Source organism: Pseudomonas sp. PHC1 (genome assembly GCF_046487845.1).
GTDB lineage: Bacteria > Pseudomonadota > Gammaproteobacteria > Pseudomonadales > Pseudomonadaceae > Aquipseudomonas > Aquipseudomonas sputi.
Map to the genome: position 1 here is coordinate 55,120 of NZ_JBJXHJ010000021.1, position 55,247 is coordinate 110,366.

Annotated in this window: 53 protein-coding genes and 4 pseudogenes (2 of these 57 only partly in view); 32 read left to right on the plus strand and 25 right to left on the minus strand. The window is 61.1% G+C overall.

Features of this window, described 5'->3' with window-relative positions; all coding sequences use genetic code 11:
- The 4 genes from ACKJSM_RS22535 to ACKJSM_RS22550 all read right to left on the minus strand — a co-directional run.
- Window positions 1-142: the 5' portion of a hypothetical protein gene (locus tag ACKJSM_RS22535; RefSeq protein WP_410238902.1), read on the minus strand. Its footprint begins 311 nt before the window's first position; the window shows 142 of its 453 coding nt (coding positions 1-142); the start codon lies at window positions 140-142; its stop codon lies off the left edge, out of view.
- A 5-nt stretch (window positions 143-147) separates the two neighbouring features.
- Entirely contained in the window at window positions 148-8,706 is an 8,559-nt protein-coding gene (locus tag ACKJSM_RS22540) for a DUF637 domain-containing protein (RefSeq protein WP_410238904.1), read from the minus strand.
- A gap of 25 nt (window positions 8,707-8,731) precedes the next feature.
- Window positions 8,732-10,438 carry a ShlB/FhaC/HecB family hemolysin secretion/activation protein gene (locus ACKJSM_RS22545; RefSeq protein WP_410238905.1) on the minus strand — a complete coding sequence of 569 codons (1,707 nt, stop codon included), beginning with the start codon at window positions 10,436-10,438 and terminating at the stop codon, window positions 8,732-8,734.
- Between the two features lie 236 nt (window positions 10,439-10,674).
- Window positions 10,675-11,124, minus strand: a complete 450-nt coding sequence (locus ACKJSM_RS22550; protein WP_410238906.1) for a winged helix-turn-helix transcriptional regulator — start codon at window positions 11,122-11,124, stop codon at window positions 10,675-10,677.
- A 181-nt stretch (window positions 11,125-11,305) separates the two neighbouring features.
- On the opposite strand from ACKJSM_RS22550, the gene ACKJSM_RS22555 reads away from it, so the two are divergent.
- The 6 genes and pseudogenes from ACKJSM_RS22555 to ACKJSM_RS22580 form a co-directional block, all read left to right on the plus strand.
- The gene (locus ACKJSM_RS22555) at window positions 11,306-12,124 is read left to right on the plus strand and encodes an alpha/beta fold hydrolase (protein WP_410238908.1); all 819 of its coding nucleotides are present in this window, start codon (window positions 11,306-11,308) and stop codon (window positions 12,122-12,124) included.
- A 260-nt stretch (window positions 12,125-12,384) separates the two neighbouring features.
- Window positions 12,385-13,692: a flavin-containing monooxygenase gene (locus ACKJSM_RS22560; RefSeq protein WP_410238909.1), complete on the plus strand. Its 1,308-nt coding sequence runs from the start codon at window positions 12,385-12,387 to the stop codon at window positions 13,690-13,692.
- 58 nt (window positions 13,693-13,750) lie between these two features.
- Window positions 13,751-14,167, plus strand: a complete 417-nt coding sequence (locus tag ACKJSM_RS22565; RefSeq protein WP_007950460.1) for a RidA family protein — start codon at window positions 13,751-13,753, stop codon at window positions 14,165-14,167.
- A gap of 27 nt (window positions 14,168-14,194) precedes the next feature.
- Window positions 14,195-14,872 carry a DUF1028 domain-containing protein gene (locus tag ACKJSM_RS22570; RefSeq protein WP_410238910.1) on the plus strand — a complete coding sequence of 226 codons (678 nt, stop codon included), beginning with the start codon at window positions 14,195-14,197 and terminating at the stop codon, window positions 14,870-14,872.
- Entirely contained in the window at window positions 14,869-16,017 is a 1,149-nt protein-coding gene (argE, locus tag ACKJSM_RS22575) for an acetylornithine deacetylase (RefSeq protein ID WP_410238911.1), read from the plus strand. Before ACKJSM_RS22570 ends, argE begins: the two co-directional genes overlap by 4 nt.
- Window positions 16,018-16,240: 223 nt before the next feature.
- Window positions 16,241-16,440 (plus strand): annotated as a pseudogene (locus ACKJSM_RS22580) (cytosine permease); the annotation flags it as partial.
- A 62-nt stretch (window positions 16,441-16,502) separates the two neighbouring features.
- Here the strand turns inward: ACKJSM_RS22580 and ACKJSM_RS22585 are convergent.
- Window positions 16,503-17,000, minus strand: coding sequence for a winged helix-turn-helix transcriptional regulator (locus tag ACKJSM_RS22585; RefSeq protein ID WP_236182148.1), 498 nt, complete (start codon window positions 16,998-17,000; stop codon window positions 16,503-16,505).
- A gap of 99 nt (window positions 17,001-17,099) precedes the next feature.
- Between ACKJSM_RS22585 and ACKJSM_RS22590 the strand changes: the two genes are divergently transcribed.
- Both ACKJSM_RS22590 and ACKJSM_RS22595 read left to right on the plus strand, forming a co-directional pair.
- A complete protein-coding gene (locus tag ACKJSM_RS22590) occupies window positions 17,100-17,738 on the plus strand; it encodes an isochorismatase family cysteine hydrolase (protein WP_236182147.1) in 639 nt (212 codons plus the stop codon).
- Complete coding sequence (locus ACKJSM_RS22595) at window positions 17,735-19,300, plus strand: aldehyde dehydrogenase (NADP(+)) (protein ID WP_410238913.1); 1,566 nt, start codon at window positions 17,735-17,737, stop codon at window positions 19,298-19,300. Before ACKJSM_RS22590 ends, ACKJSM_RS22595 begins: the two co-directional genes overlap by 4 nt.
- 88 nt (window positions 19,301-19,388) lie before the next feature.
- Here the strand turns inward: ACKJSM_RS22595 and ptrR are convergent, their stop codons facing one another.
- Window positions 19,389-20,270: a putrescine utilization regulator PtrR gene (gene ptrR, locus ACKJSM_RS22600; protein ID WP_039767672.1), complete on the minus strand. Its 882-nt coding sequence runs from the start codon at window positions 20,268-20,270 to the stop codon at window positions 19,389-19,391.
- A 103-nt stretch (window positions 20,271-20,373) separates the two neighbouring features.
- Here ptrR and ACKJSM_RS22605 point away from each other — a divergent pair, with 103 nt between their 5' ends.
- Entirely contained in the window at window positions 20,374-21,765 is a 1,392-nt protein-coding gene (locus ACKJSM_RS22605; RefSeq protein ID WP_410238914.1) for an aldehyde dehydrogenase family protein, read from the plus strand.
- 165 nt (window positions 21,766-21,930) lie between these two features.
- Here ACKJSM_RS22605 and ACKJSM_RS22610 read toward each other — a convergent pair whose 3' ends face one another.
- Complete coding sequence (locus ACKJSM_RS22610; RefSeq protein ID WP_410238916.1) at window positions 21,931-23,100, minus strand: DUF1624 domain-containing protein; 1,170 nt, start codon at window positions 23,098-23,100, stop codon at window positions 21,931-21,933.
- Between the two features lie 115 nt (window positions 23,101-23,215).
- Complete coding sequence (locus ACKJSM_RS22615; RefSeq protein ID WP_410238918.1) at window positions 23,216-26,245, minus strand: FAD-binding and (Fe-S)-binding domain-containing protein; 3,030 nt, start codon at window positions 26,243-26,245, stop codon at window positions 23,216-23,218.
- 159 nt (window positions 26,246-26,404) lie between these two features.
- Here ACKJSM_RS22615 and ACKJSM_RS22620 point away from each other — a divergent pair, with 159 nt between their 5' ends.
- Window positions 26,405-27,289: a LysR substrate-binding domain-containing protein gene (locus tag ACKJSM_RS22620; RefSeq protein ID WP_236182142.1), complete on the plus strand. Its 885-nt coding sequence runs from the start codon at window positions 26,405-26,407 to the stop codon at window positions 27,287-27,289.
- On the opposite strand, the pseudogene ACKJSM_RS22625 reads toward ACKJSM_RS22620, so the two are convergent.
- A pseudogene (locus ACKJSM_RS22625) lies at window positions 27,287-27,448 on the minus strand (enolase C-terminal domain-like protein); the annotation flags it as partial. The gene ACKJSM_RS22620 and the pseudogene ACKJSM_RS22625 overlap by 3 nt on opposite strands.
- A gap of 36 nt (window positions 27,449-27,484) precedes the next feature.
- On the opposite strand from ACKJSM_RS22625, the pseudogene ACKJSM_RS22630 reads away from it, so the two are divergent.
- Window positions 27,485-27,742, plus strand: a pseudogene (locus tag ACKJSM_RS22630) (LysR family transcriptional regulator); the annotation flags it as partial.
- Between the two features lie 142 nt (window positions 27,743-27,884).
- Here ACKJSM_RS22630 and ACKJSM_RS22635 read toward each other — a convergent pair.
- Window positions 27,885-28,490, minus strand: coding sequence for a DUF6338 family protein (locus ACKJSM_RS22635; RefSeq protein ID WP_410238919.1), 606 nt, complete (start codon window positions 28,488-28,490; stop codon window positions 27,885-27,887).
- 241 nt (window positions 28,491-28,731) lie between these two features.
- On the opposite strand from ACKJSM_RS22635, the gene ACKJSM_RS22640 reads away from it, so the two are divergent.
- Window positions 28,732-29,010 carry a Rho-binding antiterminator gene (locus tag ACKJSM_RS22640; protein ID WP_236177779.1) on the plus strand — a complete coding sequence of 93 codons (279 nt, stop codon included), beginning with the start codon at window positions 28,732-28,734 and terminating at the stop codon, window positions 29,008-29,010.
- A 53-nt stretch (window positions 29,011-29,063) separates the two neighbouring features.
- Here the strand turns inward: ACKJSM_RS22640 and ACKJSM_RS22645 are convergent.
- Window positions 29,064-29,543: pseudogene (locus ACKJSM_RS22645) on the minus strand (FAD-dependent oxidoreductase); the annotation flags it as partial.
- Between ACKJSM_RS22645 and ACKJSM_RS22650 the strand changes: the two are divergent.
- Complete coding sequence (locus ACKJSM_RS22650) at window positions 29,537-29,998, plus strand: RrF2 family transcriptional regulator (protein WP_410238921.1); 462 nt, start codon at window positions 29,537-29,539, stop codon at window positions 29,996-29,998. The pseudogene ACKJSM_RS22645 and the gene ACKJSM_RS22650 overlap by 7 nt on opposite strands.
- A 64-nt stretch (window positions 29,999-30,062) precedes the next feature.
- On the opposite strand, the gene ACKJSM_RS22655 is transcribed toward ACKJSM_RS22650, so the two are convergent.
- On the minus strand, window positions 30,063-30,398 hold the full coding sequence (locus ACKJSM_RS22655; protein WP_236177777.1) for a hypothetical protein: 336 nt from the start codon (window positions 30,396-30,398) through the stop codon (window positions 30,063-30,065).
- 165 nt (window positions 30,399-30,563) lie between these two features.
- Here ACKJSM_RS22655 and ACKJSM_RS22660 point away from each other — a divergent pair, with 165 nt between their 5' ends.
- Entirely contained in the window at window positions 30,564-30,803 is a 240-nt protein-coding gene (locus ACKJSM_RS22660) for a hypothetical protein (RefSeq protein WP_007950501.1), read from the plus strand.
- A 59-nt stretch (window positions 30,804-30,862) separates the two neighbouring features.
- On the opposite strand, the gene ACKJSM_RS22665 is transcribed toward ACKJSM_RS22660, so the two are convergent.
- Window positions 30,863-31,051 carry a DUF2188 domain-containing protein gene (locus tag ACKJSM_RS22665; RefSeq protein ID WP_339487844.1) on the minus strand — a complete coding sequence of 63 codons (189 nt, stop codon included), beginning with the start codon at window positions 31,049-31,051 and terminating at the stop codon, window positions 30,863-30,865.
- A gap of 197 nt (window positions 31,052-31,248) precedes the next feature.
- Between ACKJSM_RS22665 and ACKJSM_RS22670 the strand changes: the two genes are divergently transcribed.
- Entirely contained in the window at window positions 31,249-31,611 is a 363-nt protein-coding gene (locus ACKJSM_RS22670) for an NUDIX hydrolase (RefSeq protein ID WP_339487846.1), read from the plus strand.
- A 3-nt stretch (window positions 31,612-31,614) separates the two neighbouring features.
- Here ACKJSM_RS22670 and ACKJSM_RS22675 read toward each other — a convergent pair whose 3' ends face one another.
- Window positions 31,615-31,857: a DUF1652 domain-containing protein gene (locus ACKJSM_RS22675; protein ID WP_236177774.1), complete on the minus strand. Its 243-nt coding sequence runs from the start codon at window positions 31,855-31,857 to the stop codon at window positions 31,615-31,617.
- Between the two features lie 122 nt (window positions 31,858-31,979).
- Window positions 31,980-32,879: a polysaccharide deacetylase family protein gene (locus ACKJSM_RS22680; RefSeq protein ID WP_410238923.1), complete on the minus strand. Its 900-nt coding sequence runs from the start codon at window positions 32,877-32,879 to the stop codon at window positions 31,980-31,982.
- 357 nt (window positions 32,880-33,236) lie between these two features.
- On the opposite strand from ACKJSM_RS22680, the gene ACKJSM_RS22685 reads away from it, so the two are divergent.
- A complete protein-coding gene (locus ACKJSM_RS22685) occupies window positions 33,237-33,917 on the plus strand; it encodes an SOS response-associated peptidase (RefSeq protein ID WP_236177772.1) in 681 nt (226 codons plus the stop codon).
- Window positions 33,918-34,184: 267 nt separating this feature from the next.
- The gene (locus ACKJSM_RS22690) at window positions 34,185-34,457 is read left to right on the plus strand and encodes a hypothetical protein (protein ID WP_236177771.1); all 273 of its coding nucleotides are present in this window, start codon (window positions 34,185-34,187) and stop codon (window positions 34,455-34,457) included.
- Window positions 34,458-34,502: 45 nt separating this feature from the next.
- On the opposite strand, the gene ACKJSM_RS22695 is transcribed toward ACKJSM_RS22690, so the two are convergent.
- The 3 genes from ACKJSM_RS22695 to ACKJSM_RS22705 are packed head-to-tail and all read right to left on the minus strand — an operon-like array spanning window position 34,503 to window position 35,705.
- Window positions 34,503-34,655, minus strand: coding sequence for a hypothetical protein (locus tag ACKJSM_RS22695; RefSeq protein ID WP_410238925.1), 153 nt, complete (start codon window positions 34,653-34,655; stop codon window positions 34,503-34,505).
- A gap of 40 nt (window positions 34,656-34,695) precedes the next feature.
- Entirely contained in the window at window positions 34,696-35,010 is a 315-nt protein-coding gene (locus ACKJSM_RS22700; RefSeq protein WP_236177769.1) for an AzlD domain-containing protein, read from the minus strand.
- Window positions 35,007-35,705, minus strand: a complete 699-nt coding sequence (locus ACKJSM_RS22705) for an AzlC family ABC transporter permease (RefSeq protein ID WP_236177768.1) — start codon at window positions 35,703-35,705, stop codon at window positions 35,007-35,009. The genes ACKJSM_RS22700 and ACKJSM_RS22705 overlap by 4 nt, the downstream gene beginning before the upstream one ends.
- A gap of 151 nt (window positions 35,706-35,856) precedes the next feature.
- On the opposite strand from ACKJSM_RS22705, the gene ACKJSM_RS22710 reads away from it, so the two are divergent.
- A complete protein-coding gene (locus ACKJSM_RS22710; RefSeq protein WP_236177767.1) occupies window positions 35,857-36,243 on the plus strand; it encodes a DUF2784 domain-containing protein in 387 nt (128 codons plus the stop codon).
- Here ACKJSM_RS22710 and ACKJSM_RS22715 read toward each other — a convergent pair.
- On the minus strand, window positions 36,240-36,761 hold the full coding sequence (locus tag ACKJSM_RS22715) for a DUF3087 domain-containing protein (protein ID WP_410238928.1): 522 nt from the start codon (window positions 36,759-36,761) through the stop codon (window positions 36,240-36,242). The two genes, ACKJSM_RS22710 and ACKJSM_RS22715, sit on opposite strands and share 4 nt — an antisense overlap.
- Before the next feature lie 210 nt (window positions 36,762-36,971).
- Here ACKJSM_RS22715 and ppnN point away from each other — a divergent pair, with 210 nt between their 5' ends.
- The 5 genes from ppnN to ACKJSM_RS22740 all read left to right on the plus strand — a co-directional run bounded on the left by ppnN (window position 36,972) and on the right by ACKJSM_RS22740 (window position 40,886).
- The gene (gene ppnN, locus ACKJSM_RS22720) at window positions 36,972-38,345 is read left to right on the plus strand and encodes a nucleotide 5'-monophosphate nucleosidase PpnN (protein WP_410238929.1); all 1,374 of its coding nucleotides are present in this window, start codon (window positions 36,972-36,974) and stop codon (window positions 38,343-38,345) included.
- A gap of 61 nt (window positions 38,346-38,406) precedes the next feature.
- The gene (locus ACKJSM_RS22725) at window positions 38,407-39,144 is read left to right on the plus strand and encodes a response regulator (RefSeq protein WP_039766999.1); all 738 of its coding nucleotides are present in this window, start codon (window positions 38,407-38,409) and stop codon (window positions 39,142-39,144) included.
- A 152-nt stretch (window positions 39,145-39,296) separates the two neighbouring features.
- Window positions 39,297-39,629, plus strand: a complete 333-nt coding sequence (locus ACKJSM_RS22730; RefSeq protein ID WP_410238931.1) for a hypothetical protein — start codon at window positions 39,297-39,299, stop codon at window positions 39,627-39,629.
- 162 nt (window positions 39,630-39,791) lie between these two features.
- The gene (locus ACKJSM_RS22735; RefSeq protein ID WP_236177762.1) at window positions 39,792-40,526 is read left to right on the plus strand and encodes a substrate-binding periplasmic protein; all 735 of its coding nucleotides are present in this window, start codon (window positions 39,792-39,794) and stop codon (window positions 40,524-40,526) included.
- A gap of 108 nt (window positions 40,527-40,634) precedes the next feature.
- Window positions 40,635-40,886, plus strand: coding sequence for a hypothetical protein (locus tag ACKJSM_RS22740; RefSeq protein ID WP_410238933.1), 252 nt, complete (start codon window positions 40,635-40,637; stop codon window positions 40,884-40,886).
- A 64-nt stretch (window positions 40,887-40,950) separates the two neighbouring features.
- Here the strand turns inward: ACKJSM_RS22740 and ACKJSM_RS22745 are convergent, their stop codons facing one another.
- Window positions 40,951-42,366 carry an FAD/NAD(P)-binding protein gene (locus ACKJSM_RS22745; RefSeq protein ID WP_410238935.1) on the minus strand — a complete coding sequence of 472 codons (1,416 nt, stop codon included), beginning with the start codon at window positions 42,364-42,366 and terminating at the stop codon, window positions 40,951-40,953.
- Window positions 42,367-42,570: 204 nt separating this feature from the next.
- A complete protein-coding gene (locus tag ACKJSM_RS22750; protein ID WP_236177759.1) occupies window positions 42,571-43,134 on the minus strand; it encodes a helix-turn-helix domain-containing protein in 564 nt (187 codons plus the stop codon).
- Window positions 43,135-43,219: 85 nt separating this feature from the next.
- On the opposite strand from ACKJSM_RS22750, the gene ACKJSM_RS22755 reads away from it, so the two are divergent.
- The 7 genes from ACKJSM_RS22755 to ACKJSM_RS22785 all read left to right on the plus strand — a co-directional run bounded on the left by ACKJSM_RS22755 (window position 43,220) and on the right by ACKJSM_RS22785 (window position 50,304).
- The gene (locus ACKJSM_RS22755) at window positions 43,220-44,158 is read left to right on the plus strand and encodes a DMT family transporter (RefSeq protein WP_410238936.1); all 939 of its coding nucleotides are present in this window, start codon (window positions 43,220-43,222) and stop codon (window positions 44,156-44,158) included.
- A gap of 106 nt (window positions 44,159-44,264) precedes the next feature.
- The gene (locus tag ACKJSM_RS22760; protein ID WP_410238938.1) at window positions 44,265-47,165 is read left to right on the plus strand and encodes a monovalent cation/H+ antiporter subunit A; all 2,901 of its coding nucleotides are present in this window, start codon (window positions 44,265-44,267) and stop codon (window positions 47,163-47,165) included.
- Window positions 47,165-47,509 carry a Na+/H+ antiporter subunit C gene (locus tag ACKJSM_RS22765; RefSeq protein ID WP_003192163.1) on the plus strand — a complete coding sequence of 115 codons (345 nt, stop codon included), beginning with the start codon at window positions 47,165-47,167 and terminating at the stop codon, window positions 47,507-47,509. Before ACKJSM_RS22760 ends, ACKJSM_RS22765 begins: the two co-directional genes overlap by 1 nt.
- Complete coding sequence (locus ACKJSM_RS22770; protein ID WP_339487874.1) at window positions 47,506-49,185, plus strand: monovalent cation/H+ antiporter subunit D; 1,680 nt, start codon at window positions 47,506-47,508, stop codon at window positions 49,183-49,185. Before ACKJSM_RS22765 ends, ACKJSM_RS22770 begins: the two co-directional genes overlap by 4 nt.
- Entirely contained in the window at window positions 49,182-49,670 is a 489-nt protein-coding gene (locus ACKJSM_RS22775) for a Na+/H+ antiporter subunit E (protein WP_236177755.1), read from the plus strand. Before ACKJSM_RS22770 ends, ACKJSM_RS22775 begins: the two co-directional genes overlap by 4 nt.
- On the plus strand, window positions 49,667-49,945 hold the full coding sequence (locus tag ACKJSM_RS22780; RefSeq protein WP_011334688.1) for a K+/H+ antiporter subunit F: 279 nt from the start codon (window positions 49,667-49,669) through the stop codon (window positions 49,943-49,945). The genes ACKJSM_RS22775 and ACKJSM_RS22780 overlap by 4 nt, the downstream gene beginning before the upstream one ends.
- Window positions 49,942-50,304: a Na+/H+ antiporter subunit G gene (locus ACKJSM_RS22785; RefSeq protein ID WP_236177754.1), complete on the plus strand. Its 363-nt coding sequence runs from the start codon at window positions 49,942-49,944 to the stop codon at window positions 50,302-50,304. The genes ACKJSM_RS22780 and ACKJSM_RS22785 overlap by 4 nt, the downstream gene beginning before the upstream one ends.
- Here ACKJSM_RS22785 and ACKJSM_RS22790 read toward each other — a convergent pair.
- On the minus strand, window positions 50,301-50,741 hold the full coding sequence (locus ACKJSM_RS22790) for a DUF3995 domain-containing protein (protein ID WP_236177753.1): 441 nt from the start codon (window positions 50,739-50,741) through the stop codon (window positions 50,301-50,303). The genes ACKJSM_RS22785 and ACKJSM_RS22790 overlap by 4 nt on opposite strands.
- Window positions 50,742-50,835: 94 nt before the next feature.
- Here ACKJSM_RS22790 and ACKJSM_RS22795 point away from each other — a divergent pair, with 94 nt between their 5' ends.
- Together ACKJSM_RS22795 and ACKJSM_RS22800 are read left to right on the plus strand one after the other, a co-directional pair.
- A complete protein-coding gene (locus tag ACKJSM_RS22795) occupies window positions 50,836-51,222 on the plus strand; it encodes a DUF2946 domain-containing protein (protein WP_410238940.1) in 387 nt (128 codons plus the stop codon).
- Window positions 51,223-51,315: 93 nt separating this feature from the next.
- Window positions 51,316-53,448, plus strand: a complete 2,133-nt coding sequence (locus ACKJSM_RS22800; protein WP_410238942.1) for a TonB-dependent receptor — start codon at window positions 51,316-51,318, stop codon at window positions 53,446-53,448.
- A gap of 37 nt (window positions 53,449-53,485) precedes the next feature.
- On the opposite strand, the gene ACKJSM_RS22805 is transcribed toward ACKJSM_RS22800, so the two are convergent.
- The 3 genes from ACKJSM_RS22805 to ACKJSM_RS22815 form a co-directional block, all read right to left on the minus strand.
- Window positions 53,486-54,499 carry an ABC transporter substrate-binding protein gene (locus tag ACKJSM_RS22805; protein WP_410238943.1) on the minus strand — a complete coding sequence of 338 codons (1,014 nt, stop codon included), beginning with the start codon at window positions 54,497-54,499 and terminating at the stop codon, window positions 53,486-53,488.
- 128 nt (window positions 54,500-54,627) lie between these two features.
- Window positions 54,628-54,825, minus strand: coding sequence for a hypothetical protein (locus ACKJSM_RS22810; protein ID WP_410238945.1), 198 nt, complete (start codon window positions 54,823-54,825; stop codon window positions 54,628-54,630).
- On the minus strand, window positions 54,822-55,247 hold the 3' portion of the coding sequence (locus ACKJSM_RS22815) for a hypothetical protein (RefSeq protein WP_236177748.1). 45 nt of this gene lie beyond the right edge of the window; only the last 426 of its 471 coding nucleotides appear in the window; its start codon lies off the right edge, out of view; its stop codon occupies window positions 54,822-54,824. Before ACKJSM_RS22815 ends, ACKJSM_RS22810 begins: the two co-directional genes overlap by 4 nt.

The window sequence follows — 55,247 nt, forward strand, 5'->3', positions numbered from 1 at the left end:
ATATTTCTTCGTAGGCTGAAATTGATTGCCTTACAAAATCCGGAACAAAACCGCGCCCACCTGTCGCGAAATGCAATACCGTTCCGTCCAGGCTCGACGCAAACCAGTCCAGATCATGGAGCTCCAAAAATTCCTGATCCATCTCCATCATTCTTCTCCGAACATGTTGATGCAGTTTTGACAACGAGGAATTACCTCACCGGTTCTAGGCCTGATTGCGGATGTAAACTTTATATCCTTAAGCTTTAGATGCGGATTATTCAGAAGCAACTCGTTTGCTGCTCTGAACTCTGCGCAACGTCCCAACGTATTTCCGCAAGCTGTTTTCACACCCAAACCACCCAAACGCTCTGCATATGCCTTGAGTTCTGGTGCGATTATATCCGGTACCGGACCATTCGAAGAAGCCACAACTTTCCCTGTCCAAGGATCTACAGCCCCAATGGCTGTCGCGGGCTTAAACTTACCAGTGAATGACCCAATAAAAATATCCAGCTGACTTCGAGCGTCATCGAGAAGCTTTGTTATCGGGGCAAAGAACTGATTGCCTGAGTCTGCGGCATCACTTTGGAACGTTGTATTCGGTCGCCCTATAGTGCCAGTACCTGCTGCTCCTCCTGACGATGTCACCCCAGGCGTGGCAACAGTTTTTGTATCGGCAACTACACCTGGCAGGTGAGTCTCAGTCCGGCCTATAACGCCAGTACCTGCAGTCTCACCTACCAAGGTGGTCTCGGTCCGACTAACAACACTGGTTCCCGCAGCCTCACCTACTAAGGCTGTCTCGGTCCGACCAACGGCATTTGCTGCAGTACCCAAACCTGCTGTGAGCACCGTCCCAGCAATTTCCGCATGATCACCCAACATCGTTTTGTGGGCAGAATTCAGTTCGTCTGTGTGGTTTGAATCCTGGAAATCCTGGACGATCCCACGCTCTTCGGCATTTAAAGCTCCGTTAGCGTCATAGTCCTCCAGCGCCAGCGTCCCACCTTCAGCAGCGGTCGTTTGGCCATTGCACTCGGCGAATCCCTCGCACTTGAACAATTCATTACCGCTGGTTTTTGCGCTTAATTTGGCATATTCATCTTTCACCTTTTGTCGGCAGGCAGCTGGATCTTGAGCGGTCCTACACCCCTTGAGGTCCTTGACGAGGTCGTCGACCTGCTGGTGATTCAGGAAGTTGTACTGAGTCGCGTTGTTCGTAATCCAAGACGCGACCTCCAATGACTCTTGGTCCGTATTGCCCAGCGCAGTAGCCGACAACACCCCAACAATCTGCGACCCCATCAGCAATAATTCAGGATTACCCTTGAACCACTTGTTCATCTCAACAACAAGCGCTTCGTTCGCACCAGCCGCCAATGCGCCTGTCGCGAAATCCCCGCCAGTCATTTCGGACAATAACCCGCCCACTGCCGCGTGAATGATGACTTTGCTGGCGGAACCATCACCAACAACGCCTTGGGTAAGATCCCCTACCAGGTTGAAACTGAACGCCGCTACCGTATTGAAAAGGGCGGTTTTCAACACGTCAGCGACGCTTGCATCGCCTCCCACTGCCTTGGTGATCAGCGCGGAGGTACCGCCTTGAATTATCTGGCTTCCCGCGAATCTGCCGACGCCTTCCCATGTCGCCAATGACGGCCCAAGCAACTTTCCGGTGTTAGGTTCGTATTTCAAACCCGTCAACTTCGTCAGATACTCAGACATCAATCCGGCTGTCACGCCGGAAATGACGTAGCCCTTCAATGCATCGGGTGAAGTGACGTCCGCAAAAACAGCCCCGAGATTTCCGCCATTGTTGATGAAGCTGGTTGTTGCATTCGTGGCTGCTCCCGCCGCGACTGCGGCAAGGCCAGCAGCCCAGGCTGTCCCCATACTCGCACTCAGTGCGGTGAACGCAGCGGGGCCGACAAAGGCTGCCATGATGATTGCGATGATCATCTGCGAGGCCGGACCAAGACCCGAGTTGCTGTATTTGAACGACTCGTGAACCTCCTTCACAAGCCGCCAGTCGACATCCCCCCGCGCTTCAGCATCCTTCAACCACGCCAACTGTGGATCGGCCTTGACCATGGTGTCGATGGTCTGGCTTACCGACTCCTGGTTCACATCCTTGATATCAATCTTCAGCCCATCAACCGCCTTCAACACGATGTTGCCTTTGGCAATCATCTGAGTCTGGCGCAGGGTTTCGTCGGTGTTACCGCGGCCCTTGGCCGATACCCACGCGGCGTTGTTGTTGGTTTTGGTATGGCTCTCGTCATGCAGATCCTTCACCCCTTCAAAGGTGATGGAGCCGCCACTGTCCAGGATGATGTCCTTGCCGCTGTCGAGCTTCGCCACCTGATAGGTCTGGTCGCCCTTGCTGACCAGCGAGAGATTGCCGCCGGTCTTGATCTCGGTGCCGACGTGGGTGATCTGGGTGACTTCGTCGCGCTGCAGTTTCAGGTTGCCGAAGCCGCCCTTCTCCTTCATGTCATAGAGCGTGTAATCCTTGTTCTGCGCGGCCAGCAGATTCAGGTCGTTGCCGGCGTAGATATAGGCTTCATTGCCCGCGCTGATCTTGCTCGCCACCAGCGTCGTGTCGCGACCGGAGCTGGTTTTGACATCGCCACCGGCAATGAACTCGGCAGCCTTCTGGACGGTGTGGTTGTCTTCTTCGTGAACGCGTTTCTTGCCGTCCTTGCTGTGGGTTTCGACGTTGTGTTCGTCACCCGCCGAGGACAGGTAGATGTCGCGTTTGGCGTCGGCGATCAGGTTGCCCTTGGCCTCGGCGGTGCTGGCGATGACATTGAGGTCACGGCCGGCGTCGAGCTTCAGGTTGCCGCCGCTTTTCACGCTGGAGCCGAGGTTTTCCACGGTGGTGGTGATGACCGAGCGATGGCCGCCATCGAACGACTCGTGCAGTTCACTTTCGTTGCGCGTCGCCAACAGGTTGATGTCGCGAGTGGCGCTCAGGGTGGCGTCGCCGCCGCTGCTGATGGATGACGAGTTGACGAGGTCGTTGCCCGACTTGATCGTCAGCGTGTCGCGTGCGCTGATGTTGCCACCGTCGTCCACCAGGGTGCGCATGCCATTACCGTCACGTACGGCGACGGCGGTGCGATCGTTGACGATGTCGCCCTTGAGGCTGGTGAGGCTGACCTGGGTACCGCGAATCTCGCCGGCCAATGCGTTGCGAATGCTGTCGGAGGCCATGAGCGTGATGCGCTCGTTGGCTTCGACCAGGCCGCCCTGATAGAGGCTGCCCTTTACGTCGACAGACAGATCCTTGGTCGCCTGCAACGTGCCGACGTTGACCAGATCATTGCCCGCGATCAGTTCCAGGTCGCGCCCTTGAATCAGACTGCCGCCACGCACGTTGCGTGACTCGGCCTGGGCCAGATAGAGCACCGGCACCAGCACTTTCTGACCGTCGACAACGCGTTCTTCCATCCAGACGATGTCGTGGGTCAATGCCGCCACTTGCTCGGACGTCAGGCTCACGCCCACGGACAGGTTCAGCTCATTTTTGCTGGCGAGCGCGTTATCCATCAGATAACGGAACTGCTCGTAATCGTTGTTCAGGCCACCGGCGAGGAAGCGCTGACCGGTCTGGGCCATCACTGCGTCGCTGATCAGTCGCGTCTCGTAGCGGCCATCGCCCAGGCGGCGAGCCGCTTCATCGGCGCTGAAACTGAGTTTGCCCAGCAGGTAATCGGAACTCATGAACGGCGCGGACTGCGTCAGCTCCGGGTTGGTTTCGATCAGGTAACGGCTCTGCGGATTCGAGCTCTGCACGAACAGGCCGTACGGGCCTTTCGGCAGACGGAATGTCGAGGACGCCGTCGGATCCACAGCGGCAAACGGCACGCCTTTGAAGTCGACAGGCACGAAGCTGATCTGCTTCACACCATCGGCATCCACGCGCTCGATCCGGGTGACGTCTTTTGGCGCCTGGGCGCTGGCGTCGGTGCTGTGCTTGCCCAGGTTGATGTTGATGCCGCCGACCGAAGTCGTCTGATCGCTGGAGAGCTTGCCGGTCAGTTGATCGTAGGTGTTGTCGTAGAGCGTGCCGTTCTGGATGCTGTTGGCGACGTCCAGTTTGACCTTGCCACCGGCCTGGAGCACGGACGAATAGACGTTGTTGCCGTTTTCATCCCAAGTGGTGACATCACTGGTCTGCGCGAAACGCGAGTCGCTGGAGCGGCTGACCAGTTCGTTGAAGCGCTCCTCGTCGAAGTTGCCAGCGGCGACCGCCGCGTTGAAGGCCGGGATGTCGATGAATTCCATCTTGTCCCAGAGGCTGTTGTCGATGTGCCCGGGAGTACCGATTTTCACCACCCGATGGCCCGAGCGCGAGACTGCACCCTGGTTCAACAGATTGTCGGCAGTTACGGTCAGATCGCCATTCGCCGCCAGTAGGCTGTAACGGTTTTCAACGTTATTGGCCTGGATGGTGAGGTTCTTACCGGCGACAAATCGCGCCGCACGCGAGTCCTTCAAGACCTTATCGTTGAACTCGGTGTTGATGGTGATATAACCGCGTTTCCAGCCATCGCCGCCGCCACAGTGCTGAGCGCAGACCCAGCTCAGGCTGCCGGACGACTGCCCCGAGGTGATTTCGAATTCGGCCTTGGCGTTTTCAAACGAAACGGCGTTGATGTCGATGTCACCTTCGCCTTCGAGGGTGCCCGACAGATTGCTGAACGACGAGGCCCGACCACCACCGACGGCGTCGAAGGTCAGCTTGCCGCGGCTGTAGATATCGCCATAGAAGTTGCTCAGGCTGTTGCCGTGCAACTCCATCGTGCCGCCGCTGAACAACAGCGTGTCAGGGCCGTTGCTGATGCCGTTGGTGGCATTGAACAGCAGGTTGCCTTGTGCGCCCAGCGTGCCTTTGTTGTCGATCCGCGCAGCGGAGACCGTGAGGTTCTGGTTGGCAATCAGTCGACCCAGGTTGTCGAGGGTACCGCGCAGTGTCAGCTCGGTGTCGCCACCGCTGACCAGACGGCCATCGCGCTGAATCAGGTCGTTGGCGCCGATAACCAGTTTCTGTTGGGCGGACACCCGTCCGCTGTTGATCAGGTTGCCACCCAGGCTCAGCGTAAGGTCACCGTCGCTGGCCAGTTCGCCGGCGTTTTCCAGGCTTGCGACATTCAGTTTGAGCGACGAGGCACTGGCGATACGATCCCCGGCGTTGAGGGTCAACCCCTGCGTGCTGGTATAGGTCAGGCCACCATTCAGTTGCCAGGTGCCCACGCCATTGACCGAAGCGATATCCCAAACGCCTTTGCCCAGGCCGGTGAGGCTGCCTTGAGAGCCGGTCAGGTTGCTCAGGTCCAGATCGAACAGCCCTTGAGCGGCGTGACGAACATTGCCGCTGAGGTTGTTGAGCTGGGCACCGGCAAGTTCCAGATCCTGGCTGCCGATCTCGATGACGCCGTTCTGGTTGTTCAGGTTGCCGGTCAGTTTGATCTGGCTGGAGGCGCCGCCCAGTGCGCGAATCTGCCCGCCAGCGCTGTTGTTCAGTTGGCCGCCGACCAGTTTCAGGTCAGTCGCCGACTCGATCAGTCCGCCCTGATTGAGAATCTGACTGACCGCTTCGAGGCCCAGTCGATTGCCGCTGATTTCACCGGCTGTGTTGTCCAGGCTGGACCCATCGAAAACGACTTGGTCTTTACCGAAGAGCTTGCCGGCGCGGTTGGTCAGACGTGTCACCGTCAACTTCAAATCACCCAGCAGGCTGGAGATCAAACCGGCCTTGCCGTTGACTGCGCTGTTGTCGAGGTCGGCGCTGGTGATGTCGAGCGTGTCGGCCTGCAGCGTGCCACCCTGGTTCTGCAGGTTGCCGGTGCCCAGCGCGAGTTCTGCGTGGCTGCCATTGGCGAGGATCGCGCCCTGCTGATTCAGCACGGTGCTGCCGACGATTTTCAGACCATCGCTACCTGCAATGATCTGGCCCGCATCACGGTTGTCGATGGACGTACTGGTGATGTCCAGACGCTGCCCGCGCAATGTGCCGCCACGATTGTCGAGCTCGACCAGTTGTTCAAGCCGCAGACGCTGCTCCGCGGCGTCGACCACGCCCGTGACGTTTTTGAAGACCCCGGCGATTTTCAGCGTAATGTCACCGCCCGTGCCGACGATGCCGCCCTTGTCACTGTTGTTCAGTTGGGTCGCGGTGACTTCGATGGTTTTACCGAGCAGGACACCGGCACTGTTGTCGACGGTGTCGCTTTCGATGTACAGGTCGGCGTCGCTCTGGATCCGGCCCTTTTGATTGAGCAGTTGCGATTGACCGGCGACGGCTTGCTTGAGAATCAACCGGGCGCCGTCAACACCCGCTGCCAACAGACCGCCCTCGCCGTTATCGAGGCTGGCGGCTTGCAGGTCGAGCCGATCGCCGATCACCCGCCCACCACGGTTATCGATGTGGCCATTGCGAGCGACCAACAGCAATTGTTGCGCAGCCACCACGCCTTTGCGGTTGTCGACACTGCCGGCGTGAACATCCACGTCACCCTGGCTGGCCTGCAATCGACCCAAGGCATTGTTCAGGTGCTTGTTGACGACCAGCGAGAGCTTGCCGGTTTCGGCACTGATCGCGCCTTTGTCATTGCTGGTGAGATTGTCCAGCGTCGCATCGACAACACCGCCGAGCAGTTGGCCGTTGGTGTTGTCCAGATCGCGTGCGGTCAGGTTCAGGGTCGTGTTGCCCTGAATCAGGCCCTGAGTGTTGTCCAGGTCTTCGCTGGCCAGCACGCTGTCATCGGATGAAATCGTGCCTTGGGTGTTGTCGAGTTTGCCGCGACTGGTCAGCCCCAGTGTTTTACCGGTCAGGCTGGCATTGCGGTTGTCGATGCGCTGGGCAGCGACGTTCAAATGCTTCGATGCCTGCACCTTGCCGTCGTGGTTGTCGAGATCCTGATCCAGCGTCAGATCAACATTGCCGTTTTCGGCACTGATGACACCCTTGCCGCTGTTGTCCAGCCGAGTGGCGGTGATCCGAATCGAATCGGCGGCCAACGTACCGCCCTGATTGAGCAGCTCGGCGCCCGAAACGACGAGGTCGGTCTTTGCCTGGATCTTGCCTTTACCATTGTCCAGACGTTCGTGGGCAACGACTTTGGTATTGCTCTGGCTGGCAGCAATCAGGCCACCAGCGTTATTGAGTTGTCGGGTATCGATATCCAGACGTCCGGCGATGATTTTGCCGTCGTCGTTGTGCAGCGCCCGCGCATTGATTTTCAGACTGCCGCCGGCGATTTCAAGCCGGCCTTTGCGGTTGTCCAGATTGTCGACGGAGAGAGTCGCCGCCTGGCCGTCAGCGAAGCGGATCAAGCCGCTGAGGTTGACGATGGCCGGGACGTTGAACGCCAGGCTGGTTTCGCCGTAGATCCGCGCACCGGTACCTTGGTTGACCAGGCGAGTGGCGCTGAGCGCGACGTTTTTGGCCTGGACGATACCGTTCTGGTTCTCGAACACACCGGCGGCACTGGCACTCAGCGAGCGGCTGGCCAAGACACTGCCACGGTTGCTCACAGCGCCGCTGTTGAGGGTGACATCGCCATTGCTGTTACGGCTGTTGTCCGCATTCACCCCGGCTTCGATCACGCCAGCGTTGACCAGTTTGCCACCACTGGTGAGGCGAACGCTGTCCCGGGCGGCAAGGCTTTGCTGGTTGACCAGATCCTGTGCGGTCTGCACAGCCAGTTGCGTACCCGCGTAAATCGCCTGTTGGGCTTCAAGACTGTTGGCTTTGATGTCGACCGCATTGCTGGCCGTGACTTTGGCCAGGGTCAATTGGCCATTGGCGTCGATCTGGATATCCCCGGCGCTGGCCGCCAGTTCGCCTGCCAGCTTCACGCCGACACCGGCCTCGGTCCCGACCAGTTTGATTGCTCCGGCATACATCCCGCCGAGTGCCGAAGAGTCGATCGCCAGTTGCGGCTTGGTGCTGCCGTCATCGGCACGTGCGGTGGCGCTGAGCGTTTGGGCGTTTACATCGTTGCGACCAGTGGTGATGTTCAGATGTTTGGCGTGGATCTGCGCGTTGATCTGCGCACTGCGGGTGATGATTTCAAAGCTGTCGACAGCGCTGGCATCCAGACCTTTGCCATCGATGGAAACGCTACCCTGATCGACCTGGAAACGATCAAGCCGCCCCGTGCCATCGAGTACTGGTTTACCGGTGGTCAAGGTCACACGCGGCGTATTGATGAAGCCGCACCCGTTGCAACTGATGCCGTACGGGTTGGCCACGATCACCCGCGCTGACTGCCCCGCCACTTCGGTGTAACCGCGCAACTGACTCGGACTGCCGCCGTTGACTTCGTTGAGGATCGTCTGCGCCGCCGCGCCACGCAGATTCGGGTTACCCAGAATGATCCCGCCCATCTGCGTCAACTGAGTACGACTGGTCGCGTTGTTGAGGATCAGGCCCTGGGCGTCCACGTTGTAATCGTGGAACTGGTTGTGCGACAGCCCCGCGCCGTTGGGCGTGGCGATGTTGATAACCGGCACGCCGTTGCCTGCCCGATCGAGCGTGGTGCCAGGCGCACTGACCACGATTGCGTCTGCCTGCGCCCACATCGGCTGCCAGAACATGACGTTGGCCAGCAGGAATGCCAGGCCGCGTTTGGGCATACCCCAGAAGTGTTCGCGGTTTTTTACGGCAGCAGAAGGCTGACTGGCCAGGAAGGCCAGGTGGCGGAAGTCCATATCAGAATCTCGGGGCAGACAAAAATTAAATGAAGAAATCCAGGCGGAAGTAGATCGGCGCTTCGCGCTCGGTCAGCGCGTCAGGGCGTTCCAGGGAATGGGCAAAGGTCACGCTGGCGGCAACGTGTTCGCCACGCGCAAACAGCTCCAGCGAGTTGCTCGACATGCGCCCGTGTTGCTCGCCGTTGTAGCGGTCGCCACGGATCACGCCCTGGTCGTAGCCGAGGCTGGTGCCGTATTCGGCGAACACCGGACGCAGCCATTGCGCCGTTACCGGACGTGCCCAGCGCAAATCGTTGCGCCAATAACCGCCGCTGTCGCCGGACAGCGATTGATCCTTGTAGCCACGGACCGACGACAGCCCGCCGAGGCTGGTGCGTTGCGGACTGAACAACACGTCTTCGCTGCGCTGGCCGGTCATCAGGCTGCTGAAGGTGAAGGACTCGCCCCACACTTTGAACGGCTGCAGATAGCTCAGGGTCGCGGTGTATTTGCGGTAGCGCGCGTCGGGCTCGCCGGGGCCCGGGTCGTGACTGCCCTGGGCATCGAACGCACCGATGCCTTCCTGCATGCCGGCATCGAAGTTGACGAAGGCGCTGCCGATCCGCCGTCCGTGGTTGAAGCCGAACTGCGCTTCGCTGATGCGGTTGCTGCTCAACTTGAGCTTGCTGTCTTCGATGAAGTTATTGGTGCGCAGATACGACAGGCCGGCGTTGAGGGAGGTCTTGCTGACCGAGTCGCGACGGATCACCCGCTCGGCGCGCAACTGATGATTTTCGCTGTCGCCGGTCTGCTTGAAGTTGTAGCCGTTGGCGGCGATCTGTGAGCGGTACTCGCTCTGGCTGTAGGTGTAGCTGAAGTTCCACCAGCCCCACGGCAGGTTGTAGTTGAGCATGGCGTTGTTGGAGGTGTGCTGGTGATCGGTCATCGCATCGTGACCGCCGCGCAGGCTCAACTGGTCGGCCAGACCCAAGGGGCTGTCCCAATCGAAGGTGGTGCCCCACTGCTGTTCACCGGTGCTGCGTTGGCCGTCGTTGCTGCGCGACAACCCGACACGCCAGGGCTTTTGCGGGGTGTTGTTGACCAGCACATCACTGCCACCGACGTTCTTGCCCGGCGAGAGCTCCATCTTGGCCTGGTTGGACGGCAGGCGATTTAGCTGATCGACCATCTGCTCGATCTCGCGCAGATTGACCAGTTCACCGGCCTTGCCGGGAAACGCCATCGACAGCTCACGCTCGGAAAGCTTGCTGTTCTCGGCACCTTTCAGGCTTTCGAGCTTGCCTTCGACCACCAGCACTTTCAGGTGCCCGGCGGACAGATCCTGTTGTGGCAGGTAAGCACGGCTGGTGACCAGCCCCTTCTCGATGTAGTGATCGGTGATGACCTTCAGCACTTCATTGAGTTGGGGCACGCCGAGGCACTGGCCGATGTAGGGCTTGAGCAAACGGTTCTTGTCACTCTCCGACAGGCTGTCGGCACCTTTGAGTTCGATGTCGTTGATCTGAAAGCAGCGCGTGTCGGTGGGAGCTTGCGGTTGCGCCGGTTTGGCTTCTTTGCCGGGCAGATCCTTGAGTTCTTCGAGCCGCCGCTGTTGCTCTTCGAGCAGGCGGTTCTGGCGTTCGCGGATCAGGTCGGTTTCACCCGGGGTGGGTGCTGCAAGTGCGGTTTGGAGCGGAGAAAGGCACAGCAAAGCCAGGCACAACCTCGCCACGAGGGCGGGTGAGGACATGTTCGATCCCTCGAGACGGAAAGCGATATCAGAATAGTGGCGCCATGTTAAAGTGCCACTATTCTGACGTCAATTTAAGGATTCACCGAAATAGTGTGGCCGACGAGCGGCATCGGTGAAATCGTCCGACTCCACAGAGATGCAGGATGTTTCGTAGATCAACCAAGGAAAAACGGTCATCAAATCAGAAAACGTTCCGAAAAACGAAACATCCGACAGACCCCGCCGACTTCACCTCAGTGCTCAACAGCCCGTTTCGTCGCTACATCGTCCGGTGCCAGAACTCGACCATCGGCTGACCGCAACTCAAGCTTGCGAATAGGCTGCCCCTTCTGCGCATCGACCATCACCGACCCCGGCTCGCCCGGCTCGAACATGAATTCACCACCCCACTGCGACAACGCAACGATCACGGTTTGCAACGCCCGGCCCTTTTCCGTCAGCACGTACTCCTTGTAAGCGCTGCCATCGGACGCCGGTTCCATCCGCAGGATCCCACGCTCTACCAGCCCTTTGAGCCGGGTGCTCAGCATGTTCTTGGCGATGTCCAGGCTCTTCTCGAAATCGCTGAAGCGACTGATGCCTTCCAGCGCGTCGCGAATGATCAGCAACGACCACCAGTCACCGATCAGGTCGAGTGTCCGGGCGATCGGGCAGGCATTGCCCGCAAGGCTTTTGCGCTTCATTTCGGGTGTCTCCGGCAAAACGGCAGGTTCGATTCGGTTGCATCTTACAACCCGTATCGCAAAACCGATAACGCCATGCGCCACGAACTTAGCACCTGCGTACAAGTGGTCAACGCGCTTTGTCGCGATAGTGAACGCTGCCTTCACGGCATTCACGCAGGTCCACACCCAAGGAGTTTTCATGAGCACGTTCAAGACCCAAGACGGCACCGAGATCTATTTCAAGGACTGGGGCAGCGGCAAGCCCGTGTTGTTCAGCCACGGCTGGCCGCTGGATGCCGACATGTGGGAATACCAGATGGAATACCTGAGCAGCCGCGGCTACCGCACCATCGCCTTCGACCGTCGTGGTTTCGGGCGCTCCGAGCAGCCGTGGACCGGCTACGACTACGACACCTTCGCCGATGACATCGCGCAATTGATCGAGCATCTGGACCTGCGTGACGTGACCCTGGTCGGTTTCTCCATGGGCGGTGGCGATGTCAGCCGTTATATTGCGCGCCACGGCAGCGAGCGCGTTGCCGGGCTGGTGCTGCTGGGCGCGGTGACGCCGCTGTTCGGCAAGAAACCGGACTTCGCTGAAGGCGTGGACACCTCGGTGTTCGACGGGATCAAGGCCGGCCTGCTGAAGGATCGCGCGCAGTTCATCGCTGACTTCAACGCCCCGTTCTACGGCACCAATCAGGGCCAGAAAGTCTCCGACGGCGTGCTGACCCAAACCCTGAACATCGCCCTGCTCGCTTCGCTCAAAGGCACCGTGGATTGCGTCACTGCATTCTCGGAAACCGACTTCCGCCCGGACATGGCGAAAATCGATGTGCCGACGCTGGTGATTCACGGCGACGGCGACCAGATCGTGCCGTTCGAAACCACCGGCAAACGCGCCGCCGCGCAAATCAAGGGTGCCGAGCTGAAGGTTTATGCCGGTGCGCCGCACGGGTTTGCCGTGACCCATGCGCAGGCACTGAACGAAGACCTGCTGGCGTTCCTCAATCGTTGAGTTGGATGTAAATCAAGCGCCAATTGAAAAGGGCCATCGACACACCTGTCGACGGCCCTTTTTTTCGTTGTCCCGGATTCCGGTGCCAAGGCGAAGCACCTTGCTTACGGGGCTTTCAGACCTCTGCATCACGTTTTTATCTTCATATGCCAGCTTAATAATATTTTACCGATACCCCCCCCCTCCCTAGTCTGATCCCAAGCACAGAGAACAGGTCGACAGCGACCTGAATTCAACGGCCTCGTGAGAAGGGATCAGAGATGACCACTGAAATAATAAAAACAGACACGCTTGTTGTCGGCGCCGGTCAAGCGGGGGTGGCCATGAGCGAACACCTGAGCAAACTCGATGTGCCGCACCTGGTGCTGGAGCGCAGCCGCATTGCCGAACGCTGGCGCACCGGGCGCTGGGATTCGCTGGTGGCCAACGGTCCGGCGTGGCATGACCGGTTTCCGGGGATGGAATTCGATGATGTCGATCCGGACGGTTTCGCCCACAAGGAACGTGTCGCCGATTACTTCGAAGCCTATGCGAAGAAATTCAACGCGCCGATCCGCACCGGCGTCGATGTAAAAAGCGTAGTGCGCAATGTCGGGCGCCCGGGCTTCACCGTAGAAACGTCAGAAGGCGTAATTGAAGCGGCCCGCGTCGTCGCCGCCACCGGCCCATTCCAGCGTCCGGTGATCCCGGCCATTGCGCCGAAGGATGAGCGTCTGCTGCAGATTCACTCGGCCGACTATCGCAACCCGCAGCAACTGCCGGCCGGTGCGGTGCTGGTGGTCGGTGCCGGTTCGTCGGGCGTGCAGATCGCCGACGAATTGCAGCGCTCGGGCAAGCAGGTTTACCTCTCGGTCGGCGCCCACGACCGCCCTCCTCGCGCTTACCGCAACCGTGATTTCTGCTGGTGGCTCGGCGTGCTCGGCGAGTGGGACCAGGCCGCGATGAAACCCGGCCGCGAGCACGTGACCATCGCCGTCAGCGGCGCCCACGGTGGCCGCACCATCGACTTCCGCGGTCTGGCCCATCGCGGCATGACCCTGGTCGGCGTCACCGAATCGTTCAGCGACGGCGTGGTGACCTTCAAACAGGATCTGCGCGACAACCTCAAACGTGGCGACGAGAACTACCTCGCGCTGCTGGATGCCGCCGACGCCTACATCGAACGCAACGGCCTCGACCTGCCGTTGGAACCGGAAGCCCGCGCGACTTATCCGGACCCTGAATGCGTGAAGAACCCGCTGGCCAATCTCGATCTGGCCGCCGCCGGCGTCACTTCGATCATCTGGGCCACCGGGTTTGCCGTGGACTATTCCTGGCTGAACGTCGCGGCATTCGACGACAACGGCAAGCCGCAGCACCAGCGCGGTGTGTCCAGCGAATCGGGCGTGTATTTCCTGGGTTTGCCGTGGCAGTCGCGACGCGGTTCTTCGTTCATCTGGGGCGTGTGGCACGACGCCAGGTACGTGGCTGATCACATCGTCACCCAGCGCAAATACCTGGCCTATCGCGATGCCGAACAACGCGAAGCCGCGCTGCACAACCACGCTGTCGACACCGTCGACGCTTGATTTCCCTCTTCAATACCGGCGCCCGTCGCGCCGGGTTCGACTTCGTCAGGAGCCTCACATGAGTCAGCCAACCCACACCCGCATCCGCATGTTCAACACCAAGGACACTTACCCGAACCAGACTCTGGACAACGACCTGTGCCAGGCCGTGCGCGCCGGCAACACCGTGTATGTCCGTGGCCAGGTCGGCACCAATTTCGACGGTGAACTGGTCGGCCTCGGCGACCCGCGCGCGCAGACGGAACAGGCCATGCGCAACGTCAAGCAACTGCTCGAAGAGGCCGGCAGTGACCTGAGCCACATCGTCAAGACCACCACTTACCTGATCGACCCGCGCTACCGCGAGCCGGTGTATCAGGAAGTCGGCAAATGGCTGAAGGGCGTGTTCCCGATCTCCACCGGGCTGGTGGTGTCGGCCCTGGGTCAGCCACAGTGGCTGATGGAGATTGATGTGGTTGCGGTGATTCCCGAGTAATTCGACCTTAGCGAAAGGAGGCCACACATGACATTTTCCATCGCCGCCCGCTGCCCCGAAACCGGTCAGTTCGGCATCGCCATCAGCTCCTCCAGCATCGCCGTCGGCGCTCGCTGCCCGTGGCTGTTGCCCGGTGTCGGCGCGGTGTCGAGCCAGAACATCACCCTGCCATCGCTCGGCCCGGAAGTGCTCGCCCTGATGGAGCAAGGCCTGGCGCCCAAAGCTGCACTGGACAAGGTGCTGACCCGCAATGGCTACAGTCAGTACCGGCAGATCACGGCGATCAACCACCTCGGCCAGACCGCGCATTTCAGCGGCGCGCAAACCCTGGGCGTGCACAACGCCATGTCCGGCGAACAATGCGTGGCGGCCGGCAATATGCTCGCCGGGCGCTCGGTGATCGAAGCCATGGTCAGCGCGTTCGAAGATGGCGAAGGCCAATTGGCCGATCGCCTCATCAAAGCTCTGCACGCCGCCCAGGCCTTGGGCGGTGAAGCGGGTCCGGTGCATTCGGCCGCCGTGGTCGTGGTCGGCGAGCTGACCTGGCCCATCGTCAATCTGCGGGTGGACTGGGCCGATGCAGACCCGATCGGCCAACTGCAAAAACTCTGGGACGCCTATCGCCCGCAGCTTCAGGACTACATCGACCGCGCCCTCGATCCGGCCAAGGCGCCGGGTTACGGGGTGGCCGGAGACGACCGATGAGCGACAGCGTCGCGTTGCTCAAGACGCTGGTGGGGTTCGACACCACCAGCCGCGAGTCCAACCTGCAATTGATCGACTTTGTGCGTAGCTACCTCGAAAGTTTCGATGTGCCGTGCGAACTGATCTACAACGATGAGCGCAGCAAGGCCAATCTGTTCGCCACGATCGGCCCGGCCGATCAGCCGGGCATCGTGCTGTCGGGGCACACCGATGTGGTGCCGGTCGATGGCCAGCCGTGGACGCTGCCGCCGTTCGCACTCAGCGAGCGCGACGGCAAGCTTTACGGTCGCGGCACGGCGGACATGAAAGGCTACATCGCCTGCGTGCTCGCGCTGGTGCCGTCATTGATCGAAGCACCTTTGCGCCTGCCGGTGCACATCGCCCTGTCCTACGACGAAGAGGTCGGCTGCCTCGGCGTGCGCTCGTTGCTCAAGGTGCTGGAGCAACGTCCGGTCAAACCGCTGCTGTGCATCATCGGCGAGCCGACCGAGCTCAAACCGGTGCTCGGGCACAAGGGCAAACTGGCCATGCGCTGCGATGTCCAGGGGCACGCCTGTCATTCGGCTTACGCGCCACTTGGGGTCAACGCCATCGAATGCGCCGCCGAGCTGATCGGCGAATTGGGGCGCATCGCTCGACAGCTCAAGGATGAACACCTCGACCCGCGTTTCGACCCGCCGTATTCCACGGTGCAAACCGGCGTAATCAGCGGCGGCAAGGCGTTGAACATCGTCCCCGCCGATTGCCGTTTCGACTTCGAAATCCGCGCCCTGCCCTCGCAGGATCCGGCGGTCGTTGCGCAGCAACTCAAAGCCTACGCCGAGCAGCAAATGCTGCCGCGCATGCGGGCCGTCAGCGAGCAGAGCGCTATCCGTTTCAGCGAATTGTCGGCCTATCCGGGGCTGGCCACCGATGCCCGAAGCCAGGCTGCGCAATTGATCGCCACATTCTGTGGCTCGGACGATTTCGGCACCGTGGCGTTTGGCACCGAGGGCGGATTGTTCGATGCGGTGGGGATTCCCACGGTGGTGTGCGGGCCCGGCAGCATGGACCAGGGTCACAAGCCGGACGAGTTCGTCAGCGCCGATCAGCTCACGGCCTGCGATGCGATGCTGCAACGGATGCTGGCGTCGATTCGCCTCTGAAAAAAACCGGTCTGGTTGCTGGATTCAAGTCCGCAGCCGAGCCGCAACAACACCGACAGACAACTGCACCGATGGATGTCAGCTGCATTGTCGCTGGTAGCACTGAAACACCCGAAACAGAGCACTTTCACCCGACCGGAGAGCCTCGTTTTTTTTTTCGCCTGGCGCAACAAACTACTCATTTATATCTCCCCTTTCCTTGCCCTGATCAGCCCAACAAGAGGTGCTGGTGCTGCCGGTCGTACGGGTGCCGTGGACCGCGATCAACCTGATCGACTTCTACGCCATCCACAAAGGTCAGTACGACATCGGCTCGAGCTTCCAGGTCGATGCATGAACACGCCGCTGTACGTCGGGCCGGTGTCGGCCCACATCAACGGCGCGGACCTGCGCAAAACTGGCGGGCAGTCTGTAAGCCATCCGTTCTGCGTTGACACATGAAGCCCCTCGAATCCGGGGGGGCGTTCTGTTTTGGATGGAGCCGTCTATTTCGCCTTGAACGCCTCGCGCCGCGCCTGTCGTTCGGCGGCGTACGCCTCTTGCGGCTGGCTGATCAGATCCTCACGTCGCAACACTTCACCGCAGTGATCGCACAGCGGCCCGAGGCCGGCGCTGTGGTTGCAGTGCTTGTGGGTCATGTTCACCGCCAGCCCTTCCTCCGGCGATTTGCACCAGGTTTCGCCCCAGGCGCGTAACGCAATCACCACCGGGTAAAACGCCTCGCCCTTCGCGGTGAGGTGATACTCGTAGCGTTTCGGCCGCTCGTTGTACAAGCGGCGCTCGACCAGCCCGTCCGCTTCCAGGCTTTTCAGACGGGCGGCGACCATCTGCGGCGTACCGCCGGTCTGGGCCAGGATCTCGTCGTAGCGATGGCTGCCCATGAACAATTCGCGCAAAACCAGCACCGACCAGCGGTCGCCGACGATCGCCTCGGCCCGGGAAATCGGGCACAGCGTATCGGGAAGACTATCGTTTACAGCCATCAGGGCTTGCCTCTTTCACAGTTACTATGATTATCATATCAACACGATGCGGGAACAAGCCCTGAGCATCGATCACTCTCATTGCCGGAGTCCATCGTCATGTCGAAACCTCTCTATCCGCTCGACAGAACCGCCTACCTGCTGGTCGATCCGTACAACGATTTTCTCTCGGACGGCGGCAAAATCTTTCCGCTGCTCAAACCGATGGCCGAGCAGAATGGCTTGCTCGACAACCTGCGCAAACTCGATCGCGCCGTACGGGCCCTGCCGATTCCGGTGGTCATCGTACCCCATCACCGCTGGGTCAAAGGCGACTACGAGAACTGGGATCACCCAACCCCGACCCAACAAAAGATCATGCACATGCACCACTTCGCGCGCGGCGAATGGGGCGGTGAATGGCACCCGGATTTCGCACCGAAGGACGGTGACATCGTGGTTCAGGAACACTGGGGCTCCAGCGGTTTCGCCAACACAGATCTAGATTTTCGCCTGAAACAGCAAGGCATCACCCACGTGATCATCGTCGGCCTGCTGGCCAACACCTGCATCGAAGCCACCGCCCGTTACGCATCGGAACTCGGCTACCACGTCACCCTGGTGCGCGATGCGACCGCCGCGTTCAAAGAGGAAATGATGCACGCCGCCCACGAACTCAACGGCCCGACGTTCGCCCATGTCATCACCACCACCGATGAGCTGATCGCCAGCCTCCAGGCGCGTGGTGACGCGAAATGAATCTGACCGGACATCTGCTGATCGGGGCCGCCGACGTCCCCGCCACCGAGGGCACGATGAAGGCGCTGAATCCGGCGACCCACATGCTGATCGAGCCAGAATTCGCCTTAGGTGGCGCAGCCCAGGTCGATCAGGCGGCAACCCTGGCCGACGCAGCATTCGACAGCTACAGCCATACGTCACTGGCCGAACGTGCAGCGTTTCTGCAAACCATCGCCGACAACCTCGATGCCGTGCGCGCCGAACTGGCCGCCCGCGCCGCCCTGGAAACCGGTCTGCCTCAGGCGCAACTGGAAGGCGAAGCCGCCAAAGCTGCGACCCAGTTCCGCCAGTTCGCCGAAGTGGTGCGCAAGGGGCGCTTCCTGCAGCTGGCAATCGACCCGGCACAACCTGATCGCCAGCCACGGCCACGGATGGATCATCGCCTGCAGAAAATCGCCATCGGCCCGGTGGCGATCTTCGGCGCGAGCAATTTTCCGATCTCCTATTCGGTGGCCGGTGGCGATACGGCGTCGGCACTCGCGGCCGGTGCGACGGTGATTCTCAAGGCCCATAACGCGCACCCCGGCGCCTCGGAAATCCAGGCGCGCGCCATCCGTAAAGCGGTGCAGTCGCATGGCTTGCATGAAGGGGTTTTCTCCATGGTGCGCGGTGGCGGCAATGCCATCGGTGAGGCGCTGGTCGATCATCCTTTGATGAAAGCGGTGACCTTCACCGGTTCTGAGGTGGGCGGCATGGCGCTTTATCGCCGCGCTCAATTACGGCCTGATCCGATCCCCGTGTTTACCGAAATGACCAGCGTCAACCCGACCTTCATTTTGCCCGCCGCGCTGGCCGCGCGTGGCAGTGAGATCGGCGATGGCTTTGTTGAGCGAATGCTGGTGAATGTCGGCCAGGCCTGTTTGTGTCCATCGATCCTGATCGCGGTCGAGAGCGAAGGTCTGCAAGCGCTGCGCAGCGCCATGATCAAGCGAGTCAGCGAAGCGCCGGCGCGTACGATGCTGACACCGGGAATACACGGTTCATACGTCAAGGGGCTGGTGGCAATGGAAAGCGTGGGGGCGAATCTGGTGGCGGTTGGCGCGCCAACGGATGGCCAGTTTGCAGGGCGCTCGGCGTTGCTGGAAGTCAGTGGCCAGCACTTTCTCAACGAACCCGCGCTAGCCCATGAAGTGTTCGGCCCTGCTGCATTGCTGGTGACGGTCAATGATGAAGAAGAATTGCTGGCCGTTGCCCGTTCGTTCAAGGGCCAACTGAGCGCAGCCATTCACCTTGAAGACCGCGATCTGGATCTGGCTCGACGCCTGCTGCCGATTCTCGAACGCCGCACCGGACGCATCGTGGTGAACGCCTTCGCCCATCCGCAGGAAGTGACCTTCGCCACCGTGCACGGCGGCCCATTCCCGGCGACGTCGGACAGCCGCTTCACCTCGGTCGGCATGACTTCGATCGAGCGCTTTTTGCGGCCGGTGGCGTATCAGGGCTTTCCCGATGCCTTGCTGCCGGAAGTGTTGCGCGACGCCCATCCACTCGACCTGCCCCGCAGCGTCGACGGCCAATGAAAAATGCCCGGTTCGGCAAATCACCGAACCGAGCAAGCCTTTCAAGCAAGGGAGCAGGTCTTCATCGAGAAGACCCGGACCCAAAGCATCAATTCTCTTCTGCACGCACCACACCGCGCTCCTCCAGCAAACGCACAAACATACTCAGACTGCGCGACACCGTGCCCCGTCGCCACACCAGCCACGTCGTCAAATAGCGAAAATCCGCCGCCAGCGGCCAGACACTCACCGTTGCGCAGCCGGGCATGCTCTGCAGCATGCTGCGCGGCATGAGGGCCAGGCCGGCGCCCGCGCTGACGCAGGCGAGCATGCCGTGATAGGACTCCATTTCAAAAATCTTGCCGGGCACCGCAGCGTCGGTGCTGAACCATTTTTCGAAGTGATGGCGATAGGAGCAGTTCGAGCGAAACGCATAGATGTTTTCGCCATTCACGTCCGCAGCACGCTGGATCGGCCCGTGATGGAGCGGCGAGATGATGACCATTTCTTCTTCGAACGCCGGTATGCCTTCCAGTGCCGGGTGCAAGACCGGGCCGTCGACGAACGCAGCCGCCAGGCGCCCGGACAGCACTCCGTCGATCATCGTCCCGGACGGACCGGTCGACAGGTCCAGATCGACCTTCGGGTGTTGCTGGTTGTAGGTCGCCAGCAAACCGGGAATGCGCACCGCCGCGGTGCTTTCCAGAGACCCCAGCGGGAACGCGCCTTGCGGTTCCTCGCCGGCCACCGTAGCGCGGGCTTCCTGCACCAGATCGAGAATGCGCCGCGCGTACTCGAGAAAACTCCAGCCGGCCGGTGACAGGCGCAGGCGGCTTTTCTCGCGGATGAACAGATCGACACCCAGATCTTCCTCCAACTGCTTGATGCGGGTCGTCAGGTTCGACGGCACGCGATGGATCTGCGCCGCCGCAGCGCTGATGCTGCCGTGCTCGGCAACGGCCTTGAAGATTTCCAGTTGCACCAGATCCACAGTCATTCTCCAATCGTGAAAGAAACACTCTTTATTATTCAGTTTCCAGAAATCAAACGCCACCCTACTCTGAGCGCATCCACTGACCTCGCAGGACGATGCCATGAGCCCGATTTCCAGCCAGACCCACGCCATTTCGATCAACCCCGCCACCGGCGAGCAGATCGGTCACTACGCCTTCGAATCCGCCGAAGTTCTCGACGCTGCACTGACCCGCGCCGCGTTCGGCTTCAACAAGTGGAAACGCAAGCCGCTGCAGGATCGCTCCCGTGCCCTGACCGCGCTGGCCGGTGCTTTGCGTGACAGCAGCGAAGCCATGGCGACCATGATCACCCTGGAAATGGGCAAGCCGATCACCCAGGCCCGTGGCGAGATCGAGAAATGCGCCAAGCTCTGCGAGTGGTACGCCGAACACGGCCCGGCCATGCTCAACGCAGAAGCGACGCTGGTCGAAGGCGGCAAGGCGCGCATCGAATACCGTCCGCTCGGCCCGATCCTCGCCGTGATGCCGTGGAACTTCCCGATCTGGCAAGTGCTGCGGGGCGCCGTCCCGGCGCTGATCGCCGGCAACACTTACGTGCTCAAGCATGCGCCGAATGTGATGGGCAGCGCCTACCTGCTGCGCGACGCCTTCACCCGCGCCGGTTTTGCCGATGGCGTGTTTGAGGTGATCAACGTCACCCCGGAAGGCGTCTCGACCGCCATCGCCGATTCACGCATTGCCGCCGTAGCCCTGACCGGCAGCGTCCGCGCCGGCATGGCCATTGGTGCACAGGCCGGTGCCGCGCTGAAGAAATGCGTGCTGGAGCTGGGCGGCTCCGATCCGTTCATCGTGCTCAATGACGCCGATATCGACGAAGCCGTACAAGCCGCCGTGATCGGTCGTTACCAGAACTCAGGGCAAGTCTGCGCCGCCGCCAAGCGCCTGATCATCGAAGAAGGCGTGGTTGAAGAGTTCACCCGCAAATTCGTCGACGTCACCCGCCAGTTGAAGATGGGCGATCCGTTGTCCGCCGACAACTACATCGGCCCGATGGCCCGTTTCGACCTGCGCGACGAACTCGATCAACAAGTGCGCGACACCCTCGAAGAAGGCGCCACCCTGCTGCTCGGCGGCGGCAAGGTTCAAGGGCCGGGCAACTACTACGAGCCGACCGTACTGGCCGACGTCACCGACCGCATGACCTCGTTCAAGCAGGAACTGTTCGGCCCGGTGGCCTCGATCATCACCGCCCGCGACTGCGCCCACGCCGTAGCGCTGGCCAATGACAGCGAGTTCGGTCTGACCGCTACGATCTACACCGCCAACGTCGCCCTGGCCCAGCAACTGACCAGCGAACTGGAAACCGGTGGCGTGTTCATCAACGGTTACTCCGCCAGCGACCCGCGCGTGACCTTCGGCGGGGTGAAGAAAAGCGGTTTCGGCCGCGAGTTGTCGCACTTCGGCGTGCGCGAATTCTGCAATGCGCAGACGGTGTGGCTGGATCGCCGCTGATCCCATAGCCAAAAACCATGTGGGAGCGAGCCTACTCGCGATGACACCTTCACAATCAACATTGCTGTTGAATGTCAGGCCGCCATCGCGAGCAAGCTCGCCCCCACAGGTTGTGTGTCAGTCCTGAAAATCCGTGCCCGCGATGGCAAAACGGGCTGAGCCGCTTTACAGATACTTCAGCCAGGCGATGTCGCGGCGCCGGGCCTTCAACGCCGAAAACCAGCGCACGGTCGGGAACAGCGCGACCGCCAGCACCATCGCCGCCAGCCACACCGAAGCCACCGACGAGAAGCCGAAATAGGTGCCCTGATTAAGCCCGAACAACGCCACGCCGATCAGGTACAGCACCTTCAGCGCATACAGGTGCAGCAAATAGAAAAACATCGGCGCCGACCCGAATACGGTCAGCCAGCGAATCCAGCGCCGGTCCTGCGCGCGCTCGAACACCAGCAACAGCAGCAGTCCAACACTCACCGTCAACGTGATGAACAACAGCGACGGCGGGTATTTGGTGATGTTGAAAAAGCTCATCAAGGTTTGCACACCGCTGTCACCGAAGGCCCAGGTTTTCTCGCCGTAACCGTTGACCATCCGCAGTGCTACAAAGCCAAGCAGGCCGGCGACGCCACCGACCCACAAGCGGCGCTGGCGCACGCCTGCATCGGCTGCGCGAGCGAACCACGGCCCCAGCGCGTAACCCAGACCGATCACGCCGATCCACGGCAGCAACGGGTAGGAGGTACGCAGACGCAAGCTCTCGCCCGCCTCGATCCAGCTGCGGTCATGCAGGATTGCCCATGGCACGTGCAGTGCCGACTCGGTCCCAAAGTGCAGTCCGTCGAGCAGGTTGTGCCCGGCGATGATCGCAACGCTCAACGTCAGCAGCAGCCAGCGTGGCAGCCAGACCAGCAGCGACAGCGCGATCATGCTCAGGCCGATCGCCCAGATCACTTGCAGATAGATCACGGTCGGTGGCAGCTGGAACGTCCAGGCGAAATTCACCAGGGTGAATTCAAGCGCCACCAGAAACAAACCGCGCTTGAACAGGAAGGCACTGACGTCAGCCTTGCCGTCGTACTTCTCGCCAAACAGCCACGCCGACAAGCCGGTCAGCAGCACGAACACCGGCGCGCACAAGTGCGCAAGGGTGCGACTGAAGAACAGCGCCGGCTCCGTGCTGGCGATGTCCATCGGGTCAGTGACCTGACGATGCAGCAGGAAGGTTTCGCGCACGTGGTCCAGCAACATGAACAAAATGACCAGGCCACGCAGCGCATCAATAGACAGCAACCGGCCAGTCGCCGAGGGGGCAGAACGGGGAACCGCAATCGTCATGGAAGTATCGCAATCGAAAGGTTGATCGATGCAGCCGCCCGAAAGCGGCCGTAAAATTTTCGTTACTTTATAACATGAAAAACCGATCCAATCGCTAGCGCTTCTCAAACAGCGATCACGCGGTACGCAGGATTTCCAGCACGACCTGCAACGGATGGCGCAATTGTCGATCGGCCTGGCGCTTGACCTGACTGCGACAGGAGTACCCGGTCGCCAGCGCCTCGCCCTTCTCCACCGGCGCCTCGATCTGCTTCGCCCAGGATTGCTCGAAGATCACCGCCGACGTTTCGCGATTGCGCGCTTCGTGTCCGTAAGTGCCGGACATGCCGCAGCAACCGGTGGCCTGGGTCGCCAGCTTCAGGCCGACACGTTCGAACACCTGCTCCCATTGCCGGGTGGCGGCCGGGGCGTTGGTTTTTTCGGTGCAGTGCGCCAGCAGGCGGAAGGGGTCGGCGCGGCGTTGATCGTTCTGCTCCGGCATGACCTTGAGCAGCCACTCCTGCACCAGCGCCACCTCCGGGCATTTTTCCATCCCCGGGACTTTCAGATATTCCTGGCGATAGACCAGGGTCATGGCCGGGTCGAGCCCTACCAACGGCACACCGATCTCGGCCAGCGCGCGCAATTGCCCGGCATTGCGCAACGCCGCACGATTGAACGCCGAGAGGAAACCCTGCACATGCAGCGGCTTGCCGTTGGCGCTGAACGGCGCCAGGTAGACCTGATAGCCGAGACGCGAAATCAGTTCGATCAGATCCGCCAGCAGCGGCGCCTCGAAGTAACGGGTGAAGGCATCCTGCACCAGCACCACGCTGCGCTCGCGCTGGGCGGCAGTCAGCGCCGACAACACCTCGACCGACGCCGGTTGAACCTGCCAGCGACGCATGGCCGCATGGAAGTCGAAACGGCTGAGCAACGGCACATCGACCATGCCGCCAAGACGCTCGAGCAAGTGCCGGCTGAACGAGGCACCCATCAAACGGTTATAGAGAAACGGAATCCGCGCCATGTACGGAATCGTGTACTCCAGCGAAGCAATCAGATAATCCCGTGCCGGCCGCAGATAACGGGTGTGATACAGCTCGAGAAACCGCGAGCGGAAGTCCGGCACGTTGACCTTTACCGGGCACTGCCCCGCGCAGGACTTGCACGCCAGGCAGCCGGCCATGGCGTCGTACACCTCGTGGGAGAAGTCTTGTTCCTGCGCACGACTGTTGCGCCAGCGCTGCAGCAGCGTGCTGAAAAACGGCGGACGGCGGCTGGCATCGGCCAACACATCGACCCCCGCCTCGCCCTGCAACCGCAGCCATTCGCGAATCAGCGAAGCGCGGCCCTTGGGCGATTGCGCACGCTGGCGGGTGGCTTTCCACGATGGGCACATGGCGTCGTCGGGATCGAAGTTGTAGCAGGCGCCGTTGCCGTTGCAGTGCATCGCTGCGCCGTAGTCCTGCCAGACTTTCTCGTCGATCTGCCGATCGAGTTCGCCGCGCAGGGTCACTTCATCGATCTTCAGCAAGGCCGCGCCGGGAATATCCGGCGTGGCGATCTTGCCGGGGTTGAACTGGTTGAACGGATCGAACGCCGCCTTCAAGGCTTGCAACGCCGGGTACAAATCACCGAAGAAGGCCGGTGCGTATTCCGAGCGCAGGCCCTTGCCGTGCTCGCCCCACAGCAGGCCGCCGTAACGCTGGGTCAGCGCGGCGACGCCGTCCGAAACGGGACGCACCAGTGCGGCTTGTTGCGGATCCTTCATGTCGAGAATCGGCCGCACGTGCAACACGCCGGCATCGACGTGGCCGAACATGCCGTACTGCAATTGGTGGCTGTCGAGCAGGTCGCGCAACTCGGCGATGTACTCGGCCAGGTGTTGGGGCGGCACGGCGGTGTCTTCGACGAACGGCTGCGGCCGTGCTTCACCGGCGACGTTGCCGAGCAGGCCCACCGCGCGTTTGCGCATACCGTAGACACGATTCACCGCCGCATGCCCGACGGCCAGCGTATGCCCCAGGCGCTCGACCGTGGCGTCGTTGCCCAAGTGCTGGACGAAGGCCTCGACCCGGCGTTGCAGCTCCTCGGGATCGTCGCCGCAGAACTCCACCAGGTTGATCCCCAGCGTCGGTCGCTCGGCGCTTTCCGGAAAGTACTCGGCGACGCCATGCCAAACGATGTCCTGCATCGCCAGCAACAGCACTTTGGAATCGACGGTTTCAATCGACAGCGGCTTGAGCGCCATCAACGCCCGGGCATCGCGCAAGGCATCCATGAAGCCGGCGTAGCGAATGTTGACCAGCATCGTGTGCTTGGGGATCGGCAATACGTTGAGTTTGGCCTCGACCACAAACCCCAGCGAACCCTCGGCGCCGCACAGCACGCTGTTGAGGTTGAAACGGTTGTCGGCCTCGCGCAGGTGCGCCAGGTCGTAGCCGGTCAGGCAGCGGTTGAGGTCGGGGAAGGTTTCCCGGATCAGCTCGCCCTGCTCATCGATGATCTGCCGCGCGCAGCGATACACCTCGCCGGCCCGTCCCTCACGGGCGCATTCCGCTGCCAGCTCGCTTTCTTCCAAGGGACGGCCGTGCAAGCGCTCGCCACCGCGCAGGACCATGTGCAGTTCCAGCACATGGTCGCGGGTCTTGCCGTAGGTGCAACTGCCCTGGCCGCTGGCGTCGGTGTTGATCATGCCGCCGACGGTGGCGCGGTTCGAGGTCGACAGTTCCGGGGCGAAAAACAACCCGGCGGATTTCAGCGCAGCGTTCAGTTGATCCTTCACCACACCGGCCTGCACGCGCACCCAACGCTGTTCAACGTTGATTTCGAGGATGCGGTTCATGTGCCGCGACAGGTCGACGACGATACCGTCAGTCAACGACTGGCCGTTGGTGCCGGTGCCACCACCGCGAGGGGTGATCACCACTTTCTGGTACGCCGGTTCGGCGATCAGGCGTGCCAGCAGCGCCACGTCGTCGGCATCACGCGGGAATACCGCCGCTCGCGGCAAGCGCTGATAGATCGAGTTGTCGGTGGCCAGCACCACGCGACTGGCGTAGTCGGCACTGATTTCACCGCGAAAACCGCCCGTTTCAAGGGCTTTGAGAAACTGCTGGTAATCGGTGTTCAACGCGGTGGAAGGCGACAGCTGGGCAATCATCGGAAGTGCAATCTCGGTCAAAAACGGGCCGTGTGGCGGTGAACAGTTGTGCGCAAGGAATGATTGCGTCACGCTCCCGCCCTCTCATAGGCCTTATGTTCATTGCAGAGCGATGTCGGGACAACCGTAAAATCGACCCGCAATCCATGACTAAAACGAATGAATCCGCGAACCCTTACTCCCTCGATGTCGTTGCTGCTGGCGTTTGAAGCCGCCGCGCGCCATGAAAGCTACACCCGCGCCGCCCACGAACTGTCGCTGACCCAGAGTGCGGTCAGCCGTCAGGTGCAGATCCTGGAAAAGATGCTCGGCATGCGCCTGTTCAGCCGCGAAGGCCGACGGGTGATCCTTACCGACGTCGGGCGCATGTATCAGCGCGAACTGTCCGAAGCCCTCGGCCAGATCCGCAGCGCGACGTTGCAGGCCATGGCGTTTGGCTCGGGGATTCACAGCTTGCGCCTGGCGACCCTGCCGACCTTCGGCTCGAAATGGTTGTTGCCGCGCCTGAAGGATTTCTACACCGCGCACCCAGGCATGACGGTGCACCTGCATTCACGCATCGAGACCATCGACTTCGACACCAGCGAAATCGACGCGGCGATTTGCGTCGGTGGCGGGGACTGGCCGGGGCTGACCGCCCACCGTTTGCACACCGAAGAACTAGTGGTGATCGCCAGCACGCAGCTGTCCGATGCCGAACGCCGTGCGGCCGACCAGGACATCGCAGGGCAACTGCTGCTCAACGTCAGCAGCAACGCTCAGGCCTGGTCCGAATGGTTCAGCCATCACGCCCTGCCCCATCGCAGCATGCGCATCGGCCCGAGTTTCGAGATGACCTCGCACTTGATCCAGGCTGTGCGCGCCAATATCGGCATCGGGCTGGTGCCAAGGATTCTGGTCGAAGATGAATTGCACAACGGCGAGCTGTTGCAACTCGGCGAACCGATCAGCAGCCGACGCAGTTATTACCTGGTGTACCCGGCGCGCAACGAATCCTTGCCATCGCTGAAGGCGTTTCGTGACTGGTTGATGCGCACGCTCTGAAACAGCAGAGGGCGCCGTCTGGCTGATGCCCAGGTGCGAATTGGAATGCATCGATACGCCGAGACCGAAGGTGTCGCACATTTTCGCCAGGGTCTGGGTGTCGCACAGACCGCCCCAGCAATGGTGATCGGCGAGGACAATCTGCACGCTGTTCAGCGCCTCGCCCCAGTTGTCCGGTTTGTACGGAGAATCGACGTGCTGCGCGCCCGGCGCATCGATCCGGGCATCGTCAGCACGCCGTTGCTGGAGCCGGTCAACGCGGGCATGGGCCTGACTTTGGTGCCGCGTTGCGCGACCAGCGCGGTGTTCAGGAATGTGGTGTTTCGCGAGATCGATCGGGGCGAGGGTGTGCAGAGCGAGCTGCATCTGATCTGGCGGGAGAACAACGACAACCCGGCGTTTGCGATGTTGCAGGAGAGCATTCGCCGGGCGGTAAAGGATGGGTGGGGTTAGTAGCGGGCTTGCGGTGACGGGGGGTACTTCAGCGGTGGGGGTGCCTTTGGGCCCGTGATCAATGGTTTCTCCAACAGCTTCCCGTCGGGCCCTACGAAAAGTCGCTCCAGATGTTCTGGCATTGGTTGCGGTGCTCTGGCGGTCATGATGAACCCTCTGATGCCGGGCTGAATTCAACCCATTTAACCTTCGCGGAATCTATCAGCAAAAATTCGGCGCCAATAGGATCCAATCTGCCCTCTTCGTTGAGCCAGCGTGGAAACCTCATCAAAAACTGCCCGGTGTTCGACTCCGGTGGCCACTCGACTGGCCAGCCTAGAACGCGCCTTTCATCCTCCAGATGAAGGGTGATGAATCGGTCATATTGAGCGAAAGCGCAGAACCACTCACTGGGATAGGAAGATTGTTTCGTTACGTTTCTACTGCGCAACCACCTATGCAATTTGCCATTGTTTGCCAGAAAACAAGCCATCAACCCCAGCAGCAACGAAGCAGAAAAGGCCCAACAGGCTTCAGCCTTCGCATCCCACTTCCCTATGGAAAACCCCTCCTCCCCCACCCACACACAAACCGCCCCAATCCCCAGCACCACCCCGTGAATCACAAACGTGAAAATCAGCGCCTGCACAATTTGCCCGGACGTATCCGGCCGCTTGAAGGCCGTCAGGGTGTAGAAAATCCAGGTCGAGACAAACCCCGGGATAAGGTACTGCAACAGCGGAATCACTTCTTTCACCAGATCATCCATGATCGGTCGCTCCTTGAATCAAAAAACAATCCTCCCAACACAGCAATGCCGGCCCGTAATGGGCCTGCATTCAAAGCCTAGCGCACGCGAAAAGAACGCCCGCGCGCAACTGTCACCGCGCATTACGCATCCTGCAGAATCAGATTCACGCCCTTCTCTTCCGCCATCAGCACCGCCGCAGGAAGGTTGATGCACGAGGCGGATCGTTTCATCATCGCGCAAGGTTTCGAGGAGTAACGCCATGACCCGTTATCAGCCGCTGAACTGCGATCTGCACGACTATCTGGAAATCGCCTGCCTGCGCGGCTATCAGCTGGACATTGAGCTGATCGACGGTCAGCGGCTGATGGCCCGGGCCGTGACCACGCGAACCAGCAGTGACAAAGAAGAATTCCTGGTGATCGAGCAACAAGGCGCGCAACAGGAAATTCGCCTCGACCAATTGCTCGCGATCACGCCTCAGGAGGCCAACGCCGAGTTCGGCCGGGTGGTCCTTGCCGGAGGAGTTTGCGGAATCTGAACAAAAAATCCCGCCGGGCATCAACCGGGCGGGATTTTTTGTGAAGCGCCGTTTTACGCAACGACGGGAATCATCGGATCCGCAGCGGCCAGCGCGCTGGTACGGTCAGCCGCTGGCGGATAGATCCACTGGGTGTTGATCTGGGTCTTGAGCGACTTGCCCTCCTCCTTGACCAGTTTCACCTGACGATCCCAGCCTTCGGTGTACACCGCGCCCCAGGCGCCGAGGTCAAGGCAAGTCACGTATTTCGGCTGACTGTATGGCGTCGGGGCGACCCCCAGGATCTGCGCCGCAACGTTGTTGCCGGCATGCCGGCCGAGGGAAATCGCGTGCTGGCAGGTCATCAGGGCGAAGTTGCCGATATCGTCGGTGGCCGCGTACGCCACGTCGCCGGTGGCGAAGATGTCGTCCTGACCGATGACTTTCAGATTGGCATCAACGTGTAGCCGGCCCTGACGATCACGCTCGGCAGGAATCTGTTCGGTCAGGGAGCTGGCGCGCACGCCGGTGGTCCAGACCACGGTTTTTGCCTCATCTGGCAGAGCTGCAAGGGGTGCCGCTGGATTACCTGGCGAAGATCTTCACCAAACTGGCCAAAGGCAAACTGGTGGAGTCCACCGGCGGCGTGCGTGGCGGCTTCACCCTGGCGCGACCGGCGGATGAAATCACCCTGCTCGACATCGTCAATGCCATCGATGGCCGCAAGAACATTTTCGAGTGCCGGGAGATACGCGGACGCTGCGCGCTGTTCGATGGCTCGCCGCCGGACTGGGCGCTGGAAGGCCCCTGTTCGATTCACGCCGCGATGATGACCGCGCAGAAACGCATGGAAGAAGCCATCGCCCAGCAGACCATTCTCGACATCGCCAGGAAGGTCGGGCGCAAGGCACCGGCAGGGTTCAACAGCCAAGTGGAAGACTGGATGCAGGATCGCCGGGAAAAGAAGACCGGTGGCGCCGGCATTCCACTCATCGACCTCTCGGACTGAGCTCGATCAGCAGGCAAAAAAAAGCAGAAACCGATCACCGGTTTCTGCTTTTTTTATTTCGCCATTACAGGCAATCACGCACCGCTTTGCGCAACGACCCGGACTTCGCCCACGGCGGCCCCTGATACAGGGAAACGCGGCTGCCGTCCTTGTACTTGACCACATCGAGAATCTCGTCGGCGGTGACGATGCTCGGCGCGGTGATTCGGTAGCCATTGGAAATCGCTGTCTGGGACGTCTTGGCAACGTCCTGCTGCCACAGCGGCAATACACACGCGGCGTAGTCCTTGGGAGTCTTGGCGCTGGTCTTGCTGACATTCGGCTCGCCCGGCACCAGTGACGCGGGCAACGAACAACCGGCCAATGCCGCCAACAGCATCCCCCCGATCAACATCCGCATGGTGATTCCTTCATCTAAAAAACGCGAATGTACCCTGTAACTGTTCGGACATCCATCGTAGCGCTCTGCCGGCATGCTGCGAAAACCGGGCCTGACAGACGACCCTTGACCCACTCCCGGAAAATGCGGCTACTCTTTTCTACCGAGAATGTTCCGGAGGTGATCATGCGGCTCAATGAATACGAACACGAACTTCAGCGTGACCTGCAAAGCGTGGCATCGGACCTGAGATGGTCGGCGGTGGACCTCAAGCGCATCGCCGAGCAACTGCGCCAGTCGGGCAACGAGGCGGACGCCCAGGCGGTGCTTCGATCCTGCGAAGTGCTGCAAAGCGATGAGGAGCGCCTGCAACTGTATGCCCGGGAAGTGAAAGCCCGCGCCATCAGCCGAACCAAAGTCCACTGAACCTCACCGTGCCCACAGCAGAAAGCCCCGGACAACCGGGGCTTTCTCTTCACAGGCCTTCAGTCTGCCTTGCGATCGCGTACGCGGCTTTTGTACCCCGGCAGCGCGGCGGCGTAGGCCAGCGCCTCCTCGCGACTGGCAAACGAAGCGAGCCGGTCACCCTGCGTGCAGACCCGCCATGGGCCATTGTTCACGCTGAGTACGTCGTAGCCATTCATGTGCATTTTGTTCAGCATCGCCCTGCTCATAGGCACCTCCTGTCTGCTAACGAACTTTTCCACCTTACACCCGCCATGCTTCATCGTGCCGACCGAACGTCGCACTGCGGCCGCGTCAAGTCTCCGGCACTTTTGCCACCGTCAGGCACTCAGAACCTCTAAACCGGCGGCGGCCCGAATATTGCTAATTCATGACAGATTTATGACAACCGATCATCGGGTAACACATGAAAATCCGTGCAACCGTCATTTGCGAGCAGGATCGACACATTCTCCTGGTGCGCAAACCCAGGTGCCGTTGGACACTTCCTGGGGGTACCGTCGAACCGGGAGAAACCCGCGCGCAGGCCGCCGTCCGCGAACTCAAAGAAGAGACCGGCCTGGACAGCGATGACATGCTTTATCTGATGGAATTACAGAACGGCAGCACCCGCCACCACGTCTACGAGGCAGCGGTGCTGAACATTGATCAGGCGCGCCCGCTGAATGAGATCGTCGACTGTCTCTGGCACCCGCTCGATGCGGTGCAGAACCTGAACGTCAGTGACGCCACGCTGAGTATCGTCCGCGCCTTTCGGCGACGCCTCTGACCCTCAGCCGGCGAACGCCCGGCGTCCGGCGTTCATTTCAGTGCGTAGTTCGCCGATGAAATTGGAGATGTCACGAATGGTGACCAGGTGCTCCGGGGAAACCCCGTTGAGCAGCAGGTCGACACGCCCGCTGTCGGGTTCGTAAACCTTGATCTGCAAGAGTCCCTGCGCCGTTTCGGTGCAATCGCAATACAGCGGGGAAAAACCGGATTCGACGATGCGGCAAATGTCGGCAATGGCAATCATGGGGGCACGCCTCACAGGCGTTGGCTCTGGCGACCCGTTCAGCATAGATGAGCTTTTGGCGACCCGCTCTCGCCGCCCATTGCAAAAATTGCCAACCGCTTCACAACTTCAAGCGGCCGCATTCAATGGGCATCGTGATCCCAGATCCAGTTCCAGATCCCAGGCAGATCCACAGGTTTCGACGACTCGCGCACCGTGCGCGACAGTGCGGCTTTTTCCAGCGCCGCGCGATCGTCATAGAACGGTTTGTCTGCCAGTCGCACGCCGGTGGCGGCGGCGCTGTCGAGCAGAATCTGCAAGTACTCGCGGGTGTGGCGGGCGGTATAGCGATTGAGGTCGTGGAAGGTCACCACCACCGGAATGACCCCATCCACCGTTGGCAGTTCGCCGTTGGCAATCCGCTCTCGGACTTGCGACAGCTGACGCAGCATGTTCGCCCGCCGCCGGGGGCTGGCGTTGAAGCCCCAGATTTTGCCGTCGTTGGCGCTCAAGTCGGTCAGCAACACCTGCATATGGTGCTGCTGATAGGCGGCGAAGGTACGTGTGTCGTAGTTCCAGAATGGCGGACGCAGTAACGTCGGCGGCACGCCGGTGATCGCCGCGATGTCCGCCGAGCCGTTGGTCAGCGCCGTTTCAAGCTCATCCGGGTCGAGCAATCGATGATTGGTGTGCCAATGGGTGGCGGTGTGAAAGCCCAGAATGTGCCCTTCAGCGTGCTCGCGGCGCATGACCCGCCGACCGATCTCGCTATTGCCCGCTCGCGGCGCCCGGGTCTGGACGAAAAACACCGCTTTGATATTCGGCTGCAGCGGGTTGTCCTTGAGGCTGTCGAGCACGGTTTCGGTGGGATTGAAAAAACCGGAAGCGCTGGGCCCGTCATCGAAGGTCAACAGAAAGCGCACGGGCGCCTGAGCCTTCAGCCGAGCCTCGGTCTGTGCGGACATTTCGATGGGAGCAGCGATGCATCCGGCCAGACCGACGGCCACCGCCATCGCGCAGAAAAGCTTGAACCACTGTGTCATGTTTTGCCTTGAGCCCGACCGTTGCGGTCATATTGTCGATTGGCAAAACTCCTTCGCCACTGCCGCCTCCCTGCGACCCAATGAGATGGGCCGAGGTTGGATAAAGATACACAGGGTTTGGTTCAGGCGCTCGCTCAGCGTGCCAGCGCCTGTCTGGCGGCCAGAAACAGACACTCCGCATCTGCGACAAACCCCGAGAAATCCCAGGTCCAGCGACCTGGTCTGCAACGCCTTGGCCAACGGCGCGGCGGCCTGGAAGCGGAGCAAAGTCAGCTGGGCGCTGAGCCAGGGCAGCAAGGATTGAACCGTGCAACTAAGCTGAAACCTTCAGGCAGGTGTTTGCCGGAGGGGTGGCCGATGTGCGGAAGACTGTCGCAATACCGGGGCATCCACGATTTCGTCGCGGTGCTGAGCATTCCCGATGCGCTGATCAATCACGTCGGCGACGCGCCGCTGGCGCATTACAACGCTGCGCCCACGACGTCACTGGCCATCCTCCATCAACATCAACAACGGCTGCACGCCGACAATCTGCGCTGGGGCTGGCGCCCGCACTGGGCCAAGGATCGCGCCGCACCAATCAACGCGCGGGTGGAAAAAGTCGCCCACGGGCCGTTCTTTCGAGCGATCTGGCGCCATCGACTGATCGTGCCGGTCGACAACTGGTTCGAGTGGGTCAATGCACCCGACCAGAGCCGACAGCCCTGGCTGATTCGTCGCACCGATCAGCAACCGGTTTTCTGCGCCGCCATCGGCCAGTTTCCGACACCCGGCGGACCACCTCGGGATGATGATGGTTTCGTCATCATCACCGCCAACAGTGAAGGTGGTTTGCTCGATGTCCATGACCGACGCCCGATCGTGTTGAGCGCTGATCGCGTGCAGGAATGGCTCGATCCCGCCACCCCCACGGACCGCGCCGAGCAGATGCTGCTGTTCGAAGCCGAACCCAGCGAAGCGTTCCAATGGCACAAAGTCGGCAAAGCGGTGGGTAACTCCCGTCATCAGGGCGCCGAATTGATCGAAGAAATTGCATAAACAAATGCCGCCGCCATGCGTTATCAAGAGCAGAAGTCCACGCATCGAATCCTGCGCGTTACACGCGGTGTTTCAAACGCGAAACAATCAACTGAAACAATCGTTTGATTGAACTAACCGCCCGTCTGACATTTCAACCGTCATACATACATTTACAAACACTACGGATAGCATGCGCGCCGCATTTCCTTTTGGCATACCAGTTGACCAAAGAGTCAGCAAAACCAGGAATCCCCCACAAACTTACAAGCCTTGCAGAGAACTAAGTTGCGCGACGATTTTGCAATCAAACAGGTCACCGGCCTGGAGTGTATTCATCTGTCCACGACAGAACGCTTTCAACTCGACTGTTTTATCGGCCACTACATCAAGACTCGAAACCTGCGTGACGTACCCGATATCGACCGCATCCTGCGCACCACCCTCGAAAGCTATCCCTGCCACCCGCCGGTGATGGTCAACGAGTTGAATGCCTGGATCGACAAGACCTTGGGTTATCGGGCCGCCCACCCCGATTTCACGCAGCTGGACGATCTGTGATGAACGAAAAAGCCCCGCAATCGCGGGGCTTTTTCGTTGTGGCGTTCAGGGTTTCAGCGGGCGTTCCTGGTCACGATCGGACAACTCGCGGCTGTCATCATGCTTCCAGGTCTGCTCCTTGTGTTTCTCCCGCTCGATTTCTTCTTCACTCGGCTCGTCATCGTCATCGTCATCAGGACGTTTCTGCTCGGTTGCCATGTTCACCTCGCTAACGGAATTAGTGCTTTTAGCGTAGAACTTAAAGCCACCAGCGCAATAGAAAGAAGATCGCCATGCTCAACAGCATGCTGAGCAACGTATTGCGCGTGCAGATCACCAGCCCGATCGCCACTAATGAACTCAGCAGATAAGGGTTATCCCACTGCAGGTTCAGTTGTTTGTCCGGCATGAACACAATCGGCCCGCAAATGGCGGTCAACATGCCCGGCACGGCAAAGCCGAGAAATTGTCGCGCGTTGCTGCTCAAACGCACCGGCAAGCGCGGTTCAAGAAACACGTAACGGTTGAGGAACACCAGAATCCCCATGCCGATAATCACTGCCCAGACCATCATGTGCGCTCCCGATACAGCTTGTTGCAGATAAACCCGGCCGTCATGCCGGCCAGACCCGACAGCACCAGCGCCGAACCCCATTGCCAGTAACTGAACAGCACCGAGCAGAACAGCGACACCGCCACGCAGACCACCGTCGGCACATTGCGTACCACTGGCGTGATCAGGGCGATGAAGGTCGCGGCAATCGAGAAGTCCAGCCCAAGGTGCTCAAGCCCCGGAATACTGCTGCCGAGCACGATGCCAGCCAGGGTGAAGAGGTTCCAGGCGATGTAGAACGTCAGGCCGACGCCCAGGGCGTACCAGCGGTTGAACTGCTGACGGTCGTGCTGACTGGTCAGGGCGAACAGCTCGTCAGTGAGCAAAAAGCCCAGGCCGATGCGCCAACGACCTGGCAATGGCGAGATCACCCGGCGCATGCTCATGCCGTAAAGCAAATGCTGTGAGGTCAGCAGCAAGGTGGTCAGCAATATCGAGAAAATCCCGGCGCCGCCCTTGAGCATACCGATCGCCACCAACTGCGCAGCACCGGCGAACACGATGCTCGACAGGCCCTGCCCTTGCAGCGGCGTGAGGTTGGCTTCGATGGCCATGGAGCCGGCCAGCAGCCCCCACGGGGCAGTGGCCAGGGATAACGGCATGATCGCCGCGGCGCCGCGAAGAAAGGCACGGCGCGGCATTAATGAGTCAGACATAACACGCTTCAACTGTGAGACAAGACCCCGGACTCTGCCAGCAAACATCCGTTGATGGCTTGAACAATCTTGCGCAGTTGGCGCAGCCCCTTCCTTCAGTCGTTTACCGGCGTAACATGGCAACCATTCACACACGCGTCAGGGAGACGACATGCTGTATCGAATTGCCGCCGACGGGCTGGTGCTGTTTCATTTGCTGTTCATTGTGTTCGTGCTGTTCGGCGGCCTGCTGGTGCTCAAATGGCCGCGGCTGATCTGGCTGCATTTGCCGGCGGCGGCCTGGGGCGTGGCGGTCGAGGTGTTGCACCTGACCTGTCCGCTGACCGACTGGGAAAACCTGATGCGCCACGCCGCCGGGCAAACCGAATACGCGGGCGGCTTCATCGAACATTACGTCTGGCCGATCATCTACCCGGCCGGGCTGACGCCACAGATTCAGCTTGTGCTGGGGGGAGTGGTGCTGATGATAAACCTGTTGGTCTACGGGCGCCTGATTCGCCGCTGGAAACTGCGGCGCGCCGCACGCATTCCGTTTTAGCGCGCTTTCAAGGTTTCCAGCCAGGCCGGATCGAGGCGCATCTGCTCGGTGTCCAGACCGAGCGCCTCCATCCGCACCTTGTGCGCTTCGGCTTCCCGGTGCAATTGCGCGTGATCGCTGGAGTTACCATCCAGCTCATGCATCTGGATCAGGCCCAGGTGATAGAAACGCAGCACCTTCATCGCCAGCGGATCCCCCTTTTCCACCGCCGCCGTCACCTGATGCATCACGTTGGTCACGCTCATCAGGCTGCGCTTGAGCCGCCAGCCGTACACCGCGGGGGCCATCCAGGTCTGGTTCCAGAAACGCCCGCGCAGCAACGCCGCCGTCAGCAGAAATGCGCCAAACACCCCGCCAACATTGAACCGCAGATTATCCCCGCCCGGCTCGCCGAACAGCGCCACCGCCACAGTCGAAAACACCATCGCCAGCACCAGAAACAGCACCGCAATGATCAGCGTGCTGCGCCGGGTCTGCTGGCGATAAGTGATGGCATCGATCGGTTGAATCTCGAACATCGCGACAGGCTTCCATGGCTTGAGTTAAAAAGAGGCTGCGCATTATCGCCTCTGAGGCGGATTTAGCTATGCTGGAGCGCCTTTTCATCTTTTCAACGTCCAACGGGGACATGGCGATACCACGCAGATCGTGCCATCTTCATTCATGGATACACACTATTCGGATGCCATTGGCCAGGCCGGCAATGACATCGTTTTAAGGATCACTGCATGACCCAACGACACGTAATCAATGCCTCGGTCAGCCCGAAAGGCAGTCTCGAAACCCTTTCCCAACGTGAAGTTCAGCAACTGAGCCAGGCCGGAACCGGCAGCACCTACACCCTCTTTCGCCAGTGCGCCCTGGCCATCCTCAACACCGGCGCTCACGTCGACAATGCAAAAACCATTCTGGAAGCCTACAAAGACTTCGAAATCCGCATCCATCAGCAGGATCGCGGTGTGCGCCTGGAACTGCTGAACGCCCCGGCCGACGCCTTCGTCGACGGCGAAATGATCGCCAGCACCCGGGAAATGCTGTTCAGCGCCCTGCGCGACATTGTCTACACCGAAAACGAACTCGATGCCCTGAGCATCGATCTCAGCACCTCCCAGGGCATCAGCGACTACGTGTTCCACCTGCTGCGCAACGCGCGCACCCTGCGTCCGGGCGTCGAGCCGAAGATCGTCGTGTGCTGGGGCGGCCACTCGATCAACACCGAAGAATACAAATACACCAAGAAAGTCGGCCACGAACTGGGCCTGCGCAGCCTCGACATCTGCACCGGCTGCGGTCCCGGCGTGATGAAGGGCCCGATGAAAGGCGCGACCATCGCCCACGCCAAGCAGCGCATTCACGGCGGCCGTTACCTCGGTCTGACCGAGCCGGGCATCATCGCCGCCGAAGCGCCGAACCCGATCGTCAACGAGCTGGTGATCCTGCCGGACATCGAAAAACGCCTGGAAGCCTTCGTCCGCGTCGGCCACGGCATCATCATCTTCCCGGGCGGCGCCGGCACCGCCGAAGAGTTCCTTTACCTGCTGGGCATCCTGATGCACCCGGACAACGCCGGCCTGCCGTTCCCGGTGATCCTGACCGGACCGAAACATGCCGCGCCGTACCTGGAACAACTGGACGCCTTCGTCACCGCCACCCTCGGCGAAGCGGCGAAGAAGCACTACGAAATCATCATCGACGACCCGGCCGAAGTGGCGCGGCAGATGACCGCAGGCCTCAAGGCCGTGAAGCAGTTCCGCCGCGAGCGCAACGATGCGTTCCACTTCAACTGGCTGCTGAAAATCGACGAAGGCTTTCAGCGCCCGTTCGATCCGACCCACGACAACATGGCCAACCTCAAGCTGCACCGCGATCAGCCGCCCCATGAACTGGCGGCCAATCTGCGCCGCGCGTTCTCCGGAATCGTCGCCGGCAACGTCAAGGACAAGGGTATTCGCCTGATCGAGGAACACGGGCCGTATCAGATCCGTGGCGACGCCGCGATCATGCAGCCGCTCGACCTGCTGCTCAAAGCCTTCGTTGCCCAGCACCGGATGAAACTGCCGGGCGGCGCGGCGTATGTGCCGTGCTATCGCGTGGTGTCCTGACCCGAAAAGACCAGTGCCCGAAGCGCAACGCTTCGGGCACTCTTTATAAAAAGAGCGAACCATGGATCACATCAACCACATCCTGATCGTCGACGACGACCGCGAGATCCGCGAGCTGGTCGGCAACTACCTGACAAAAAACGGCCTGCGCAGCACGGTGGTCGCCGATGGCCGGCAGATGCGCAGTTTTCTGGAAGCCAACACCGTCGACCTGATCGTGCTCGACATCATGCTCCCCGGCGATGACGGGCTGGTGCTGTGTCGCGAGTTACGTGCCGGCAAGCACAAGGCGATCCCGATCCTGATGCTCACCGCCCGCGACGACCAGACCGACCGCATCCTCGGCCTGGAAATGGGCGCCGACGACTACCTGACCAAACCCTTCGCCGCCCGCGAACTGCTGGCGCGGATCAACGCCGTGCTGCGCCGTACACGAATGCTGCCGCCCAATCTGCTGATCACCGAAACCGGGCGCCTGCTCGCGTTCGGCCGCTGGCGCCTGGACACCACCGCCCGCCACCTGCTCGATGAAGACGACACCATGGTCGCCCTCAGCGGCGCCGAGTATCGCCTGCTCAGGGTATTTCTCGATCATCCGCAACGGGTCCTGAGCCGCGACCAGTTGCTCAACCTGACCCAGGGTCGCGACGCCGATCTGTTCGACCGCTCCATCGACTTGCTGGTCAGCCGATTGCGTCAGCGTCTGCTGGACGACTCCCGTGAGCCGACCTACATCAAGACCGTGCGCAACGAAGGTTATGTGTTCTCCTTCGCCGTGGAGATGCTCGCCGAATCCTGATGGATTTGTATCGCTCTGTATAAATTCGCCGCGCAGATACGTAACCCGTGTTTTCGGGCGGCATCACCACATATCAGCGATACACCCTCGCGTTTGAATGAACCCACCAGACAGCACTGGTTCACTCATCATCAAACGCAAGGAGAAGCACCATGTTCAAGTCCTCGAAATCCCTGGTAATCGCACTCGGCCTGCTCGGTGGCCTGGCCATGGCCGACCTGGCATCCGCCAGCTCCCAACCGCTGGTTGCCGAATACGGTTCGGAAAACCTGCAGAAGGATCGCGTTGCTGAAGGTGGCGCTGATCGCTTGCAGGAACTGCGTGAACACGTGGCTGAAGGCGGCGCCGACCGTTTGCAGGAGCTGCGTGAGCGCGTCGCCGAGGGTGGTGCCGATCGCCTGCAGGAACTGCGCGAACGTTCGGCCCGCAGCGTCCTGGTCGCCGAGAACCGTCCCGAGTTCGGTTCCAAGTACCAGCGCTACTGATCGTCTGTACCCGCCGTTGTCGATTCCTGCCGGGGGCGCTCTGCCCCCGCAGCGAACACTACCGATAAGCCTTGTTCTCTGACACAAAAGCCCCGCTGTTTCCCCACGACAGTCATCACTGCTCGTACTAAGCTGCGCGATTGATTTGTTCAGGGACGATCCATGAAACGATTTGCCGCCTGTCTGCTGTCAATGCTGGCCCTGACGGCCACTGCGGCGGATCTGCACCTGCTCACCGACAACCACCCGCCCCTGCATTTCATGCAAGGCAATCAGCTCGCGGGATTCGGTGTGGACGTGGTGCAGGCCCTGGCGACCCAGACCGGCGACCGCATCCACCTGCAGCAAGTCCCACTGCTGCGCGCCCTGCGCATGGCCAGCGACACCCCCGACACCGGCGTATTCACCGTGCTGCGTACCGACGACCGCGATAACCGCTATCAATGGGTCGGGCCGCTGATCGAAGTCGAAACCGCGCTGTACGCTCGCGACAATCTTCAGCCTCCCGTACACAGCCTGCGTGAAGCCGATCACCTGGGACGGATCACTGTGCCGCGCAAATGGCTGGTCTACAGCTACCTGCAAGGGCAAGACCTGAACAACCTTTACGGCGTGGAAACCCCGGAGCAGATGATGCGACTGCTCAGCCTGGGGCGTACCGATTTCGTGGTCACCGATACCTGGTCCAAGGCCGTCCTGGCCCGCGAACAAGGCATGGAGCCCGGACGCCTGCAGTACCAGATCCCGTTGATGAAACAGAACACCTACATTGCCTTTTCGCCGCAGACCGATCCGAAACAGGTCGCACGCTGGCAGCAGGCACTGGATACATTGCGGGCCGACGGCCGTCTGGAGCAACTGCGCCAGCGCTGGCTGGCCGATACCCTGCCGCGTTGATCGGGCATCAACGCCTTCGATAACAACTATGCGCAAGGGTGTTTTCACATCAAAACCCTCCAGCACTACAGTGGGCCCCATCTTCTCCCCACTCTCTGGAGCAACATCATGAAAGACATCATTGCACTCGGCTTCATCGTTTCCCTGATCGGCGCCACTTCCGCCATCGCAGCCCCACACGCCAGCACGCCGGTTGTCGCCGCTGCGACCATTGGCCAGTCCGGCACGCTGAACGTCGACACCGTCAGCATCGACGCCGAACACCAAGGCAGCCTCAAACTGCAGCAGAATGCCGAACAGACCAAACTGTACGTCGCGGAAAACCGCCCGGAATTCGGTTCCAAATATCAGCGCTACTGAGTGACCGGTTTGAGCTGCCAGAAACAAGAAACCCCGCCGAAGCGGGGTTTCTTGCATTTGGGCGTCAGCGCACCAATCGCGCTGCCAGTGCCTTGGCCTGCAACGCCACGTCGGTGACAGCCGTGCTCTCCCACCACATGCCGCGCAACGGCGGGCCCATGGCGAACAGGCGGGGCGAGACCCGGCCCTCCGCATCCAGCACTGCGCCGTCCGCAGCCGCCGCAATGCCCAGCGCCAATGGCCCCGGTCGAACCAGACCACGCGCCAACAACTGCTGCGGCAACGGACGCGCGACCCGGCGCCAGTCGTATTCGATGCCGCTGGAGTTGATCAACGCCGCGCCCTGCACCACGCGGGCTTGCGCCTCGCCTCGAGGGCGAATGCGAATACTCACGCCGCCGCCCGCCGCCGGTTCAAGCCCCTTGTAAGAGGCCGCATGAATGCGCAATCGTCCTTCCCGGTGCAGGCGCTCGACCAATTCCGCACTCAGCGGCGGAGAACGATGGTGATGACTTTCCCACCACGGCCGCACATGTCGGACGAATTGCCGGCGCTGCACATCGCTGGCCTGACTCCACAACCGACCGATGTGCGCACGCACGGTGTCCAGCGGCGCCTGCCAGTCGATGCCTTGTGCGATGGCGTCGCGGCAATGCCGGCGCAATTCGCGCAGTAACTGGCGTGGCGTGCGGACGCTGTGATCCTCGGCGAGGAAGTCCACCCACGCGGGCGGTTGACGACGCACATGGGGCAGCAGTCCGTGCCGGGAAAACACCTCGATCGGCCCGCGATGCCCGGCCTGCTCCAGCGACACCACGGCATCGACCATGGTCAGGCCGGAGCCGATGATCAGCACCGTGGATTGTGGATCGAGCTGGCGCATGGCCGCGACATCCCACGGATCGAGCGCCGCCGCGTTGAGACCGCTGGATTCTTTTTGCGGGGTGCGCGCTGCCGGGAACATCCCGGTCGCCAGCACTGCGAAAGCGCCTTGAAGTTGCTGGCCGTCACTCAAGGTGAGCTGCACGGAATCGTCGCAGGCCTGCAAATCGACCACTTCGGCCCGTACATGCTCGACCGTCGAGCCGTATTGCGCGCCCACCTGCTGCGCTTCAGTCAGGCGCTGCTGCACATATACGCCGAACAACCCCCGTGGCGGAAACAGTTCGCTGACCGGCACATGTTGCTCATCCGACTCCGGCCAGCCACCGCCAGCGATGTGATCGGTGAGCCATTGGGTCAGATCATCGGCATTGTCGGGATCAACGCTCATCCGCGCCGCGTTGCCGTTGAGCGTATGGCCCAACTCCACCGCGCTGTACGCTTCGCCCCGGCCCAACTCGGCCCGAGGCTCGATCACCAGGATCTTTCTGCGCCCCGGCAAACGCAGCAATTGCACCGCCAGCATCGTGCCGCTGAGGCCGCCGCCGACAATCAGGATGTCGGTGTGGCGGATAGCGGTCGTATCGGTTTGAGTCATGCCGTTCTCGCAACTGAGGATGTGCTCGGGCCAGTGTCATTCAGACGCCGCGAAGGCGTCTAGACGGACGCCATTTTTTTATCATGCCGATGCGACTCGCCGCGTGTTTGATGTTCGGTCTGGTTTGCTGGCCGCAGTTCCGGACCTTGATCAGATTTTTGAGGATCGACAGACGCCGGCCGAATAGTGGTTCCGCTGCGACGGTCAGATCACCACATTACGCACGAACCGCGCCGCCACTTCCCCATCATTGCGATAGCCGTGCGGCTGGTTGCTGGCGAACATGAAAAACTCGCCTGCTGAAATGTACTGGGGCTGATCGCCGAGCATCAGCGTCAGGCAGCCTTCAAACACGAAAATCTGCTCGCTCCAGCCCTCGGCATCCGGTTGTGAAGGATAGACCTCGCCCGGTTGCAGGCACCATTCCCACTGTTCCACCGCGCGGGTGGCGTTGGCCTTGGACAGCAAAACGGCTTTGCTGCCGGGGATGCTGCCGGCCCAGGCAAGTTCGTTGATACGGCCAGGATCGCGATTGTCCGGGGCCTGGATCAGATCGCTGAAGGCCACTTCGAGGGCTTCGGCAACACGGTCGAGGGTGGTCAGGCTGACATTCTTCTCGCCGGCCTCAATGGCCACCAGCATCCGCCGACTGACGCCGGACTTTTCCGCGAGGGCCGTCTGGCTCATATCGGCGGCGTGGCGCAGGCGCCGGACATTCTGGCTGACGTGTTGCAGGACCGAAGCCCGCTGTACAGAATCTTTGTGCACTATATTGCTCACTGGCTGGAGTTGGGCAGTATACTGCGCAACATTTGGCGCATTGTGCGTCTCCTCCTTAAAAGTGCGCAAGGTCATGACGTCAGCCAATCCTTCTCAATCTCCCCTGCGGTTTTCCCGGTTCAGCAAAGCCGAGTGCGTGCTGGTGCTGATCACCATGCTTTGGGGCGGCACCTTCCTGCTGGTGCAGCACGCCATGACCGTCAGCGGCCCGATGTTTTTCGTCGGCCTGCGCTTTGCCGCCGCCGCGAGCATCGTTGCGCTGTTCTCCTGGAAACATCTGCGTGAACTGACCCTGTTCGAACTCAGGGCCGGCGCCTTTATCGGCGTGGCGATCATGCTCGGTTATGGCTTGCAGACCGTCGGTTTGCAGAGTATTCCCAGCAGTCAGTCCGCGTTCATCACCGCGCTATACGTACCGTTCGTGCCGCTGCTGCAATGGCTGGTGCTCGGTCGGCGCCCGGGTTTGATGCCGAGCATCGGCATCATGCTGGCGTTTACCGGGCTGATGCTGCTCTCCGGGCCGTCCGGCGCTTCGCTGAATTTCAGCCCCGGTGAAATCGCCACGCTGATCAGCGCCATCGCGATAGCGGCCGAAATCATTCTGATCAGCAACTATGCGGGGCAGGTCGACGTGCGCCGCGTAACCGTGGTGCAGCTGGCGACGACGTCGGTGCTGTCGTTTTTGATGGTGGTGCCCACCGGCGAAGCGCTTCCGGAATTCTCTTGGCTGCTGCTGAGTACGGCTCTGGGCCTGGGCGCCATGAGTGCGGCAATTCAGGTGGCGATGAACTGGGCGCAGAAAAGTGTTTCGCCCACCCGCGCGACCTTGATCTACGCCGGTGAACCAGTGTGGGCCGGAATCGTCGGGCGCATTGCGGGAGAGCGTCTGCCGGCGATTGCCTTGGTGGGTGCGGGACTGATCGTGGCGGCGGTGATCGTCAGCGAACTGAAGACCAAAGGCAAAGGCACACAAACGGTCACGCAAGAATTGGAGCACGAGACCGAAAGCTGAACGGGGTTTTTACGGCTATTTTGTAGGATTCAGAGACATCCTCGCGTTTGGTGATCCGGGAGCTGGCACGTATGATGCTTCACAAACTTCCGCAGATTAGAAGCCTATGTCCCTGATAGTTCTACTGCTTCTGCCTTTTCTGGGCAGCTGTCTGGCAGCCGTGCTGCCGCACAACGCACGTAACGCCGAATCCCTGCTGGCAGGTCTGGTCGCACTGATCGGCACTGTCTCGGTCGCGATGCTGTATCCGCAGATCGCCCACGGCGGCGTGATCCGCGAAGAATTCACGTGGCTGCCCAGCCTGGGCCTGAACTTCGTTTTGCGCATGGACGGCTTCGCCTGGCTGTTCTCGATGCTGGTGCTGGGCATCGGCACTCTCGTTTCCTTATATGCCCGTTATTACATGTCGCCGGACGATCCGGTGCCGCGTTTCTTCGCATTCTTTCTGGCGTTCATGGGCGCCATGCTCGGGCTGGTGATCTCCGGCAACCTGATCCAGATCGTGTTCTTCTGGGAGCTGACCAGCCTCTTCTCGTTCCTGTTGATCGGCTACTGGCACCACCGCCACGATGCGCGCCGTGGTGCTTACATGGCGTTGATGGTTACTGGCGCGGGGGGATTGTGCCTGCTGGCGGGGGTCATGATCCTCGGCCATGTGGTCGGCAGCTATGACCTGGACAAGGTCCTGGCCGCCGGCGATCTGATTCGCGCACATGCCCTCTACCCCATCCTGCTTCCCCTCATTCTTATCGGCGCCCTCAGCAAAAGCGCCCAGTTCCCCTTCCACTTCTGGCTGCCCCACGCCATGGCGGCACCCACACCGGTTTCGGCGTACCTGCACTCGGCAACCATGGTCAAGGCCGGCGTTTTTCTGCTGGCCCGCCTGTGGCCGTCGCTGTCCGGCAGCGAAGAATGGTTCTACATCGTCAGCGGCGCCGGCGCTGCCACGCTGTTGCTCGGCGCGTACTGCGCGATGTTCCAGAACGATCTCAAGGGGCTGCTGGCCTACTCGACCATCAGCCACCTCGGCCTGATCACACTGCTGCTGGGCCTGAACAGTCCGCTGGCCGCCGTGGCGGCGGTGTTCCACATTCTCAACCACGCGACCTTCAAGGCGTCGCTGTTCATGGCCGCCGGAATCATCGACCACGAAAGTGGCACCCGCGACATCCGCAAGCTCAACGGTCTGTTCAAACTGATTCCGTTCACCGCCACTCTGGCGATGGTGGCCAGTGCGTCCATGGCCGGCGTACCGCTGCTCAACGGTTTCCTGTCGAAAGAAATGTTCTTTGCCGAAACCGTGTTCATCAACGCCACCGCCTGGGTTGAAACCAGCCTGCCGATCGTCGCGACCATTGCCGGGATGTTCAGTGTGGCCTACTCGCTTAGATTCACCGTTGACGTGTTCTTCGGCCCGACCGCCACCGACCTGCCGCATACCCCGCACGAACCGCCGCGCTGGATGCGTGCGCCGGTGGAACTGCTGGTGTTCACCTGCCTGCTGGTGGGGATTTTCCCGGCCCAGGTCGTCGGCCCGTTGCTCGCCGCTGCCGCGTTGCCGGTGGTCGGGGGCGTGCTGCCGCAATACAGCCTGGCGATCTGGCACGGCCTCAATGCGCCGATGATCATGAGTCTGATCGCCATGTCCGGCGGCATCGTGCTGTATCTGCTGCTGCGCAACCAGCTCAAGCGCGGCCGCTTCAAGTATCCGCCGCTGGCGGGCCGCCTCAACGGCAAGCGCATGTTCGAACGCTGTCTGGTGGTGATGATGCGTCTGGCCCGGCGCCTGGAGCGACGAATCGGCACCAGGCGCCTGCAAGCGCAATTGTTCTTGGTGGTGCTGGCGGCGGTGCTGGCCGGGCTGATCCCGATGCTGCACAGCAGCCTTAGCTGGGGTGACCGGCCGAAGATCCCTGGCTCGATCGTGTTCGTGACCCTGTGGTTGCTGGCAATCGCCTGCGCCCTCGGCGCTGCGTGGCAGGCCAAGTATCACCGACTCGCCGCCCTGACCATGGTCAGCGTCTGCGGCCTGATGACGTGCGTGACCTTCGTCTGGTTCTCGGCACCGGATCTGGCCCTGACGCAACTGGTGGTCGAAGTGGTGACCACGGTGTTGATCCTGCTCGGCCTGCGCTGGCTGCCACGGCGGATCGAAGAGGTTTCGCCGCTGCCAAGCAGCTTGCGCAAGGCGCGGGTTCGGCGTCTGCGCGACTTGCTGCTGTCGATTGCCGTCGGTGGCGGCATGGCGCTGCTGTCCTACGCGATGCTGACCCGGCAGACGCCGAATGACATTTCCTCGTTCTACCTGAGTCGCGCCCTGCCTGAAGGCGGCGGCAGCAATGTGGTCAACGTGATGCTGGTGGACTTCCGTGGTTTCGACACCCTTGGCGAAATCACGGTGCTCGTCGCCGTGGCGCTGACCGTGTTCGCCCTGCTGCGGCGTTTCCGCCCACCCAAAGAAAGCCTGCAATTGCCGGCCCAGCAACGCCTGCTCGCCCCCGACGTGGTCACCGATCTGGTCAACCCGCGTTCGGCCAGCGACACCGCGCTCGGTTTCATGATGGTGCCGGCGGTGCTGGTGCGCCTGCTGCTGCCGATTGCGCTGGTGGTGTCGTTTTACCTGTTCATGCGCGGGCACAACCAGCCGGGCGGCGGTTTCGTCGCCGGCCTGGTGATGTCGGTGGCGTTCATCCTGCAATACATGGTCGCCGGCACTCAGTGGGTCGAGGCGCAAATGAGCCTGCGACCGCTGCGCTGGATGGGCACCGGTCTGCTGTTCGCCACCGTCACCGGCCTCGGCGCGATGGCGGTGGGTTATCCATTCCTGACCACCCACACCTGGCATTTCAGCTTGCCGCTGTTGGGTGACATCCATATCGCCAGCGCGCTGTTCTTCGATATCGGCGTCTACGCCGTGGTGGTCGGCTCGACCTTGCTGATCCTCACCGCCCTCGCCCACCAATCGGTCCGGGGCCACAAAACCGCTGCTGCCAAAGGAGCCGTCTGATGGAAGAAGTCATCGCAATCGCCATCGGCGTGCTCGCCGCATCCGGGGTCTGGCTGATCCTGCGGCCACGGACGTTTCAAGTGGTAATGGGCCTGTGCCTGCTGTCCTACGGCGTCAATCTGTTCATCTTCAGCATGGGCAGCCTGTTCATTGGCAAGGAGCCGATCATCAAGGACGGCGTGCCGCAGGACCTGCTCAACTACACCGACCCGCTGCCCCAGGCGCTGGTGCTGACGGCCATCGTCATCAGCTTCGCCATGACCGCACTGTTCCTGGTGGTGCTGCTGGCCTCACGGGGCCTGACCGGCACCGACCACGTTGATGGAAGGGAGCCCAAGGAATGACGGCGATGACTCACCTGATCGCCGCACCGATCCTGCTGCCGCTGCTGACCGCCGCCATCATGCTGATGCTCGGCGAGAAGCACCGTCCGCTGAAGGCGAAAATCAACCTGTTCTCCAGCCTGCTTGGCCTGGGCATCTCAGTGATGCTGCTGCAATGGACCCAGACCACCGGCGTGCCCGGCTCGATCGGCGTGTACCTGCCGGGCAACTGGCAGGTGCCGTTCGGCATCGTACTGGTGGTCGATCGACTCTCGGCGTTGATGCTGGTCCTGACCGGGATTATCGGCGTCAGCGCCCTGCTGTTCGCCATGGCCCGCTGGGACGGCGCCGGCTCGAGTTTCCACGCCTTGTTCCAGATTCAGTTGATGGGTTTGTACGGCGCCTTCCTGACGGCAGACCTGTTCAACCTGTTCGTGTTCTTCGAGGTATTGCTGGCCGCGTCCTATGGCCTGCTGCTGCATGGTTCGGGCCGGGCGCGGGTGTCGTCGGGGCTGCATTACATTTCGATCAACCTGCTGGCGTCATCGCTGTTCCTGATCGGCGCGGCGTTGATCTACGGTGTGACCGGCACGCTGAACATGGCGGATCTGGCCCTGAAGATCCCGCTGGTGCCCGAAGCCGACCGTGGCCTGCTGCACGCCGGCGCGGGGATTCTGGCCGTGGCGTTCCTGGCCAAGGCCGGCATGTGGCCGCTGAACTTCTGGCTGGTGCCGGCCTACTCGTCGGCCAGCGCGCCGGTGGCGGCGATGTTCGCGATCATGACCAAGGTCGGCGTTTACACCCTGCTGCGTCTGTGGACGCTGCTGTTCTCGGGCCAGGCTGGCGCTTCGGCCTATTTCGGCGGTGACTGGCTGATCTACGGCGGCATGGCCACCATGGCCGGCGCGGGCGTGGCGATCATTGCCGCGCAACGCCTGGAACGCATGGCCAGCCTGAGCATTCTGGTGTCGGCGGGGATCCTGCTGTCGGCCGTGGGTTTCGCCCAGCCGAACCTGATCGGTGCAGCGCTGTTCTATCTGGTCAGCTCGACCCTGGCGCTGAGCGCATTGTTCCTGCTGGCCGAGTTGATCGAGCGCTCACGCACCGCCATCGAAGTGCCACTGGAAGACGAAAACGAACTGCTGCCGAGGCCACAAGAATGGCAACGGCCGACCAAGGGCATCAACCTCGACGACGATCAGAAGGCCGTGGTCGGTCAAGTGATCCCGTGGACCATGGCGTTCCTCGGGCTGAGCTTCATTGCCTGCGCGCTGCTGATTATCGGCATGCCGCCGCTGTCCGGATTCATCGGCAAGCTGAGCCTGATCGGCGCCCTGCTCAATCCTTTGGGTCTCGGTGCCGGCGAACCGATCTCGAATGCCGCCTGGGCGTTGCTGGCTCTGCTGATTCTTACGGGACTCGGCTCGCTGATGGCGTTCTCGCGCCTGGGAATCCAGCGTTTCTGGTCGCCAGAGGAGCGCCCGTCGCCCCTGCTGCGCAAACTGGAATGCACACCGATTTTCCTGCTGCTCGGCCTGAGCATCGCGCTGACCTTCAAGGCTGAACCGCTGCTGCGTTACACCCAGGCAGCGGCTGATGCCCTGAACAATCCGCAGCAATACGTGATGGCGGTGCTCGGCACTCGCGCCGTGCCGAGCCCGGAAGCCAAGGCTGCGCTGCTGGAGGTGCAACCATGAAACGTCTGTTTCCGGCGCCGTGGTTGTCGCTTGCGCTGTGGTTGCTGTGGCTGGTGCTGAATCTGTCGGTCAGCCCGGGCAACCTGCTGCTGGGTGCCGCACTCGGTTTCTGCGCCCCGCTGATGATGCGCAAACTGCGCCCGCAGCGGATTCACATCCGTCGCCCGGGCACTGTCCTGCGACTGTTTCTGCTGGTCGGACGCGACGTGGTGGTTTCCAACCTGGCCGTGGCCTGGGGCGTACTCAACGCCGGTCGCCGCCCGCCTCGTTCGCGATTCATCAAGGTACCGCTGGACCTGCGCGATGCCAACGGTCTGGCGGCGTTGTCGATGATCTGTACGGTCGTGCCCGGCACGGTGTGGTCGGAGCTGGCGCTGGATCGCAGCGTTCTGTTGCTGCACGTCTGGGATCTGGATGACGAGGCGCAATTCATCCAGCACTTCAAGGTCACTTACGAGCGGCCGTTGATGGAGATTTTCGAATGAGCCCGCTGTTGTCGAACGCGATTCTGCTGACGCTGTTCCTGTTTTCCCTGGCCATGGTCCTCACGCTGGTACGCCTGTTCAAAGGCCCGTCGGCGCAGGACCGGGTACTGGCGCTGGATTACCTGTACATCGTCGCCATGCTGATGATGCTGACCCTGGGGATTCGTTATGCCAGTGACACCTACTTCGAAGCGGCGCTGCTGATCGCGCTGTTCGGCTTCGTCGGCTCGTTTGCCCTGGCGAAATTCCTCCTGCGTGGCGAGGTGATCGAATGAACGCTGAACTGTCTCTCTGGGTGGAAATCCCGGTGGCGATCCTGCTGGTGCTCAGCGGTGTTTTCGCCCTGATCGGCGCGACCGGCCTGCTGCGGATGAAGGATTACTTCCAGCGCATGCACCCGCCGGCGCTGGCCTCGACTCTCGGTGCCTGGTGCGTGGCGCTGGCCTCGATCCTCTGTTTTTCCGCGCTCAAGTCCGGGCCGGTGCTGCACGCGTGGCTGATCCCGATTCTGCTGTCGATCACCGTGCCGGTGACCACCCTGCTGCTGGCGCGGGCGGCATTGTTCCGTAAACGCATGGCCGGGGATGACGTGCCGGCCGAGGTCAGCAGCCGGCGCACTGAAACCGGCAGCTAGATCCAGGCGACCGCCAACAACCCGGCTCCCAATATCAGACACAACGGCGAGTAAACCCAAGTGTCGAGCCGGGCAAACCTTGACCCTTTCACTTCCTTGAAAAAACCCACCAATTCCGAATCGCCAATCGCCCTGGCAAACATCAGCAGCGCAATCGCGCTGATCACCCATTGCAGTGCCCAGTGATGCACAGCAGGCAGCCACCACCCCACCCGCATGCACACCAGTGCGGCAATCAGTAGCAGGGCTGCCGCCACCACCAGCGTGATCCAGCCTGAAGGTTTGAACGCCGGCCTGAGCGTCAGCCCGCCGTTGTCCACCGGAACCTGCGGCACCACCGCCACCGCCGCCCACTGCCCACCCATTGCCCAATACACATGCATCAGGCTGATCAGCGCAAATATCGTCACCAGCCATTGAGCCAACACAAAGGTCATGGTCGAGAATCCTTGAAAGGGATTTGAACAAAACATCCTAGTCGGCATTTTTCCATGTGCACGACCGGTCGGCGGTGCGGTAAAGTGCCGCCCCATGAATTTCACCCGTACTGATCGCTCACTGCTGGCCTGGATGCTCTATTGCTGCGTCCTGTTCAATGTGTTCGCCTGCAGCATCGGTCACGGACAAATGGTCGGCATGCAGCTCAACGGTATCGGTGGCCAGTTCTGCGCCGTCGACCCGAGCACCCGGGCACCGCTCGCCTCGAATCCCGCTGAAGAAAAACTGCCGACCCTGGCCAAGGCGTTCGGCTGTCCGCTCTGCTCCACCGGCGGCATGGGCCCGGCGTTCAACTCCAGCCTGACCCTGGCGATTCTGCCGGAACAACACAGTCCACCGCTGCCAGCCGTCGTCAGTGCTGACCTTCCTGCCCGCTGCATCTGGCCTTCGGCCAATCCTCGCGCCCCGCCGCTCGCCTGAGTGCCCTTGCCTTTTTGATCTGTCAGCCCACTGCGCCAACGCGCGGCGTTTGGCTGTGCGCTGACGCCTAGACAAGCATTCAGGATTCAAACGATGAAACAACTTACCTTGCTGGCGAGCCTGTGCGGCTGCCTGTCCGTCAACGTCTGGGCGCAATCCACCGTGGATCTGGCGCCTATTACCATTGACGGCGAGTCCGGCGCCGAACCCGGCCTGAGCCTCGACCAGTCCAGCGGCTTGGCTTCGCGCCTCGGCCTCAGCGTGCGCGACACCCCGGCCTCGGTGGCGATCGCCAACCGCAATGACATCGCACGTCACGGCTCGCAAAACTTTCAGGACGCGGCCAACACCTTGCCGGGCGTCAACGCCAGTGCGCCGCCGGGCTTTGGCGGGTTCGTCTCCTATCGCGGTTTCACCAGCAGCCAGATCACCCAGATGTTCAACGGGGTCAACGTTTCCGGGGGACTGGCGCGGCCAGTGGATTCATGGATTTATGACCGCGTGGAACTGGTTGGCGGCCCGTCGTCATTGATCAACGGCGCCGGCTCGGTCGGTGGCTCGCTGAACTACGTGACCAAACTGGCCACCCGCGACGAGCAAGCCATCGAAGGTCGAGTCAGCTACGGTACCTACGACACCACCGAAACCGCGTTCGGCCTCAACCACGCGCTGACCAAGCCCGGCGCCGACGTGCAGCATTACGCGCGACTCGACGTCAGCCACAACACTGGCAACGGCTACATCGACCGCCAGGAGCGCGATGCCTGGAGCATGGCGTTCTCGCTGCTCAGCGACCTGACGCCGAACCTGTCGCACACCCTGGCCCTGGAATATCAGGACGAACACGAGGACAGCCCGTACTGGGGCACGCCGGTGCTTAACCCCAAGGCCGGCGAATTGAGGATCGACAAGCACAATCGCTTCAACAACTACAACGTCGAAGACGGCCGCTACGAGCAGCGGACGATCTGGGCGCGCTCGATCATCGACTACCGGATCAACGACAGCACCACCCTGCGCAACACCCTCTATCACCTCGACAGCCAGCGTGACTACCGCAACCTGGAAACCTATCAATACAACGCCGACAACAGCGCCGTGAACCGCTCCACCGCGTATCAAGTGCGACACCAGGGTGAGCAGAACGGCAACCAGTTCGAACTGCGTCACGACAACACCCTGTTCGGCCTCGACACCACCTGGTCCGGCGGCTTCGAGTACAAGGTCAACCAGACCACCAACTCGCCGCTGAACGTCAAAGGCGCGAGCAGGGTGAACCCGAACAGCTACCGACCGGGGCATTTCTATGATATTCCCGGGACGATGCCGGGTTTCGTCAGCGACAAGACCAACGAAGTCACGACCAAAGCGCTGTTCGCCGAAAACCGCCTGGCGCTGACCGACAAGCTTTCGCTGCTCACCGGTCTGCGCTATGACGACATCGATCTAAACGTGACCAACCATCGCACGGTGACGGCGAGCAACCCGCGTCACTTGAGGCGCAGTTGGGAGCCGGTCACCGGACGTATCGGCCTGACGTATCAGTTCATTCCGTCAGCCAATGTGTATGTGCAATACAGCACCGCCGCCGAGCAACCCAATGGCACCCAGGACTTCGATGTCTCGACCGGCAAACAATGGGAAATCGGCAGCAAGTTCGACTACCTGAACGGACGCGGCTCGGCGACCGTGGCCGCCTACACCATCGAGCGCAAGGACTTCGCTGTGACGGATCCACAGGACCCGACCAGCAGCATTGCGGTTGGTCAGCAGACTTCCAAAGGCATCGAAATTGCCAGCTCGCTGCGGATCTCGGACAAGTTGCTGGCCGAAGGCAACTTCGCCTGGGTCGATGCGCAATACGATGAGTTCAACGAGAAGAACGCCGCCGGCGTAGTGGTTTCGCGCAAGGGAAACACACCGACCAACGTGCCGGACCGGGTCGGCAATCTGTGGCTGACCTATGATTTCTCGCCGCAATGGCAAGGTGGGGTCGATGCCCGGTACGTGGCATCGGTATTCGCCGACACGGCCAACACCATGACCGTGCCGTCGTACACGCTGTTTGGCAGCTTCCTGAGCTACAAGGTGGATTCGCACACCACCGTGACCGGGCGGGTGCGCAACCTGACGAATGAGGTGTATGCCGAGTTCGCCCATGTGTCGCCGGCGTATTACCTCGGCACACCGCGTACTTTCGAGCTGGCTGTGCAAACGCGATTCTGATTCAACTTGGCGAGGGCCAAGTGCCCTCGCCAAACCGCTACAGACCTGCCTGAACCTTCTGCGCCACATCCTTCGGCAGCCACGCCTGCCACACATCCGGATGCGCCTTCATGAACGCCACCGCCGCATCCCGGGGCGCCGTGTGTTTCTCGCTCATCTCGGCCAATGCCTTGTTCAGGTCATCAATCGGAAAATCGACCTTGCTGAAGAACTCGGCAATCTGCGGGTACTGTTTCTGGAACGGTGTAGACACGCCGATCGACAGCTTCGAGGCCAGCGAACGGGTCGGTTTCGGATTGGGATTATCGGCGTCGGTCAGGGTCTTCCAGGCTTCGGCGTCGAACGGCGGCTCTTGCAGTTGAATCAGCTTGAACTTGCCGAGCAACGGCGTCGGCGACCAGTAATAGAACAACACCGGTTTGCCCCGACGGATCGATGAGCTGATCTCGGCATCGAGTGCCGCACCGGAGCCGCTGCGGAAATTGGTGAAGTCATTCTGCAAGCCATAAGCCGTGAGCTTCTGCTTGTTCACCACCTCCGACGTCCAGCCGATAGGACTGTTGAGGAACCGACCCTTGCTCGGGGTTTCCGGGTCCTTGAACACATCCTTGTATTTCTTCAGATCGCTGACACTGCGCAGATCCGGCGCCAAGGGCTTGATGCCCTTGGCCGGGTCGCCCTTGATCACGTATTCCGGCACCCACCAGCCTTCGGTGGCGCCTTTGACCGTGTCGCCCAGGCTGGCGACCTTGCCCTCGGCCTCGGCCTTGACCCATACCGGACTACGCCCGGCCCACTCTTCGCCAATGACCTGAATGTCATTGTTGGCCAATGCGGTCTCCAGGGTAATGGTGGTGCCCGGCAAGGTATCGGTCGGCAGGCCGTAGCCCTTCTCGACAATAATGCGCAGGACATCGGTGATCAGGCTGCCACTTTCCCAGTTCAGGTCGGCAAAGTGGATTGGCGCCTGTGCCGCGCTCACCGCAGGCACCGCCGTCATCAAACCGAATGTGGTCAACCCAGCGGCCAGCAACCGTCGAAATCCGTTCATGCTTTTGCACCTCGTGCTGTTCACAGCAATAGCAGGATGGCCTGGCAGAAGACCGCAAGCCTCTGAATACTCAGTCAACTGACTGTAGACGAGGTTCCTGCTTTTTCAGGGGCATGACACGCACGAGGCTACTTTTCAGACATTTCCCGCAAGCTCTGCAGCTCGCGCCTGACCATGCTGGCGTACTCGGCAGGCTGCAAGGCGTAGATCCGCGAGGCGACCCAACCCAGCCAGGCACCTTTCAATTGGGCCTTTGCAGCGAACAACCGATGCGCTTCGTCGCGGGCACTGTCGAGGTTCTGCAAATGGAAATCGGCGCGGCTCACTCGCTGGCCTTGAACGTCACCAGTTCGCCCTTGCGCCACTTGGCGGCTTTGGCGGTAACGGCCTTCAAGGTCTTGGTCAGGCCTTCCTGCAGTTGTTCATGGGCGGCAAACACGGTGACCGCGCTGTGGCCCTCCTTGAACACAATGGCATGGCCGTCGGCCGTGGTGACGAACGCATAGTCGCCCAGACCGTACACAGTCATTTTGATTTCACGAAAGCGGATGTCCATCTTGCCGCCTTCACGGCTCGGCAGCACCGACGCACTGAAATGATCGCCGACCTTGAGCTTGAGGCCAGGTTTGTCATCGACCACCAATGCGCTTTCGGTGTCGATCTCGGCAACGTAAATGCCTTCGGCGTTTTGCTCGGTGATGTAAACAAAACGCGATTGAAACTGCTTGACCAGCTTTGCCCGCAAATC

Excerpts from the sequence above, each read along its gene's own strand:
- ACKJSM_RS22540 (WP_410238904.1), bottom strand. The coding sequence starts at position 8,706 with ATGGACTTCCGCCACCTGGCCTTCCTGGCCAGTCAGCCTTCTGCTGCC.
- ACKJSM_RS22545 (WP_410238905.1), bottom strand. The coding sequence starts at position 10,438 with ATGTCCTCACCCGCCCTCGTGGCGAGGTTGTGCCTGGCTTTGCTGTGC.
- ACKJSM_RS22550 (WP_410238906.1), bottom strand. The coding sequence starts at position 11,124 with ATGAAGCGCAAAAGCCTTGCGGGCAATGCCTGCCCGATCGCCCGGACA.
- ACKJSM_RS22555 (WP_410238908.1), top strand. The coding sequence starts at position 11,306 with ATGAGCACGTTCAAGACCCAAGACGGCACCGAGATCTATTTCAAGGAC.
- ACKJSM_RS22560 (WP_410238909.1), top strand. The coding sequence starts at position 12,385 with ATGACCACTGAAATAATAAAAACAGACACGCTTGTTGTCGGCGCCGGT.
- ACKJSM_RS22565 (WP_007950460.1), top strand. The coding sequence starts at position 13,751 with ATGAGTCAGCCAACCCACACCCGCATCCGCATGTTCAACACCAAGGAC.
- ACKJSM_RS22570 (WP_410238910.1), top strand. The coding sequence starts at position 14,195 with ATGACATTTTCCATCGCCGCCCGCTGCCCCGAAACCGGTCAGTTCGGC.
- argE (WP_410238911.1), top strand. The coding sequence starts at position 14,869 with ATGAGCGACAGCGTCGCGTTGCTCAAGACGCTGGTGGGGTTCGACACC.
- ACKJSM_RS22585 (WP_236182148.1), bottom strand. The coding sequence starts at position 17,000 with ATGGCTGTAAACGATAGTCTTCCCGATACGCTGTGCCCGATTTCCCGG.
- ACKJSM_RS22590 (WP_236182147.1), top strand. The coding sequence starts at position 17,100 with ATGTCGAAACCTCTCTATCCGCTCGACAGAACCGCCTACCTGCTGGTC.
- ACKJSM_RS22595 (WP_410238913.1), top strand. The coding sequence starts at position 17,735 with ATGAATCTGACCGGACATCTGCTGATCGGGGCCGCCGACGTCCCCGCC.
- ACKJSM_RS22605 (WP_410238914.1), top strand. The coding sequence starts at position 20,374 with ATGAGCCCGATTTCCAGCCAGACCCACGCCATTTCGATCAACCCCGCC.
- ACKJSM_RS22610 (WP_410238916.1), bottom strand. The coding sequence starts at position 23,100 with ATGACGATTGCGGTTCCCCGTTCTGCCCCCTCGGCGACTGGCCGGTTG.
- ACKJSM_RS22615 (WP_410238918.1), bottom strand. The coding sequence starts at position 26,245 with ATGATTGCCCAGCTGTCGCCTTCCACCGCGTTGAACACCGATTACCAG.
- ACKJSM_RS22620 (WP_236182142.1), top strand. The coding sequence starts at position 26,405 with ATGAATCCGCGAACCCTTACTCCCTCGATGTCGTTGCTGCTGGCGTTT.
- ACKJSM_RS22635 (WP_410238919.1), bottom strand. The coding sequence starts at position 28,490 with ATGGATGATCTGGTGAAAGAAGTGATTCCGCTGTTGCAGTACCTTATC.
- ACKJSM_RS22640 (WP_236177779.1), top strand. The coding sequence starts at position 28,732 with ATGACCCGTTATCAGCCGCTGAACTGCGATCTGCACGACTATCTGGAA.
- ACKJSM_RS22655 (WP_236177777.1), bottom strand. The coding sequence starts at position 30,398 with ATGCGGATGTTGATCGGGGGGATGCTGTTGGCGGCATTGGCCGGTTGT.
- ACKJSM_RS22660 (WP_007950501.1), top strand. The coding sequence starts at position 30,564 with ATGCGGCTCAATGAATACGAACACGAACTTCAGCGTGACCTGCAAAGC.
- ACKJSM_RS22665 (WP_339487844.1), bottom strand. The coding sequence starts at position 31,051 with ATGAGCAGGGCGATGCTGAACAAAATGCACATGAATGGCTACGACGTA.
- ACKJSM_RS22670 (WP_339487846.1), top strand. The coding sequence starts at position 31,249 with ATGAAAATCCGTGCAACCGTCATTTGCGAGCAGGATCGACACATTCTC.
- ACKJSM_RS22675 (WP_236177774.1), bottom strand. The coding sequence starts at position 31,857 with ATGATTGCCATTGCCGACATTTGCCGCATCGTCGAATCCGGTTTTTCC.
- ACKJSM_RS22680 (WP_410238923.1), bottom strand. The coding sequence starts at position 32,879 with ATGACACAGTGGTTCAAGCTTTTCTGCGCGATGGCGGTGGCCGTCGGT.
- ACKJSM_RS22685 (WP_236177772.1), top strand. The coding sequence starts at position 33,237 with ATGTGCGGAAGACTGTCGCAATACCGGGGCATCCACGATTTCGTCGCG.
- ACKJSM_RS22695 (WP_410238925.1), bottom strand. The coding sequence starts at position 34,655 with ATGGCAACCGAGCAGAAACGTCCTGATGACGATGACGATGACGAGCCG.
- ACKJSM_RS22700 (WP_236177769.1), bottom strand. The coding sequence starts at position 35,010 with ATGATGGTCTGGGCAGTGATTATCGGCATGGGGATTCTGGTGTTCCTC.
- ACKJSM_RS22705 (WP_236177768.1), bottom strand. The coding sequence starts at position 35,705 with ATGTCTGACTCATTAATGCCGCGCCGTGCCTTTCTTCGCGGCGCCGCG.
- ACKJSM_RS22710 (WP_236177767.1), top strand. The coding sequence starts at position 35,857 with ATGCTGTATCGAATTGCCGCCGACGGGCTGGTGCTGTTTCATTTGCTG.
- ACKJSM_RS22715 (WP_410238928.1), bottom strand. The coding sequence starts at position 36,761 with ATGTTCGAGATTCAACCGATCGATGCCATCACTTATCGCCAGCAGACC.
- ppnN (WP_410238929.1), top strand. The coding sequence starts at position 36,972 with ATGACCCAACGACACGTAATCAATGCCTCGGTCAGCCCGAAAGGCAGT.
- ACKJSM_RS22725 (WP_039766999.1), top strand. The coding sequence starts at position 38,407 with ATGGATCACATCAACCACATCCTGATCGTCGACGACGACCGCGAGATC.
- ACKJSM_RS22730 (WP_410238931.1), top strand. The coding sequence starts at position 39,297 with ATGTTCAAGTCCTCGAAATCCCTGGTAATCGCACTCGGCCTGCTCGGT.
- ACKJSM_RS22735 (WP_236177762.1), top strand. The coding sequence starts at position 39,792 with ATGAAACGATTTGCCGCCTGTCTGCTGTCAATGCTGGCCCTGACGGCC.
- ACKJSM_RS22740 (WP_410238933.1), top strand. The coding sequence starts at position 40,635 with ATGAAAGACATCATTGCACTCGGCTTCATCGTTTCCCTGATCGGCGCC.
- ACKJSM_RS22745 (WP_410238935.1), bottom strand. The coding sequence starts at position 42,366 with ATGACTCAAACCGATACGACCGCTATCCGCCACACCGACATCCTGATT.
- ACKJSM_RS22755 (WP_410238936.1), top strand. The coding sequence starts at position 43,220 with ATGACGTCAGCCAATCCTTCTCAATCTCCCCTGCGGTTTTCCCGGTTC.
- ACKJSM_RS22760 (WP_410238938.1), top strand. The coding sequence starts at position 44,265 with ATGTCCCTGATAGTTCTACTGCTTCTGCCTTTTCTGGGCAGCTGTCTG.
- ACKJSM_RS22765 (WP_003192163.1), top strand. The coding sequence starts at position 47,165 with ATGGAAGAAGTCATCGCAATCGCCATCGGCGTGCTCGCCGCATCCGGG.
- ACKJSM_RS22770 (WP_339487874.1), top strand. The coding sequence starts at position 47,506 with ATGACGGCGATGACTCACCTGATCGCCGCACCGATCCTGCTGCCGCTG.
- ACKJSM_RS22775 (WP_236177755.1), top strand. The coding sequence starts at position 49,182 with ATGAAACGTCTGTTTCCGGCGCCGTGGTTGTCGCTTGCGCTGTGGTTG.
- ACKJSM_RS22780 (WP_011334688.1), top strand. The coding sequence starts at position 49,667 with ATGAGCCCGCTGTTGTCGAACGCGATTCTGCTGACGCTGTTCCTGTTT.
- ACKJSM_RS22785 (WP_236177754.1), top strand. The coding sequence starts at position 49,942 with ATGAACGCTGAACTGTCTCTCTGGGTGGAAATCCCGGTGGCGATCCTG.
- ACKJSM_RS22790 (WP_236177753.1), bottom strand. The coding sequence starts at position 50,741 with ATGACCTTTGTGTTGGCTCAATGGCTGGTGACGATATTTGCGCTGATC.
- ACKJSM_RS22795 (WP_410238940.1), top strand. The coding sequence starts at position 50,836 with ATGAATTTCACCCGTACTGATCGCTCACTGCTGGCCTGGATGCTCTAT.
- ACKJSM_RS22800 (WP_410238942.1), top strand. The coding sequence starts at position 51,316 with ATGAAACAACTTACCTTGCTGGCGAGCCTGTGCGGCTGCCTGTCCGTC.
- ACKJSM_RS22805 (WP_410238943.1), bottom strand. The coding sequence starts at position 54,499 with ATGAACGGATTTCGACGGTTGCTGGCCGCTGGGTTGACCACATTCGGT.